The sequence below is a fragment of the Deinococcus sp. LM3 genome, assembly GCF_002017875.1.
Classification (GTDB): Bacteria; Deinococcota; Deinococci; order Deinococcales; family Deinococcaceae; genus Deinococcus.
Map to the genome: position 1 here is coordinate 1 of NZ_MUFV01000008.1, position 51,763 is coordinate 51,763.

Genomic DNA, 51,763 nt, shown 5'->3' on the forward strand with positions numbered 1-51,763 from the left:
CATCGTCTCGCCCTGGACAGCGAACTCGCCGCCGACCCCTGCACGCCCGAACGGGCCGCCCGCGCCAACCGCGTCGCGCAGGCCTACCGCGAAGAGGCTACCCACGCCGTCCAGACGGAACCCTGCGGGGTGTGCGGCGCTCCCGGACGCGTCGAGACCGGTCTGTGCGAACGGTGCCAGGAAAGCCATGACCACACGCAGGCACAGGACTACGCGTTCTGGGTCGTGAGCGCATGACCGAAGCGACCGCTGCCCTGTTCCTCGGCGCCTGGGTGGTGGCCATGGCGCTGCTGGCCGCCTGGGGGCTCGCCACCCTGAGCCGGAAGCGCTGATGCCCGACCGCCTCGCCGACCTGTACGAACTCGAACGCGACCTGCGCGACGCGATCGCCACCGCCGGACCCGACCACCCCAACCGCGCCATCTGGCTCCAGGCCCGCCGGAACGTCCTGACTGAAATGCAGACCCACCGCCGCGAGTACAGCGCCGCCCAGCCCACTCCCATTTCCCAGAGGAGCGCCGCATGATCACCCAATCCACCGTACCCGTGTACGCCGCCCATGAACGCCTGCCTCACCGTCCTGCCCGTCCCAGCCGACTGGTGCGCCGCTGGCGCGTGTTCCGCCGCCGTGAACTGCCGTTCCTGGTCGCTGGCGTCGCTTTCGGCAGCGTCATGGCCCTGGCCATCAGCGTCGTCCTGGTCGAAGGGCCCATGCGGCTGGTGGCAGCCGCTGCACTGATCAGCGCGGTCCTGGTGTTCGCCCGCGCCCTGGCCGCTGCGCCCGGCGGCTTCCGTCACTATGTCGACCTGCCCAGTGAGCCGCCCTGCCAACCGCGTGCCCAGTCCGCAGGAACGCCGCCTGCTGCGCGTCCTGCTGACCAGCGCTCCCCTGACGACTGCCACGCTGGGCCGCGCGTTCCCGTTCAGCGCGGCGCACACCGCCACCCTGGCCAGCACCCTGTTCCGTGACCGCCTCGTCCGGCGTGTGCCCGCCCCGAACCTGCAGGCACACCGCAGCAGGGGCCGCGCCTTGCACGCCCTGATTCCCGCCCCGATCGCCGCGCTGCTGCTGTACCGCCGGCCCACGCTACTGCGCCCGCGCGCGCACCTGATTGCCCTGTCCGAACTGGTGGACGGCACGTTCCGCGACGGCGGCGCCCTGACGCTCAACCGCGCCTACCGCGCACCCTGCGCCCTACCCGGAGCAGCGTGAAAGGGCACGCCAGGGGTCATTCCCTGGCGTGCCCCGTGCAACCCCGTTCAGGAGTTCACCCGTTCAGGGCCTGCGCGAACTGCCTGACCAGTACCGCCCCCTGCAGGACCGTCAGGCCCGCCGCACCGTACGCCGCCACCCGCTGATCCCAGCGCCACAGCGCCACCGTCACGCCGCCCATCAACAGGCACGTCAGGAGTGCCATCAACACCGCGCCCAGCAGGCGAGCGTCCGGCACCAACCCGTTGATGACAATCGCAGCCAGCAGCAACACGAACCAGAACGACAACGCCACGCGGGACCAGACCATGCCCGTCACCCTACCCGGCGCCCGCCAGACGCAGTTCAGGTCACCTTCAGCCTCTCCAGAGAAACCCCCTTCATCACCAGCCGAGGATCAACGCCAGCTGATCCGACAGGAGCCACACCCACCCCAGGCACGTCAGGCCCATCAGGAACGCCGGTCCCCGCGTTCCCCGGCGCCACAGGTCAACCGTGAACCAACCCAGGAGCAGCAGGTCCACCAGAACGATCAGTGCGATTCCCCCACCCGGCCGTCGGCCCCTGCCAGTTGATGCACATCCGACAGGTTCCGCACTGACGTCAGTGCGCCCCTACCAAGACCCGCCTCACGCGCATGCCGACGCTGCCCGGCAACTGGAGTCCCGTATGATCGACCCCCGCCAGAACACCTACGCCGTCCTCGACGCCGACCTGCCTAACGGCGTCACCCTCAGCGCCCGCATGGCCGTCCTGGAAAGCCGCGCCGGTCTGATTGAAGGCCTGCGCGCCGCCGTCAGCGAGTACGACGCGCACCTCCTCGACACGCAGCGCCTCCGGGACGTCGCCACGCGCCGCCTGAGTGTCGCCCTGCACTCCGCGGACCTGCTGCGCGACATCGAGTACTCCATCGCGCCCCTGCTCGGGCTGGCTGACCGCGCCGCCCCCACCAACCCCACACTGGACGGCCTGAGCGACCTGACCAACCCACTCGAACCCGCCACGGTCAAGTCCGCCCGGGAACCTGAGCCGGTAGCTCAGCCCACACCGGCCCCCGCACCCGCCCAGGTGGCCGAGATGTCCGAACCCGAAGCCCATCCCGACCTGACACCCACGGCCGTCACGGACACCCTGGATCTCGTGTTCCCCACCGGGTTCGAACTCAGCAAGCAGGCCGTGGTGTACCTGGACATCCACGCTCACCCCGGCGTGACCCTCACGGACATCATGGTCCGCACGGGCCTGTCGCGCGGCTCCGTCAGCGGAATCCTCACCAAGGGCGTCAGTTCCCTGCGGCTCTCCCGTGTCGGCACGCCAGGCCAGCACCGCCTCACGGCCAGCGGACTGAGTTACCTGCGCCAGTTGCACGCCTACGCCGCCCAGTCGGCTGAAGGTGACAACGCTGCCAAGTCCAGCGGTGATGAGCCGGAGCAGTCGATGCCTGAAGTTCCGGTAGTCGACGCCGCCACTTCCGCCCCGGAACCGGTCCGCGAGGCGGCGCCCATCAAACCCGGTCAGCCTGCACCGGGCAGCGCCCAGGAACGCGCCCTGCACTTCCTGCGTGATCACGGCCCCGCCACCGCGCCCGTGATCGCCGCGCACCTCGGCATGCCCCCCGGTCCCGCCGGCGCCACCATCGCCAACCTCGTGAAGCACGGGTACGTCACGCAGACCGACACCACCCCCAGGGTCATTCAGATTCCCGGCGATACCCGCCCCGTCACGCACGCCGCCCCCACCGCGAGGAAAGCCGTCGAAGCGCCGCCTGCCGCCGAGCCGGACCCGGTCAGTGGTGTCAGCCCCATCACGCAGGAGGAACTCAAGGCCCGCGTCCGGGAGAACGCCGGGCAGGTCCGCGCGGTCCTCGGCAAGAAACCCATGACGGAACTGGACTTGCGCGCCAGGCTCCCCGACATGAACCTCAGCCACCTGCGCGCTGCCCTCGGTCACCTCGAGGAAGCCGGCACCGTGCGCCGCGTGCCCGGTCCCACGCCCGCCAGCCGCGCCGCGTACGCTCTGGACGAACTGGAACTGCCCGCCCCGCAGCGTGCCCACCTGACCGCCGAGGGCCGCATGGTCGAGGCGCACCTCACACAGGTCACGGACCGCAGCGAGCGGGACACCGTGTCGAACATGTCCCTGAAACTCGGCCTACCCCGCGCGGACGTCGAGGAGGCCCTCGCGGTCCTGCACGCCCAGGGACGCCTGCGCTGGAGCCGCACCGGCATGCTCCTGCACTTCACGCTCGCGACCGCCAGCACCGCCGAGGTGGCCGCGTGACCACCCTACCCGGCCTCCTGGCGCTGAGCGTTCAGGAACCCTGGAGTACCGCCATCCTGGACTTCGGGAAGGAAGTCGAGAACCGCGACTGGCACCGCAGTCCCGGCCTGCTCGCCCAGGCCCACCGCCTCGTCGGGCAGCGCATCCTGCTGCACGCCGGGAAGACCTTCGACGACAGCGGCGTGCCCGTGATCCGCGCTCTGACCGGGCAGCGCCTCATGAAAGCTGACTGCACCCTCGGCGCGGTCCTGGGGGTCGTCACCCTGCAGGCCGTCACGACCGACGGCGTCCCCACCAGTCGCTGGGCAGCCCGTGACGCCGTTCACCTGCACCTCGCCGGTCCTGTCCGCCTGACCGACCCCATCCCCTGCCGGGGCGCACTTGGCTTCTTCTTCCCGGACGACACCGTGCAGGAACGCGTGCGCCGCCAGCTGGCCGCGCAGGGCGTCACGTTGTGACCACTCCCGCCCCGCTCAACCCGGCTGCCCCGGAAACGGCCGGACGCGGGCACATGATCGTGCGGGTCGCGCACGCCAACCCCGGACGGTGGATTACCGTCACCCAGCTGCGCGATCTGCTCGGCATGGCGGGCACCAGGAACTACGCCAAGCAGGCCTCGCACCAGCACCGCGCCGGACGCCTCGACCGACAGCACGCCGCCGGTCACCGCCCTGATCGCCCGCGTTTCGAGTACCGCTTCCTGACGTGGCCCCCCACCCGCACCGCCCGCGAAACGCCGGAACTCGAAGCGGGCACGGACGCCAGCGCGGCCGCCCGGCACGCCCGGCAGCGCGACACCACCGCCCGCCGGCGCGTGACCGTCACGGCCGCCGCGCAGATCCTCGCCGTCCTTCGCACCTCCCCGAACCCTCTCCCGGAACTGGAGATCCTCAGCGCCGTTCCCACCCTCAGCGTCACCGCCGCCCGCGAGGCGCTCTCATACCTCGTGCACGAAACGCAGGACGCCATGCTCATCACGCCCACCAGCCGCCGCGCCCGCACCACCACGTACGCAGCGGTTCGCAGCGGCCTGCCCCGCGTGCCCGCCCGTCCCCTCACGCCCGACGCGGAGGCCGTCCAAGGCCTCCTGAGCGCCGTCACGGAACGGGACAGCAGCCTCTCCCGGCAGGCGTTGATGGAACAGACCCGCTGGCCCTGGCCGCGCGTCGAGAAGGCCCTCTCCCTGCTGGAAGCGCACGCCCTGCTGGCCCTGCGGCCCGTCGGCGCATCCGTCCTGTTCCGCCACGCCCCCAAGTCCCCGTCCATCAGGAGCAGGTCGCATGAACCTCGTCCCCACCATCCACGCACTCGCCACCCGCACCCGCCAGATCAACGCCAGCAACGACTGGGGCAGCGACTTCACGCTCGCGCAGATCCCGCAGTTCCTCGCGCTGATCCACAGCGAGATCACCGAAGCGCACCACGAACGCGACCGGGCCAAACGCGCCCGCGAACTCGGGGACGTGATCATCCGCTGCCTGGACCTGTGCGAACTGATCCAGCCCGGCCTGATCGGGAGCCGCCTGACGACGCTCGAGCACCGCCGACCGGGCCTGCTGACCTGGGCAAGACCCAGGCAGCAGGAAAAATTCAGTGAATCTGTGGGGCAATCCCAAGTGGAGCACGGGGGCTGAGGATCGCACTTCCCATTCCACAGCGTCTTAAGGGGTCGGCGTCGGCTGCGCGATATTGGCCATTTCTGTTTTGATGGGTACAGGCTGATTGGCGGTAAACGAGTATATCAGTTGCCCTTCACGGTTCAGACCCCAGCCTCGGACTGTCCCATCTGCCCTCCCAGCGAGACTGTACTCCGGGCCTGCGGCGATACTGGTGACTCTACTCAACCCCATGACCTTGACAGGTCTCCGGTTGAATGTGCTGTTGCCATCCCCCAGTTGCCCCTTGTCACCGGCACCCCAGCTCCAGACGGTCCCGTCCGTCTTCAAGGCCAGACTATGGGCGCCGCCTGCAGCGATGCTCGTCACACCGCTCAAGCCACTCACCATGACGGGTTTCGTCCGGAAAGTGCCGGTGCCATCCCCCAATTGCCCGCTGTCATTGGCACCCCAACTCCAGACGGTCCCATCCGCCTTCAGGGCCAGATTGTGGCTGCCTCCTGAAGAGATGCTCTTCACTTCGCTCAGTCCACTCACCATGGCCAGCTGGCTACCTGCACCCCAACTCCAAACAGTCCCATCCGCCTTTAAGGCCAGATTATATGTATCGCCCGTAGCGATGCTCGTCACTCCGCCGAGACCGCTCACAATATTATCTCCCATTAGAACGGTCCCATCCGCCTTCAATGACAGATTGACGCTAGCTCCCGCAGCAATGCTTACAATATCGGATCGCTTAATGAATTGGCTTCCAATAAAATAAGAAGCGAGAGGGTCGCTGGCAGGGGCACCTGTATCTATGTTGCCTCCTCCAAAGACGGTCCCATCTGCCCTCAAGGCGATACCATAGTTCTTGAATGAGCCGTCAAATTTGCCACCTGCGGCGACGCTGACGAAGCCGTCACGGTAAAAATCAAGGGAGGTACTGCCCGGCGATAAGGAGTAGCCTCTAGTAGAGGTGTTCCCCCAGAGAGCGACAGTCCCGTTAGCCTCCAAAGCCAAACCATGGATGTTTCCTCCGGCAAGAATGGTTCCGCTCGTTTCGGTGCTGGTCACCGTCTGACTGAGCAGAGGAACTCCTCGACAGTTGCTCCCTGCATACACATTGAGCGTGTGCTCTCCCACAGCGTAAAGTTGTACCCGCCAACGATTTGGAAAGCCGGGCGTACTGATATTCGTGACGCTCATCTGCTTGTCGCCGCCGCAGAGGATCTTCGACGTCGTCGAGCCGTCCAGCGTATCAATGTCGTAATAGGCAGGCAGGCTCCGAGTTACCGGTTGGACCAGAGAATCATCGCTAAATGTCCGAGTGGGGAAGATTGCATAGTTTTGGAAAGTGCCACTTGTCTCATTCCATTGCTTAACTACAGAACTCAGCCTGACTGCTGGGAGAGCATCCTGTACTGCAGTGACATTCAGCGAGAAGCTAAAGGGGTCCCTGGTTGCGCCCCCGCTATCCTGAGGAGTCATCGGTACATTCACCCCGAAGGTGATCAGTGAACTGTCACCTGGGGCCATCAGGGTGGTTTCCCCAGGCGCAGGCGGAGTTGTCAGCCACCATCCAGCCTGAGTCAGCGTCTTGATGCCTTTCCCAGTCGTGTCAACGCCACTCACGTCCAATCCCGTGAGGAAGGTGTTGGCCTTCGGATCGATTATTGCCGCGCCTGTGGAGGCATCGAAAATCTGCCCCTGACTCAGGGAGGGTTGATTGGTGGATGTCGTTGCGTCCGACCCATCGAAGTACCGGATCTTCGTGAATACGCTGTCGGTCGTACTGCCCTGAGGAACCACGGCCACGAATTTAGGGTTCCGCAACGTTTCAGAGGAGTTATTCGTAACTTTGTAGGTCGCGCGCACGTGCCGGGTGCTTGTGGCCGTCACGGCAAACGTCTGGACGGCGACTGGGGAAAAGCTGAACTGGTCCGGTGCACTGACCAGCCCCTGCGCGCTCAGGCCGCCTGCCTGAAGCGACAGGCGGCTGGTCGGGGTGGCCGTCCCGATGGCATTGAAGTCAATCTGGAAAACCCCAGGAAGGGCCTGCTGCACAGGTGTTGCTGGCGTGCTGGCCCCTGGCGTCGTTCCGCCCGGCAGAGCAATAGGAGTCTGTCCACAAGCGGCGAGGAGGAGGGGAGGGAGAAGAAGAGACATGATCCGTCGGCGCATAGTCAGAACTCCGTACTGAATGGAGAGGCGTTATGGACCTTGTTCAGTCCGACAGGAATGGAGATGCTCAGGGTGACAGCCGTCCATGTGCCGAGGAACGTGAGGGTGGGGGCTGCATAAACGCTGGTCACTGCTGGAGCGCCTTCAGGACGGCTGGGGGTAGGCTGATGGACGTTGGGTGGGGTCATAGGAAGCCTCGGGAATTGAAGGAGTGGACCGAAATTTAGATGAGTCTTACTTGGATAATATAAAAACCGACACCCCCGCGCACGCTCTGGCTCTGGCGCTGATCAGGGCTCTGAACGGAGAGAGCGTAATGGTTCCAGCTGACCCTGCGCCCAGGCAAGTCCACGCCCTTTCAGTGCCGCGTTGTGGGCGCTAGGCTGGCGTCCATGCCCTCCCCTCGCCGGACTTCCCCACCTGCCGTTCCCTGGGAGGCGTGGCAGGCGTCCGTTCTGGCCTTCGTGGACGCAGGCCGGTTCGACGACGCGGTCCTGACCGTCGAACGGGCCCTGAACGAGGGTCAGAACGCCGCCGCGCTGCTGGAACTCCTTGAGCATGTGGAGGAGTGCGCTCCGGCCGTGCTGCCGCGTGGCGTGGGCGGCTGCCTGAGCCTGCACGGACTGCGGCTCAAGCTCCGCCTGCTCGGGAACGCGCGGACACCCAGCGATGTGGCCGCCCTGGTGCGCGAGGCGCAGGCCGCCCGGCTCAGGGACGGGTTCCTGTTCGCGGATCTGGCCTGGGCCCTGACGCAGCAGGAGGACTTCCCAGGCGCCCTCCAGGCCGCCGACACGGCCCTTCAGGACCGGGAGAACCTCACGAACCGCGACCTGGGACTGGCCCTGCGGATGAAAGGGTTCGCGCAGAACCGACTCGACCCTGGCAGCGACTGGGAAGGGACGTTCCGGGAGGCGCTGGACGTCAGTGAAGGCTGGACACGCGGGCTGATCCTGCTGGACCTGGGTGGCCTGCGCAGCCGCGCGGGAAACGAACCGGGCGCGATGCTGGCCTACACGGACGCCCGGAATCTGGTGGTGTCCACCGGGCACCAGGCGATGGTACTGAACAACATGGGCGTCGTCTGCCTGCGCCTGGGACGCTTCGAGGAAGCCGAGGAGTACTTCATGCAGGTCGCGGCCCTGAAATCCACGTACCGCAGCCGGGCGCTGTCCGGTCAGGCCGCCGCGCGGCGCGCCCTGGGCGAGTGGGCGCGGGCCGAGTCGCTGTACCAGCAGGCCGCCGGGGCCAGCCAGGATGAGGACGACCGGCGGCAGGCCCTGCGCGGCCTGGGGTACACCCAGCGGCTTGCAGGGCGGCATATGCAGGCGCTCGAAACGCTGCGCGGCGCCGCGACCACCGCCCGGAGCGACCGTGAGGGCGGGCAGTCGTGGGTGAACGTGGACGTCGCCGCCACCCTCGCCAGCCTGGACGTCCTGGACGCGCGGTCCGTGGAGGATCACCTCGCGCGGACCGGGCCGCTGGACGCCGAGGACGCGCAGCGGGCTGTGATCGTCCGGGCGGAACTGGCGCGCCGGACCGGTCACCCTGAACAGGCCGCCGCGCTCCTGGGTACCATCAGCCGCGGCGCGCTGTGGACCCGTGAGGAAGCGCACGCCTTCGGGCCACTGTTCACGCTGCTCCCCGCCGGGCAGCGACCTGAGCCCCTGCCCCGACCACAGCAGACCCGCGTACACCTGCGGGCGATAGGCGTGCCGGTCGTGCAGGTCAACGGGCGGCGCATCCGCCCCGGTCACCTGGAGGTGACCACGCTGGCCGCCCTGATGCTGGCCGGTGGGGACCTCACTACCGACGAGCTGATCGAAGTGATCCGGGACGGGAAACCCCGTGAGATGCGAGCGGCTGCGCAGCGCGTGTCCCGCGTCGTCCGCCAACTGCGGGACTCGCTCGGCTGGGAGGGCAGCGTCCTGTCCCTCGGCGGTGCGTACCAGCTGGATACCGCAGGCGACTGGAGCAGCGACGTGCAGGCCGCCCTGGCAAACGGTCAACCCGTCACCGCTTTCCTGTCCGGCGTTCCGCTCGCATGGGTCACCGAACAGGAGCAATACCTGATCGCTCAGCACTCAGATCATCTGACTTTTACTTAGGAGCAGAGGGTAGTGCGACAGACCTGAGACAGCCTCCGCGTACGGTGCGCCCCATGAGTGACTCCGCACCAACCACCAACCTCGAACCCCGCACTCCAAACCCCCGACAGGCCAAAACCTGGGATAAAGCCAAACGCCTCAGCGCCCTCCTGAGCGAATTGCAGGCCCGCCGCTGCACTACCGCCGACCTTGCCCGCCGCTTCGACGTCGGCCAGCGCAGCATCCAGCGCGACATCGACGCCCTCAGACGCATGGGACACGACGTCGTAGAACACGCCGGGCAGGCCTACTCCATCCCCAGAAACGTCACCCTTCTGCGCCCCGCCGAGGCCCTCGCCGCGTACGCCGCCATCCGCCTCGCGCACCACCACTCCCCCGCCCTGAACAGCCACTACCGCCACGCGCTGCACAGCATCTCCATGGCACTCCCGGAACGTATCCGCCACACCCTCAACGCCAGCGTCAAAAACACCGGCGCCACCCCCTTCGCCGAGCGGCAGATGGAACAGGTCGCCGCTGCCTGGATGGACGGCCGGGTCCTGAACTTCGATTACCGCCGCCCCAACGGCGAACTCGAAACCGGGAACGAACTGTGCGTGTACTTCATCGAGATCAGCCGCGACAACCTCGCCCCGTACGTGATCGGCCTCGAACGCCGCCGCGGTCAAGTTCGCACCTTCAAGCTCTCCCGGATGACTCACCTGAGCCTGCACCAGGACACCTACGAACCAGATCCCGACTTCGATCCGAAAGCCTTCCTCAGTGACGCGTGGGGCGTCATCGGCAGCGAGAACCCCCTCACCGTCACCGTCCGCTTCGCCCCGGAAGCCGCGTACCGCGTCCTCGAAGGTGGATTCCCGAACGCCACTCTCATCCGCCGCGACGGCTGCGTGGAAGTCGAATTCCGCGCCGGCACCGACCGGACCGGCCTCCCCCGCGAACTCATGCCGTTCCTGCTCGGCTGGGGCCCCCGCGCCGAAGTCCTCTCCCCCCCACACGTCCGCGAAGCGTGGCTCGCCGAACTGCGCGAAACCCTCACCCGTTACGACACCCCACACGCCCGCAACACCGCCTGACCCGCCGGAGGAACACAAGAGGATCACTGCGTGAATAGTCTCCCCACCTTCAACCTGCTGCACGAACCCTGGATTCCCGTCCGCCCGGCGGTGGCAGTCCCGTGCGCGAGGTCAGCCTGCGCGACCTGATCCTGCACGCCCGCACCTACAGCCGCATCGACGACCCTTCCCCGCTGGTCACCGTGGCCCTCCGGCGCCTGACGCTCGCCCTGCTGCACCGCGGCCTGCGGGAACCGTTGAGCACCACGCAGGCCGCCGAGTGGTTCGCACAGGGCTTCTCCGAAGGCACGCTCGAAACCCAGGTGGGGATGGGCCGGTCGGTTGGGATGGTGTCGCGCGGTATTGTGGGCGGCACATGATCACGGCGACGATCTTCAATCACGCGGGCGGTGCGGGGAAAACGTCCATTACCCGCGATGTGGGGTACCAGTTCGCGCAGGCGGGCCTGCGGGTGCTGCTGGTGGACCTGGACCCGCAGGCGAACCTGAGCAGCTGGCTGGGCGTGCGGAACGTCAGCATCGACGCGACGGTGTACGACCTGGCCACGACCGGCGCGCCCCTGCCGGAACCGGTGGAGGCGCACGGGCTGCACGTCATTCCCAGTCAGGTGGACCTGGCGCTGGCCGAGACGGGCATGCTGGGCGTGCCGGGCTCGCAGTTGTTCCTGCGGCAGGCGCTCGAGCAGGTGCGGGACCGGTACGACGTGGTCCTGATCGACAGTCCACCCAGCGTCGGGCAACTCGCGATTCTGGGCGCGGTTGCCGCCGACCGCCTGATCGTCCCGGTCCCCACCCGGCAGAAGGGCCTCGACGCCCTGCCGGGCCTGCAGAAGGCAACGGCGCTGTACCGCCGGATGCGCCCGGAACTGACCGTCGCCCTGTACGTGCCCACCCTCTACAACGACCGCCGCAGCCACGACCGCGAGGTCCTCGACATGCTGCGCGGCGGCCTGTCCCCCCTCTCCACGCCCATGCCGGAACGCCCGGCCGTGTGGCTCGACAGCACCATGGACGGCAGCCCGGTCGGCGTGTACGCCCCCGGCAGTCCCGTGCACGGGGACGTGCTGCGCCTCACGGCCGAGGTGGCACGCGTCCTGGGCCTGAATATCACGGTGACCGCATGACCCGCCGGCGCCCCAACCGCCCCGCCGGACTGGACGGTCTGCTCCAGGGCGCGTCCGCCCTCGCGGACGTCCCGACCGTCACGCTCCCCACCGCGCAACTCCGGCCCGCTGCGTTCCAGCCGCGTCAGCACTTCGACCCGGACACCCTGACGGAACTCGCGGACAGCATCCGCAAGCAGGGCGTCCTGCAACCCCTGCTCGTGCGGCCCAGCGGCGCGGAGTTCGAGATCATCGCCGGCGAGCGCCGCTGGCGGGCCGCGCAGCAGGCCGGCCTCACCCACGTGCCCGTGTACGTCCGCGACCTCACCGACGAGCAGGCCACCCGCGCCGCCCTGCTGGAGAACCTGCACCGCGAGGACCTCAACCAGTACGAGGAAGCCGCCGCCACCCTGCGCCTCGTCGCCCTGACCCTCGGCGTGGACGAGGACACTGCCCGCGCCCGCATGTACGCCGCGGCGCGCGGCACGAACACCGAGGACCGCGAAGCCCTTGAGGACCTGTTCGCCGCCGCGAGTCTCGGCAGCTGGCAATCGTTCACGACGAACAAACTCCGCATCCTCAAGTACCCGGACGCCATCGTGCAGGCCATGCGCGGCGGCCTCCATTACAGCATCGCGGCCGTCATCGCCAGCGCCCCCGAAGCGAACCAGGCCGAACTGCTCGCCCTCGCCCTCGGCGGCGCCGGGTACCGCGAAGTCAAGGCCCGCCGCGCCGAACTCGAAGCGCGCCCCACGCCCCTGCGGGTGGACCCCGCGCGGGTCACGCAGGTCGGCAAACGCATCGGCAGCGTCAAATGGCTCGGCACCCTCGACGACCGCGCCCAGAAAGACCTGCAGGCGTGGCTCAACCGCATGCCCGACAGTGTCCGCAGGGCCATGAACCTCCCGGACTGACGTCAGTGCGCCAGCAGGGGCCTCACCTCACCGGGTTCTCCTCACGGTTCAGGGTCAGGTTCACCAGCGACCTGTAGCCCTCACGGAAGAGTTGCTGGTCCTGTCCCTCAGAGGCCGAGGACAGCTCTTCCACTGCGCATGCCAGTGACGCATTCCCGCGGATCATGACAACCGTCCAGGTACCGAAATCTTTCCGGAGCAGATTCCTGCGCACCCACCCGCTCTCCTCCAGCGCAGACACCACAACCCTGGCGGTCACATCCGGATCACTCGTGGCCGGATAGCACCCGCCGAGCAGCTTCATCTCCTGGTACGCCTCGGCGCAACGGGTGTCAGGCGACACGTCGGTCATCCGCGCGATGGACGCATCCAAGCTCAGGTGAGCCCGGTTCACGGCGCGCTCCTGACAGGAGAAGAGAAGAAGTGTCAGCAGCAGCAGGGGCCAGTGCGTCACCTGACCAATCCGCTCACAGATGCGCCCACCTGTCCGGAGACGTCATTCGTCACCACCGCGATTTCCAGGAAGGACTTGAACCCCTGGTCACGCAGCGCCCAGTCATCCTCCGTGTCTGCATCTTCCAGTGTGTCGATCACGATGACGGCGGACTGATCACCTCGCGACAACGATTGAGACCACGTTCCAAAATCCTTGCGCAGGGAATGATCGGGTTCAAAACCAGAGTTCAATAGGGCCTGTGAGACCGCTCTGGCAACCTCATCCTGCTCCCCCACGGAGACGAAGCACCCGCCCAGCTCAGCTCGCTTCTCGTACACGTCAGCGCATCTGTTTACTGAGTCAAGGTGCTCAATGCTCTGAACGAGTCGGGTGAGATCACTGCCGACGAACGGCCCCTGCTCTACCGAATGTTTCACTTGACACCCCACGAGCAGCACGAAGAGCGGAAGGAGACGGGTCACCGGAATGCCATCCAGAGTTCATGCGGTCTCCTGTAGGCCTCCGTCATCTGACTGACGACAGCCAACTCACCGATCAAAGACGCAGAAACCCGTACGTCACACGGCCAGTTCTGCTGTCGTGAGCGCAGGCCAACAGGGGGTTCCGGCAGGTTTCCCAGCACCGCCATGCTCCTCACTTCGCCGGATTTTCCTCGCGGTTCAGAGTCAGGTTCACAAGGGACTGGCAGCCCTCCCGGAAGAGTTCCTGACTGAGGCCTTTTGACCGGCTTGTCAGCACGTCTACTGAAAAAGCCAGCCCTTCTCCTTCACGCACCAGGGTGGCGCTCCAGATGCCGAAGTCCTTCCGAAGCGTCCCCCTGCGTTTCCATCCGTCCTCTTCCAGCGCGGACACCACGACCCTGGCCGTCACGTCCGGGTCACTCGTGGCCGGGTAGCACCCGCCCAGAAGTTTCATCTCCTGGTACGCCTCAGCGCAGCGGGTATCCGGAGAGACGTTACTCATGCGTGCAATGGAGGCGTCGAGGCTCGGCTGGGTTCGGTTCATGGGACGCTCCTGACAGGACGAGAGGAAAAACAGCGTAAGTAGCAGGGACCACCATGTGACTTGATTCATCCGCCCATGGAGCCCATGAGCGTGACGAGATGCAGGACTCCCGTTATGGCGACGTTGACACCTCCGTCTGCTTGACAGCACGGTTCAGGGTCAGATTCACCAGCGACTGGTAACCCTCTTTAAACAACCGCTGGTTGAGACCCTCTGACTGGGACGTCAGCCATCTCACTGACACAGCCAGCTTCTCATCAGGACGGACCAGCACGGTACGCCAGGTTCCGAAGTCCTTCCGGAGCAGGCTCTCTCGTTTCCATCCGTCCTCTTCCAGTGCGGATACAACGACCCTGGCCGTCACATCCGGGTCACTCGTGGCCGGGTAGCACCCGCCCAGCAGGTTCATCTCCTGGTACGCCTCAGCGCAACGGGTGTCAGGCGACACGTCAGTCATCCGCGCGATGGACGCATCGAGGCTGGGGTATGTTCGGTTCACGGCACGCTCCTGGCAGGACGAGAGGAAAAACAGCGTAAGCAGCAGGGTCCAGCGTTTCATTTCACTGACCTGTAGATGTTTTTTAAATCAGGATAAATTTTTTCGAGGAGATCTTGCGGGGCAACAACATCCTGCAGTAGCTCAGAGCTTACAGTCACCTTGTCCGGCAATTTCAGGTTCAGTTCTTTTGCCATGTCGAGGTCGTTCTGCGTGACGTTCAGCGTGACCGGCCCGTACGTTCCGTCCGTCAGGCCCATCAGCTTCAGGGCACTTTTCACGAAGGCGGCGTACGATTCGCTCTTCAACGCCAGGGTGGTCAGGTGGTCGAGCAGGGTGTTTACGGGCAGGCCGTCCATGATCACGTCCGTGTACGACCCGCCCGTCACGACCATGTCCGCGAAGCCGCCGATCACCTTGAGGTCTTTCAGGTTCGGGTGTTTCTGGCTCACGTACGTCAGGTACCGCTGCAGGCCCAGCAGGTTGTCGCGGCCGCCCTCGGTGACCAGGCGGGGGTCCTGCGCGCTGCTGTACGACCCGCCGTACACCACGCGGGCGTCCTGGCGGGCCTGTCCGGGCGCGAACTGGTGCTCGTCCTGAATGCCGGCTGTCTTCAGGATGCTGAGCGCGGGGTTGCTGGTTTTCAGGCCCTGCAGGTACGTGTTCAGCAGTGGGATGTTGTGCCCGCTGGTCGCCAGTTTCGTTATGTCGCCCGCGAAGGGGGCGTCCGTGCCGTGCGGTTTCCACTGCGGGTCGAAGTAGTGGATCTGGCCGGGCAGGCCCCGGTCCCCGGAGGTGGGGACCACGTCCCCGTCCGCGCGGTAGTGGCGGGACGTGATGGCCAGTTGCGGGTTCGCCTTGTTGTACACCTCGAGGCGGGCGACGTCCTTCTCGTCGATGTTCGCGCCCTGGAAGGTCACGACGGTCCGGGCGTACTGCGGGTAGAGGGTCGCGGCGAGTTGCGCGAGGCCGCCACCCAGCGAGTGCCCGACCATCAGGATCGGTCCGGCCGCGCGGGCCTTGGCTAATTGGGCGCTGATGAGGTCCTCGTTCTGCTGAATCTGGTAGTACCCGATGCTGCCGGGCGCGAAATCCCCGATTTTCGTGTCGATGACCCCGGCCTTGTTGTTCTTCAGGTCGATCGTCACGCCTTCCGTGCCGCGCCACGCGACGATCACGTCCTTGTACTTCGCGCGGCCCGGGATGGGCGTGAACACCCGGAAGTCCAGGCCCCACTTCCCGTGAATGGCGTCCCCGGCGGAGTACCCGAAGTACGCGAGCAGCGCCGCCGGCTGCCCGTGCCGGCGCTCGTCCTCGAACGCTTCCTTTCCCTCGAGGGCGTCGCCGGTGACGTTCTCGTACCCCATGCCGATGGCGATGTTCTCCAGGAACGCGTCGTACGTCAGTTGCGCTTCGCTGATCGGCGGGGGCAGCAGATCCAGCAGGATCTTGCGTTGCCCGGCGTCCCGGACGAGTTCCCCCAGTCGCGTGTACAGGGAACGGCCGGTCTGCTGGCGGTAGGTGGTGAGCAGTTGCTGGGTCTGCCCTTTGGCACGGGCGTCCGCGAGTTCCTGCCGGAGTTCCTCGATCACCTTCGGGTCCGAGATGACCTGGAACCGCTCCACTTCCGCGTTTCGAATGAGCGCAGGCAAAGGCAGGGCCCGCCTCACCTGCTGCAGGACGCCCGCCACAGGTCGGGGGACATCCACGATGTTCTGCCCGAGTTGCCGGGTGGTTCCAATCAGGGCGTTCGACAGGACGTTGTCCGTCCGCGCGGCGCGGTCCACCACGTCCAGCCCCACCATGTACCGGGACTCCGTGTGCACGTCCAGCATGGCGTCAATCACGCCCGCGCGGTCGGTGCCGCTCAGGCGCATGACTTCCCGGCCCGTGTCGAGCGCGGTCACCTGAGCCCGGAAGTCCTGCGCCAGCGGCCGCTTCGTGAGGACCCGGTACTGGGCGTCCAGCGCGCCATACCCGACTTTCATGGCGAGCGTCACCACGACCGCCTGGAGGTCCATGCTCACGTTCAGTCCCAGTTGCACGCGGGTCACTTCCGGCAGGCTCTGAAGGCCGAGCTTCACGGTGGGGGCCGTGTGAACGGCCCGGAGGGCCAGCGCGGCCGGTCGGGCCAGCAGGGACGGACCCGGCGCGGGCGGCCGGGCCGCAGGGGCCGGCTGTGCGGCCGGGGCGATTGGACTGGTCTGGGAACGACGTTGCAGAGGAGCGGAACCGGTCATGAAACCTCCAGATGAGCTGGTGCGCTGCCGGTCAGCTTACCCGGCGGGGACGCGAAGCGTACCGGCACTTGCCGCACGAACGTTCAGGGTTCTTCCCTCACGTCCGCCTCCGCGGTCTCCGGCAGCGCGGTCACAGCGCGCCGCTCCGGTTCAGGTTCCGCTCCTGCGGCCGGGGCCTCATCCCGGGCCATGGCCAGTTCTTCCAGCAGGACGCGGATCAGGTCCAGGTTCGCACGCGCATGCCCATCACTCATGCCATTCAGGGTGGCACGACCACTCACCACGCAGTGCCGCACATCCAGCAGGTCACGCCCGCGCCCGCCGAACACAAAATAGCTATCGAAGGCAGCACATCACCTCGGACGTGCAGCTCGAAGTCGTTTCAGTCCCTTAGCAGGGAAGGCCATTGGGAGGTGAAGCCCAGCCCCGCTGGGAACACCAGGCCGGCCGTTTCAGTCCCTTAGCAGGGAAGGCCATTGGGAGGTTGCTGAGGCATACATCTCGCTGGCTTTCCGAGAGTTTCAGTCCCTTAGCAGGGAAGGCCATTGGGAGCGCTCGGCTCTGGCCATCGTGGCCAGCGCCGACGGGTTTCAGTCCCTTAGCAGGGAAGGCCATTGGGAGCGAGGAGGTGTTCGGGTTCCGTCCCGAGCATCCCGTTTCAGTCCCTTAGCAGGGAAGGCCATTGGGAGAGCCTCTTTTTCGTTGTCGTGCAGCACGTGCTTTGAGGCACTCATAATTCGCTCAGGATGAATTATTCATTGCATAGGGTGAATGATGTCCTTCGCGCTTTCAGCGTATCACGCTTTCGCCGTCCTGCACAATGTTTTGACGGAAAGTGATTCATCATACATTTACCTTTTGCAAAAGCCCCTCCAGGACGGGAAAAACGCGATTTGCTGTATAGAAAATGACCGCTATGCAGATTTGGGAACTTGGTGAAGATTCCCTTAACGCATCTTTTTTGAGCGTACTACTATCAACCCATCCTCCAGACCTCGTGTTTTTCCTCTCCCAGCGCCTTTCCCTCCGTTTCGCTCCTTCGGGGCTCTTTTCGCTCGTTTTTCTTCAGAAACCCTTCACGATCATGATCAACTGTAAACCGCCTCGCGGGCGACTCGGCCTTCTGTGCGTGCAGGACAGCGTTTCCGCTCAGGCTTCGACAACGTCCTCGCAGAAGCCCGGGCGGAGTGGCTGCCCAACTGGATCAGCGCGGGATCTCCTCCGGAATCGGCGTGCCGGGCCGCTCGACCGTGATCACCGGCTCTCCTGGTGCAGCAGCTGGGGCAGCCGGGGCGGCATTCACCTCGACCGTCCCGGCCTGCTCGACCGTCACCGGCGACGCAGGCTTCAGGCCGCCCAGCCAGCCCAGCGCCGTCTTCAGCCCGTCGCGGCCCGCGATGGCCACCACGGCCGTCACCAGCACGAACAGCACGAAGCCCCGGACGTCCGGGAAGCCCATCAGCAGGTGCAGCGCGCCGGCACACACGGTACTGACCAGCACGGTCAGGCCCCACCATCGCCACGGCGCCCAGGTGAGCGGCGGTTCACGCCGCGCGAGGTTGCGTTTCAGGGTGGCCATCAGCCCGAACACCAGCAGACCCAGGCCCACAGGGTCACTGGCGAGGTTCAGCAGGAACGCGACGTTGACACTCGACAGGTCCGGCACCTGCGCGGACGCGAGACCGGACAGGCACAGCAGCAGGATGATCAGCTTCACGCTTTCTCCTTCTCGACCCGGATCTGCACCTTGCCGGGGTCGGTGGCGTTGATGACGATGGTGGCCGCGCCCGTGATGGTCACGCGGCTCCCATCGATGTCCTCGAACGGGCGTCCGAACTGGCTCAGGACCACGCCACGCCCGGACGGGACGGCAGGGGCTGGGGCGGTCGGGACGCTGGCCTTGTGCGCCATGGCGTCCTGCCACGCCGGGACCGTCACGCCCGGCAGGGGATCGGTCCACTGCAGATGCATCCCGTCGGCGTACTGGCCCGTCCAGTGCCCGCCCCAGGTCCACCCGCACTCCTCGAAGCACCGGATCACGTCGCGGTCGATCTGCATGCGGTCCAGCGGCACGCCGTACCCGTTCCACGCCGCGTCGAAGTCGATGGCGGCCCCGAAGGCGTGGACGCTCAGCGGGCGGCTGCGGTCGTGGCCCATGTGCCGCGCCGCGAACGCGCCGTTGTACGTTCGCAGGCGACCGTTCAGCCCACGCTTCCGGACCTCCGCCCAAGTGGCCACCAGGACCGGCGCGACCAGGCGGTGGACCGTGACGGCCTTGATCGTCGAGCCGGGGTAGGCGGGCCAGCCGGGCAGGTCCGTGACCGGCACACGCACCAGGTTCGCAGCCCGCCACTGCGGACTGGGTTCGAACCACGCGCCCCCCTGCGTGCTCGGACCGGCCCCCGGCCCTTCCGGATTGCCGAACGCGGCGATGAGGTGGGCCTGCTGCGCGCCACTCGGACGGGCCTTGATGGCGGCGGCGAAATCAAATGCACTCACTTGAACCTCCTGGCGGGCACCCAGGCCCGCCCGTTCCAGTACTCGACGGACCACGACAGGCCCACCCACTCGTTGCGGACGCCGCCGCTCGGGATCTCCCACGCACCTGTCAGGGGTAGATCGGCTGGTACGGGCCTTCCGCGTTCAGAGCGCTGCGCTTCCGGGCGCGGACCACGCCGCGCGCCGGGCAGTCCACGGACGGGCGGATGGCGAGCCGCTCGACGATCCCCAGCGTGGCGGTCCGCTCCACGGTCGCCGCGCAGTACGTCGCGGCGACCGGGATCCGCTGGGCGATCAGGCCACCGCTGACCAGGAGGGCCGCGCTGGCCATGACGGTCCGGCCGATCACGTCGCTCCCTGCTGCGTTCTGGACTGCACCCGGATGACTTCCTGCAGGAGGCTGCACCCCCGGCCGATGCCCAGGCACAGGGCGGCGAGGCCCGCGTACACGACCAGCAGGTACAGGGTCAGGTGCCCCAGGGAGCTGCCCGCCACCTGCCCCGCCAGGATCTGCCCGCCGAGACACACGATCAGCAGCGCGACCCCCACCACGGCGCTGATCACGGCTGGCCGCCAGCGTTCCAGGCCGCCGTACTCCAGCAGCGCCAGGATGGTCAGTGGCGGGTGCGTGCGCCGGGCTTCCAGGACGACGGCCACGATCCGCCGGGCCAGCATGCCCAGCAGCGCGATGATCAGCACGCGGTAGATACTCACCGCCAGGTACGACCATTCCGGGTCGGTGATCAACGGGGTGTTCATGAGCGCGTTCGCGGCGCGGGTGGTGTCGACGAGGGCGGCATGCCAGGGGCTGTCAGTCATGGGGGTCTCCTTTTTTCCGCCAGCGGATGGCGAGGGCCAGCAGCAGCCACGTCATGGCGGCCGCGCCGAGGACCCGCCCGAACGCGCTCGGGTCGGCGGTCCGGGTGGGGAGTTGCAGGAGCAGCACCGCCGCGAACGCCAGAGAGCTCCAGCGAATGCCGGGATCCGGGTGGCGGCGCAGGCGCCGGGCGGTCAGGACGCTCACGGCGGTCATGACGGTCGTGACGCTCGCGAGGATGATGGGCGGCCCGACGATCCAGCGGTTCAGGTCGTTCACGGCGATGTGCAGGGCGATCAGGAGGTCAAGCACGGTCGTCACCTCCGGGTGGGGTGGTCGGCGCGGGCGGCTCCAGGGGGGGCGGGGCGGGGGCGTCGGGGATGTACTTCTGGACGCCGTACCGCGCGGCCAGCAGGAGCGCGGTGGGGCCGTACGCGAAGCCGACGACGCACGCGCCGATGGCTTTGCTCATCACGTCGAGCGTGCCGCGCGATACCCAGTCCAGGCCGCGTTCGATGCCGGCCCCGACGACGAACGTGGCGACCATCTCCGCGAAGAGCTGTCGGGCGGGGACGCGGCGGGCGCGGGTGACGACACCGGCCCAGTGGAGGAATGCGGCGCTGAGGCCGCAGCCGATGGTGGTGGCGGCCTGCAGGCCGATCAGTTCGGTGGCCATCCAACACCTCCAACGTGCTGTCTACACAACATCTGGTCTCTCCTGGCAGATTTTTCGCCGCGCGGAGCGCATGATTCGGAGCAGGACAGGGGGCGCTATCCCCTGTCCGCTGCTTTTGGAGCCCTGTCCGCTGCCCCTGCTGTGCGTGACCCGCGCGCCGGCAGGGGCAGCGCGCGGGAATGAAGAACCCCCGCGCGGTGGCGGGGGTACCGGACTACTCAGGCGGTTTGTGTGGTCAGAGGCTGAAGGGGATGTCGTTCGGGTGGGGCGGGGCGGCGCAGTTCGGGGCGATGGGGTCCCGCCAACCCAGGGCGCGGAGGCTCTGCCCGCAGGCCCGCAGGTACGCCTGCGCGTAGGCTTCAGCCCAGCGTTCGAACAGCTGGTGCGTGTACGGGTCCGGGTTCTGCGGGTCCGCGAAGACTTTCAGGTAGCGCGCCTGCAGGCAGTGACCCGCCTCGTGCGCCGCGACCCGCGTGAGCTGCTGCCGGATCACGGTGGGGTCCAGGTCGACCACGCAGCTGGCCGCGCCGGGCCGGACCTCCGCGTGCCCGCCGACCGTCCGGAACCCACCCACACCGTCCGCGACCGGCTCCCCCAGCGCGCCGGGAGCCGTCCAGCGCCAGGTGATGCTCACGCCGTGCACGTCGCTGGTCCACTGAGCATTGTCGCGGGGCGGGGCGGTCACGCTGCAACCAGCGAGGCCCAGGGCGAGGGCAAGTGCGGACAGGATGCGGTTGAGCATGGGTGAACCTCCAGAGGAAAGGCCCGCCGCAAGGCCTGCGGGCGGGACGGGAAGGCGGCCCCAGCGTGAACTGTGGGCCGGGTGGCTTGCCACGATTCCACCATTTCGGTTGAACTTATGTCAAGCGTTCCAGTCTTCACGCACATCCACCACTTCGGGAGAACGCCCACTGGAGGACTACCCTTGAGAGAGATGACCGACGAGATCCGAGCCGAGATCAAGCGCCTGATGAAGGAGAAAGGCCTCTCCCAGCGCGCCCTTGCCGAGAAACTCGGCGTCAACGAGAAGAGCCTCAGCCGCACCCTGCTCGACCGAGGGAAGCCCGCCGGCATCTGGCCGGACATCCTTGAGGAGCTGGGCGTCGAGCTGACCCTGAAACGCAAGGGCGACTGACGACCAGGGGGAGCCGCGCGGCTCCCCCTTTCCTTCGTGTTCAGGGCCTGATACCGGACCTGATTCTGTGTGTAAGAATCTGCGGAGTCAGCTCAGGTCACGACTGGCTCGACTTGCATGGTCACGGGTCTTGGCTTCAAACGCTCCCGTGCCGGACGCTCGACCACGTGATACGTCGCAACGGCTGCCCCAGCGATCAGAGCAGCGTAAATCAGCACCACTCCAACTCGAATCCACCACGCCCGATCAGCAAACGCCTCGCCAGGAAGCACCTTGGAGATCACCGAAAGCACAATGGCGTGAGTCATGTACAACGCGTAACTAACCTCCCCCCAGTAACTGGCGCTCGGTTTCGACAGCCACCGTGATACCGCGCCCTTCTGATACGCCAGACCGAAGATCAGCAGACCGAATGCGAAGTTAAACCGTCTGTGATTAGCGCTCGTCCGGGTGCCCGGCTTCCAGCCGGGCACCCGGGCCGTTACCATGCTGTCCATGGGCACTGGGGCGACTGAGAAGGATCTCTTCGAGATCATCCGTCATCAGTCCGAGCAGATCGACCAACTGATCGCCGAGAACAAGGCCCTCAAAGCGGAAATCGCCCGCCTGAAGAAGCGCATCGAGGAACTCGAACGGCGGGAACGCAAGTACGCCGCCCCCTTCAGTCGGGAGAAACGCACCGCCGATCCCAAGTCACCAGGACGGCGTCCTGGTGAAGGCACCTTCACGCACAAGTCTCCACCCACGCCAGAGCAGATCACGGCCACCGTGGAAGTCGACACGCCCAATACCTGTCCTCGCTGTGGATTCACGGGGCCGCTGATCTTCACCCGTCAGGACAAGGCCTGGGTCACGGAACTCGTCCCCCAGAACGCCATGCAGGTCACCGAGTACCACGTGCCCGTCATGGAGTGCCCGCAGTGTCACCACGCGGTGCGTGGTGACCATCCTGACCTGAAAGCCAATCAGGTCGGTGCCACTGCCCATCGACTCGGCCCCGTCCTGCACGCGACCCTGCAGACCCTGCATCACGAGCTGGGCCTCCCGGTCCGCCGCATCGGTCGGGTCATGGACCTCCTCGGCGGCCTCCAGATCACGCAGGGTGCGATCACGCAAGCCGCACAGCGGCTTGCGGCCGACGGCAGCGCCCTGGCTGCCCACGTCGACGCGCTGCAGACACAGATCCAACAGGCTTCGTTCGTGCATCACGACGACACCGGCTGGCGGATCGGCGCCCAGAACGCCTGGGTGGGTACGTTCCGTAGCGCGGATACCGTGCTGTTCCGCGCGAACCTGCGGCATACCAACGTGGAAGTTCGGGAAGGCCTGGGGCACAACTTCGCCGGCGTGCTGATCAGCGACCGCTTCTCCTCGTACGACAGCCGCTACCTGCAGGACGTCCGGCAGCAGAAGTGCCTGGCGCACCTGATCCGCAACGCGGATGAAGTCGCCGCTGTTCTCCAGCGGCAACCTGGGCGGGGAGAGCTGTACGGGCAACGGGTCGCGCAGGTGTTCCGGGACGGCATCCGACTGCACCGGGAAGTGACGACCGGGGTATGCACGCGAGAGGAGTATGCGCAGCAGGGTGAGGCACTCACCCTGCGCCTGAACATCCTGCTGAATCGGGCACCACTGAAGTCGAAAGCGAACGAGCGACTCCGACTGGGCATCCTGAAGCAGAGCGTGCTGGACCGGTTGTGGCGGTTCCTGAAGGACCCGGACATTCCACCGACGAACAACGCAGCGGAACGGAGTCTGCGGACAGTGGTGATGGCGAGGAAGGTCTCGCAGTGCAGCAAAAATGCGGTGGGTGCGCAGACGTACATGCGGATCAAGTCCACCGTGGAGACCGCGCGGTTGCGCGGTCAGGACCCCGTCGCGGTCCTGACTGGACTCATGCGCTGACTGGGCGCTTGCGCTTTCGACCGACCGCTAATCACAGACGTTAAACCAATACCCCCCATGGACCATGATACCGACCGAAAATAGCGCCAGGGCCCCCCAGATCAGCACTGGTCCATGACGAAAAGCCGGTGTGGCACGGTAGATCATGTTGACTGCCGCGCCACCCACGAACCCACCGATGATTCTGGGGAGCCAGGTCTCTGCCAGATCCGTCCGCTGCGCGAGAAGTGCGGCGCTGCCCAGGAAAGCCACCGCTGCGACCGCTCCGAATTGAGCTGGAGTGCGCAGACGTCCCATCCCAATAAGTAGCAGTGGGCAGAGCAGGTACGCGAACCACTCGGCACTGATTGACCAGGACGGATAGTTGAACGTCGATCCCATCCCAAGCCACAGATGCGCCATAAACAACTGCGCCACGTAAGCCGCTGGGCTGCCGTTAATACTGTAGATCTCAAAACCCAAGGTGCCAGCCGCAAGCAGACCAAGAAGCACAATGTGGAGAGTAACGAAATGCACCGGGTATACGCGTGCGATACGTGCCTGCAAGAAGCGGCGATAGGCAGGAAGGGACACCCCGTTGTGGAACTGATCGAAGTAGGTATGGCACAGGATGAACCCGCTGAGAACGAAGAAGAGATCCACCCCTAGGTAGCCTGCCCTCACAAGAGGGTCGAGGACTGCCAGGGCCGGGAACAGTGCCACCACGTCATCGCGAAAATGGTACATGACGACCCAAAGCGCAGCGAGAGCGCGGATACCGGTCAATGCGGGGAGCCTCATGGAGCCATCCTAGTTGACGGCCCACCCGCCTGTACGCGCAATCGTGTCAGGCTCGTACCACTGGAAACCTGCCCAGTGCTGCGTGGGCACGTCGTGAACTCATCTCTCTGTTGTGCCGCCCCGCCCTGCATATACCCCCCAATGCGTGGCGTCAGCGCCGCTGTGTGGGCTCTCACATAGGGAAAATTAGTATTGTGAGTCGTGCCCAGTAATCCCTCCCCCCCCCGTTTTGACCAGTTAGATGCACTCAGAGGAATCGCGGCTCTCAGTGTTGCTATTTATCATATTTTCCCTCTACTCCTAAAAGGGAGTCCTCTAGAAAACACTTTCAACACATTAGGGTATACTCCTATTAATATTTTTTGGGCCGGACATGAAGCGGTTATCGTATTTTTTGTACTCTCTGGCGTTGCACTTACTATTATGCTGCAACGCCAGATGCCATACACGTCCTTTGCGTTAAGGCGAATTGTTAGGCTATACTTTCCCTATCTGATTGCTGTTTTAATATCTGCGGCTTTAAAAGCTAGTCTTTACGGAAATCTACCAACCTTCAACGATTGGATTAACCAATTTTGGACATCAAAACCAGATTTTAGCAATCTGATACAACATATCTTCATGATAGGAACATTTGACACAGACTCTCTCGATTTTGCCGTCTGGTCTCTCGTTCACGAAATGAGAATCAGCCTCATATTTCCCCTTCTTCTACTACTTTTTAAGCATGCCGGGACCGTACGCTCTCTAACTATTTTATTAGCTCTATCCGCCATCGCGCAGATCCTCCAGCTTGTTACGACCGATTTGATAGTGAAGGACTGGACTGCCACGCTCGGCTATCTTCTCCCTTTCGGTGTAGGCATAGCACTCGTGCGCGAACAGAATTCACTAAGCAAATGGATTCAGGATGGCAGGCACAGAAGCACCGCAGCCGTAATTATCGGATTTTTCATTCTGTCCTACGCTTTCCGAATCATGAATCACACACCGATTTCAACGTGGCAAATTGTTGCCGACTGGCCTCTCGTGCTTGGCGCCGCCCTAGTCGTAGGCATTCTTATGGTTTCGAAGAAAGCGGCAGACACTATGCGACGCCCAGCCTTTCTGTGGCTCGGATCGATCAGTTACAGCTTGTATCTCTGGCATCCCATTGTATTGCTTACAGTGCTGCACAGCTTCGGCGAGCTTCTTCCACTGCCCCTCGTTCCTCCGGTTGTCTTAATCTTGACTCTGTGCGTGGCTTGGATAGCGTGGCGGGTAACTGAGGTGCCCAGCATCTCTCTGAGCCGTGCAATTGGCCGACCCCGGCAACCCCTAGAGTCTGGGTCCCACATGCCCTGAGCCTTTGTGCGGCGCGGCATACTGTGTGCATGGACGCCACCCTCCCCGCCCTCACTGCCCTGTCGGGTGTGTTCTTCAGCCTGGTGCTGCTAATGCGCCTCGCGGGCAACAGGCTGGCGCATCCGCAGACGCTAGCGACCCTCGTAGTGACGCTCTTCCCTCTTCTCATTGACGCTTCTTACCGTACTCGGACCTTTGTGGGCGCCGAGACGTTAACTGCGGACTGGCAGGTCGTCATGCGCCTTACCGGGTACGCCCTGGCCGCGCTGATAGGCGTGCATCTAATGCGCCGGAGCGGTTTTCACGCCCTGCGCAGCCGCACCCTAATGCCACTCATGGTGCTGCTTCTCCTGGGCGGGGTCAGCGTCGTCTGGAGCCTGAACTCCACATACAGTCTTGTCAGCCTCTACACCTGGATTTGCACCCTTCTGCTGGGGGCTGGGGTGGTATCCACCCTGAACCCAATGCAGGTGGGACGCGCATTCGCTCTCAGCACAAGCGTGTATGTGGCCGCGTCGTTCATAGCGTATTTCTTCACCCCCCTCGGACGGTTCGTCGAGGTGCTGAGTTACGACGGGACAACGCAGGTCGCGCGGATGGTGGGCCTCGCCACGCATCCCAATGGCCTCGCGATCATCTCCCTGATCGGGATTGGGGCACTGCTCTCCCAGTGGCGCACCACAACCCACCGCCGCCTTCTGAGCCTGGCTGTGGTCATGCAGGCGGCAGCGCTCTACCTGACGCTGAGCCGCACGAGTCTCGCCGTAATGCTCATTGCTGTGTCCTGGGTGTATCTGCGGCGCAGCGTGTGGTTTTATCTCCTGGGCGGAGCGGGCGCTGCCCTGCTGTTTGCGTCGGGCGGCCTGAGCATTGAGAGCATCAGCAAGGGCGACGGCAGCGACATCACCAACCTGACAGGACGGACGGAGCTGTGGCCGTACGCCCTGTCGCAATTGGAGGGCATCCGCCTGTTCATTGGAGGCGGGTGGGCCGCGTCCCGCCCGATGCTCACCGGGTTCTCCGGCGGGATTTTCACCCACCCCCACAATGCCTACCTCAACGCGCTGATGGTGCTGGGCGTGCCCGGGTTACTCGCCGCACTGACCTACCTGGGCGGCCTGTTCCGCCGCACCCATCGGTCACCGTTTGCGGCCTACGTGGTGATTGCCCTCATCCTGCATGGCCTGATGGAAACGTCATGGATGACAGCTTATGCAGGAACGCTGGTGCTGACGCTGGTGAGCATCAGCCGGTCGGATCAACCCACGTATACGTCGTAGGGCACGTTTGCCGCCGTCGCGGCCACCGTGACGTCCGTGGCGTCCACTGCCGTGTAGTACACCGCGCCCGCACCGCGTGGCACCACGATGATGTGCGTGGGCGCGTACCCCAGGCCGTGCCCAATGATGGTGGTCGTCCCGATGGTGCCGTGCGTGGTGCCCTGCAATTTCCTGTACTGGGTGGGCGCGCCGTCCGTGTCGCTGGATGGCGCGCCCTGTTTGCTGCGGCGCAGGCCCGCCGCGCTGATCCAGTCATAGGCTGTACCGAACCGGAACCGCCCTGTGTTCCACCCGGAGGCGTACACCTGGAACTCTGGCACGCCGAACGGATCGAGCTGCGCCACCGCCACGTCCTTCGCGTCCGCGCCACCCCCGTAGCTGGCCTGAAGGCGGGCCTGCACGTCGTTCAGGAACGCGCCCTGCGCCACGACCTTCAGCCCCGCGAACTTGCGTTTGCCGTTCGGGTCGGCGTTCGCGCCGACGTATATCTCGTGCGTGCTGCTGCTGCCGTTAACCCCGGTGATCTGCTGGTAGCCGAGGTACGTGACCGTGGTGGTGCCTGCCGCGCCCTGATTGATGGTCGGGAGGCGCACCTCGCCCGGCGTGGTCGTGGTCACGTAGCTCTGCCCGGCAGGGGGGCCGCTCTCGCCCGGAATCTGCTGGATGGGGATGAGGCACAGGTCGCTGATCGTGATTGAGGCAGGCCCGCTATAGGTGTAGAACCGCGTGACGCCGTTGACCGGCAGGCTGCCCAACGGCAGGCAATATTCGCCCGTTTCGCGGATCGTGAACTGCTCTCCGGCACTGGTATTGTTGCTGTCCCCACCGGCACCCCAGAGCACCTCTCCGGTCAGGGCCGTGACGCGGAAATAGGCGTAGGCGGCGAGGTTTTTACTACTGCCGTTCCGGTAGGCCGTCATGCTCATGGCCCCGGCGGCGGATTTGCTCAGGGTGTAGTCGGTGCCGCTGCCTGCCCCGGTCCCGCCCGTGGTGCCGTCCGCCATCTGGTACAGGGATTTGGTGAGCAGCAGTGCGGGTAGGACGGTCGCCACGCCCGCCGCGTTGCTGTAGATGCGGATGCGGAGCGTGGTGTTGCTCCCGGTCGGGATGCGTTTGCGGTGTACGCGCCACCTCATTTTCGTGCCGCCGTACAGGGCGGGCAGGCTGTAGTCCAGCGTGCCGCTGTCGTAGATGGTGGTGGTCCCCGCCGCGTCCAGCACGGCCACGCGGGCGTTGCTCAGGTTGTCGGTGTGCATCAGCAGCACGGCGCTCAGCAGGTAATCACTGTTCGCGTCCACCGTCACGGTGCGCTCAGCGTAGCCGCCGCTGGCGGTCCCGGTGACCGTCAGGGCCTTGCCGGTTTTCGCGCCGGGTGCGACGTGTTCCCGCGCGCCCAGGGTGGCGTTCGTGGCCGTCCAGCCCGTCGCCCCGTCCGTGAAGGTCGGGTCGGTGACGGCGTTGCTCACCGCGCGATACCACTCGCCCCCGTCGAAGTCGAGGCTGGGCGTGCGGGCCGCGCCCGTCGCGGGTTGCGCCGCCAGTCGGCGGATGCGGTTGCCGATCCCCAGGTCAACGATCCCGGCGTTGATCTCAATACTCGGCAGGTAGCCCAGGTCAATATCCCCGCCCACGCACCCGTGCCCGAGGCGCAGGCCGCCGCTGTACAACTCCGGCCCGTAGGCCCGGAGCTGCACGTCCTCTGCGTCGATCGCCCACGCGCCCATGCGTTCAAAATGGCCGCCGAACAGTTTCACGGCGCAGAGGCCCGCGCCACGCAGCCTCATCCCCGTCTGCGCCTGCTCGATGTTCGCAGAATGGAACTCTGCGTTGCCCGTCAGCGTGAAATCCACGCCGTAGGCGCATTTCACGCTGTTATTCCACACCTGAAGGCGGGTGAAATACATCTCCTGGAACATCTGACCCGGCTCGTTCGTGAAGCCCGTGCCGCCCGCGCCGATGTTGCGGGCCTGCACGTCCGAGAGGTGGAAGATGTTCGTGCGCCGGAAGTGGAACGCCGGGCCGTCCTGCCCGTTCAGGTCAATTTTCAGATCGCGGATCACGAGGTCGCTCGGCTCGAATGTGCCGTTGCCGAGGGTGAGGATTGCGCCCGCGCCGGGTGCGCTGGGGATGATGGTGAGCGGCCCGATGATCCCGGCTGCATACGGGTTGTTGATGATCAGTTCGCCGGGCCGGACGCGCAACAGGCCACTCCCGGTAAACGTCCGACCCGCGAATGCCTGCGAGCCGGACAGTTGCAGCCACGCGGTCACGGCGGCGGTGTGGTCTGTACTGCCGCCAGGATCGGGCAGGTAATCAGCCAGGGGGAATGCGCCGTTGCGGGCGAGGGTGCCGGTCGCGGCCTCCAGATCGCGACGGCGGGTGTTGGTGGTGAGGTTGTCCACCGTTTCCCGCTGGTACACGTACCCGGTGTCCATTGCCCGGTAGTACCCGTCCGGGCCGGTGATGGCGGCGATGTTATCGCGGGGCGTGATGCCAGCGGCGGCGGTGGCGAGGGCAGCACTCTGCGCGATATCGACCTTGATATCGGTCCACTCCGACACCACCGCGCCCCCCTCCTCGATCACCTGCTGCGCCGCCCGCATGGTCAGCGGGGCGTCCCCGAATCCGACCGGGATGTCGGTGGGTTCCGGCATGGCGTAGTCGAAAATCAGGCCGTTCAGGTCGGAGGAAATCAGCTTGCGGGTGAATTCGGTGCGGACGGCCTTGTCGGGGCCGTAGTCCAGCACCTCGTAGAAGCGGGCGCGGACGCCGGGCAGGTCGTCGGGGCCCTGCACGATCACGTACAGCTCGCGGGTGGGGTCCAGGGCGTCCATCCAGCGGGGCGGGGTGTGGCTGACGTCCAGGACGGCGCTGTACTCCTCGGGGCTGGCGTTGCCGCTGCTGTCCACGTAGCGGGGCGCGCGGATGCTGAGCGTCCCGCCGGTGGGCGTTCCCTGCCAGGCGGTCACGCCGGTCACTTTCGCTTTCACTGGTCACTTCCTTTGCGGGTGAGGAGGTTCACCTGCGTGATGGCCCGCTGCACCCTGGCTTCGCTCTCGTCGGCGACCTGGTGCACGCGGGTCCGCATCTGCCGTTCGAGGTCCTCCAGGCGGTCGAGGCGGGCCTGCAGGTCATCCGTGAGGGCGGTCAGGTCGGGGGTGGCGCCCGCCTCCCCCTGCGGGCCGGGTTCTCCGGGCGGTCCGGGTGGCCCGGCGGGCGGGTCGAACAGGAACGCTTCGAGGCGGGTGAGGGCGGCGTCCACTCTGGCTTCCAGGCGGGTCATGCGGTCGTTCAGGCCGGCGAGGATCTCGTCGGACGTGGCGGGCCGGGCGGTCTGTTTTCTTGGGGCCATGAGGGCTCCTTTCACCAGAGGGGGGCGGGGCCAGCGGGGTTGCCACCGGCGTCTACGAACTGGAATTCGGGGTACGGGCCGATCATCTCCATGGCCAGCAGGTACCCGTGGGCGTAGAAGCTGGTGCCCTTCACGCGGATGCGGTCGATGGGGTACCGCAGGCCGTCGATCTCGGCGTACGTGGCGTACCGCAGGGCGTCCTCGAAGGCGGCGAGCGTGGCGGCGCGTTCGCTGGGGCGACTGCTGGCGGGGAGCCAGGTGTTGAACTTCTTCCAGTGCGGTTCGCGCTCCCCGTCCCCGCCGACCTGCTGTTCGCTGCTCTCCACGGCCCGTTCGACGGTGTCGGCGTACTCGCGGTCGCTGGCGACGGGTTCCACGCGGGTCAGGACAAGGGGTGCCCCGACGGCCAGGTGGATGGTCATGGGGTAACTGGGCTGGGTCATGGGTTCCTCTCGATGTAGCCGCGCAGGTCCGTCTGTGCACCCGCCGCCGCTTCCTGCGTGATCAGGCGCACGAGGCGGGACACCTCGCTCGCGCCGGGCTGCTGGAGTTTGATGGTCAGGCGCGTCAGCCCGGCGGCCGTGTGCTCCCCGGCGATCTCCGCCACGTCGCCCACGAGGTTCCCGCCTGGGTGGCCGGTCAGGGTGACGCTACTCAGCGCGCTGGGCAGGGCCGTGACCCTGAACTCGGTGGGCTCCTGCGCGGGCGGCCGCAGGCTGGACTGCGCGATGGTGTCCACCTTCACGCGGTCCAGCCCGATGAACTCCAGCGCGTAGAGCTTCAGGCGCCCGGCGGGCACGGTGGACTGGCCACTGAGTGTCTCGAAGCTGAAGTTCACGGTGGCCGTGTACGGGGCGGGGGTGTCCACCGCCCAGGGGGCGCTTCGCAGGGACGCCAGGAACTCTTCCGGCAGCGGGCGCAGGCTGGTGACCTCACGGGGTGCGCCGCCCGTGTCGGTCAGGTGGAAGTCGAAGGCGGCCGTGGCGAAGTACGCGGTCGCGCCGGTCGGGTCGGGGAAGGAGTACTGAAGGGTGATCTCTCCCGGGAAACTGCTGGCGTTCAGGCCGTTCATGTCCAGGGAGTACAGGGCGCGCATCCCGACGACCGGGTCGGCGTTCGCGCCGGCCGGCACGCGGAACTGGAGGTAGGGGGAGCGGCTCACGCCGTCGTTCTGGGCGTACGTGGTGCCGCTGCCGTCCATGGCGTTGGCGATGTCGGTGAACCCGTCGTTCAGCACGTCGCTGAGCGGCAGGGTGCGGGTCAGGACGTCCGAGCCGTCCGGGACGATGGCTGCGTCCTGAAGGCCGTAGGTCTCGAAGCCTGCCGCGACGGTCTTGAGGGTATAGGTGGCGGGCTGGTACGGAACGCCGCGCGCAGTGAATCCGCCGCGAGTGACGATCCCGCCGGGGGTGATGGTCCCGGCGCCGTATCCGGCCGGGTAGACGGACACCACGTTCGGGGCGGTTCCGCTGGCGCGGCTGAGGGCGATCAGGGTCATCTCGGTGATGGCGTCGTCCCCGCTGACAGTGAGCAGGGCGAGGCTCTGCACGTCGTTCACGCCGAGCGTCAGGGTGGGCGGCTCGGGAGTGGCGAAGAAGAACCGTCCGTCCGGGAGCACGCCGAACGGCACGCCCCGCTGGGTGTCGAGGGTCTTGCCAAGGGTGTCGAGCGCCTGCCCGAGCTTCCGGAACGGCATGCTGAACTTCGTCAGCGTGCGTCCGGTCAGCGGGATGAGTGTCTCGTCGTAGGCGACGGCGGGGTGCCGGTACTTCTGGACGAGCGCTCGGACGATCACGGCCACGTCCACGTTCTCGAAGATCTCGTTCCCGATGATCCGGCGGCTGAGCAGGTCGCTCGCGCCGACGAGTTTCACGTCCCCGAAGTTCGGGTCCCTCGGGTGGGGGCACTCGACGACCGGCCCGTAGAAGATGGGCTGGCCGCCGATGCTCAGGCGGATCAGGTCCCGGTTCCGGACGCCCAGGTCGGGGGCGCGGGCGCGCAGCTCGGCGGTGATGCCGTCGAGCAGGCGGGTGGTGCTCCAGGTAAACCCGCCGACGATGCCGGTGGGCTGGTCCTTGGTGCGGGTGGCCTTGACGGTGACGCCGTCCGGCGCGATCAGGTCGACTTGCCAGGGCAGGGTGAATCACCTCCTTTCATACGGACTCCGATTGAATGGGCTGCAAAGCCCGTTCAATCCGAGCGAAGCGAGTGGGAGCAACAGCGGGCTGCCGGACGTGGAGCCGGCAATCCGGTGAAGTTCCGGATTGTTGGCGAAACAAACGGCAGTCCGTATCAGGTGCGGCCCGCGAGGTGCAGGGCATAGGAGCGCAGGTCGCTGAACGACTTGAGTTCCACGTGGCTTTCCGCCTGGACGCGCAGGCCGTCGTCCGCGAGGCGTTCCAGGACGGGCGTGACCTTCCGGAAGGCGGCGGCCACCTCGGTGGCGGACGCGCTGAAGTCCGTCATGTAGCTGGGGGCGGCGCTGACGGCCGTGGGTGCAGCAGCGAGGCCGAGATCCACGGCGGAGTTCCCGGTCTGACCGACCTGCTCCTGCACGTCCGTGCCGAACTGGCCCATCTTCTCGGCGGCGGGGACGAGGACGGTCTCGTAGAAGGGCTTAACCTAGCGAAAGCCAATATTTTGGCCAAGTCGTTGAAGTCTCCAGAGTGGAGCCCGGGAGTCCTCCAATCGACGGCATCGCTGCCCCTGAGATTAGGTTTTAGCTGCGAACTTCACCTTGAGCGCCACGTCACCAAGCGGACATAGGTGAGGGCACCATCGATGCGCCACCAGGAGGGGTCTTCACCCGGGATGCCTACATTGATGCGTAAGACCAACTGATATGCCGGATGACAGTACGCCAAAACCGGACTTGCTGGTGCTTGCTTGAGCTGAGACAACGGTTGCCATCCACAGGTTGCAAATGCCCCTGGGTCGGCTATGACACTCGGATCATTCGTCCCCAATAACACGATTGCTTGGTATGACTCGTTGACTGTTTGGGTCGAGTAAGCTCCCTGAAAATGCGCAAGTGCGGCTTGGGGAAGTGGTGCGGGGCAGTTGAAATCGGACGCGGCGGATGCGACGCACAGATCACCTCCAAGTCCACTAGCAACAGCAAGTAGATCCATCAACGCCTTCACATCAATCCCCATAGGCAAAACCATAACAGAGGTGCCATGAGGCACCTCTGTTCCTACAAGCATCTCAATAAGGTTGAAGCACGAGGGGCTGCACGACGCTAGCGCGGTTGGCGGCTACGCTCCAGATACTCTCGCCTCGACCGAAAGTTTGTGCGCCATCACAGGACGCCTCGAGAAAGTACGCGAATGCGTAGCGTCCGGTCGCTGTGGTGTTTCCGCCCATAAACTTGCGTGCTGTCTGAGCGAAGCCATACCCGGTGCCAGTCGTAGAAGTGTACGGACCGAAGGTACGGTTGTTTGGGCCAACGACGGAGATGCTGTGGGTGACGGTTGCTCGAGCATCAATGCCGTCAAATGGGCTGGCATCGACGCAGCTAATACTGGCTCGTGACCAGGCGTCCAGACGACCCGCAACGATGCCGTTTACTTCCTCGGCAATTCGTGGCACTCCCACCCCAAGTTGCTGAGCACCGAGCTTGGGGAGATCCACAACGGAGGTTTCCTGCACCTCGCCTGTCGGCAGGATCGTATAGAGTACATCCTTCTTCATATCCTGAATCGAGTTCAGCCCGAGTTTGCGAAGCGCTGACTGTACTTCGGGCCGCTGGGTAACAATTTGGTCGTAGGTGGCGTCAAGCTGCTGCTGCGTGAATTCAGCAGTGGGCGCTTCGACCACATCCTGGGACTGTCCACAGGCGGTCAGGGCGGCAGCGATGACTGCCCAGCACAGCATTTGTTTGTGTAGCATACGGCTCCTTTGAGCAACCAGTGAGATTTGGGGATGCTCGTTGGCATCGTACGGGGGCTTGCCTGGTACGGCACGCAGATATGACCGCCAGCCCTGAAAAAATATTCTGAGATTTCACAGCTTCAGCTCAGAAGGCTAGCCCTACATGGGGTCAATAGGTGAGGCGTCAAGCGAAAGCCACGATATGACTGGACCGCGACTGTGCGCCAAGCTTGCGGAAACGACCGTCTGTGCAATGTCTTGGACCATCTGATGGCAGGCTACTTCCCACATTGCGAAACTATGTTGCACAATGAGCTGAATTGGCAACCTGTTTTCGCAACCCTGGAGGCCCCATGCAGATTGGCTATGCCCGCGTCAGCAAGCAACACGAACAGGACACCGCCGCGCAACTGCGGGCGCTGAAGGACGGTGGGGCTGAGCGCGTGTTCACCGAACACGCTTCGGGGGGCCGCTGGGACCGGCCCGAACTCCACAAGATGCTCGACCAGCTCAGAGAAGGGGATGTGGTCATCGTCTGGAAGCTGGACCGACTCAGCCGCAGCCTCAAGGACCTGCTTCACCTGATGGAGCTGCTGGGAGATCGGGGCGTAGGCTTTCGCAGCTTGACGGAGGCCATCGACACCACCACCCCGGCGGGCCGAATGATGATGCAGATGGTGGGGGCCTTCGCGGAGTTCGAGCGGGCCATGATCCGGGAACGAACCCGCGCGGGCCTGGAACAGGCCCGGCTGGAAGGGCGTGTTGGAGGCCGCAAACGCAAGCTCTTGCCCCATCAGGAACAGGACATCCGCGAGTCGGTGGGGTCCGGGCGGCGGACAGCGGCGCAGTGTGCCCGCCTATTCGGGGTCCATCCCAGCACCATCACCCGACTGCTCCGGCGTTAGCTGGCGCGTGAAACACGACTGGTCCCCCGAAGAGCTGGCTGGGCAGTTCACCCTGACCCATCCAGAACGGGCGTTCCTGGGCTTCAAGGGCGAGGCGGCCTCGCTAAGTCTGGCTGCGCTGCTCAAGACCTTTCAGCTCCAGGGCGAGTTTCTGGACCATCCCCAAGGGGTGCCCGGTGTGGTCGTCGATTTCCTGGCCCAGCAGCTTGCGGTCTCCCCGGCATGCTGGGCGGAGGTGGACTGGTCCACCCGAACCGCTCGGCGTTACCGCGATGAGGTGGCACACTTCTGTGGCTTCCGGGCCTTTCGGGGGCTGGATGAAACCGCGTTGATCGCCCATCTCATGCCTCTGATCGCCGATCTCAATTCAGACTCGGAAACCTTGAAACAGCAGGGACGAGAGTTTTTGCGGGGAGAGCGCCTCGTTCCGCCCACGGCGGAACGCCTGGGACGTTGCCTGCGCGCTGCCGTGAACAGGCAGGAAGCCCGCTGGTTGCAAGGCATTCAGGCTCGCCTCAAGCCCCAGTCCTGTCAGTCCTTGGACGCTTTGATCAGCACTGACGCGGCGGCAGATGACCTGCAACCCCTTCTGGTCATCCGCTCCACGCTGGCCGCGCTCAAGGACACCGCCGGGCGGGTCAAGGTGGACACCGTCCTCGAAGAACTCGCCAAGCTCGACGAATTGCGCGCCCTGGGGCTGACTTCCGAGGTTTTCACTGGCGTTCCGCCCAGAGTCGTCGGGCAGTACCGTCGCCGGGCGGCCAGCGAACCGCCCCGCGAATTGCGACGCCATCCCGCCCCCTTGCGCCATGTCCTGCTGGCCGCGCTGTGCTGGCAACGCCAGACCGAAGTCACCGATGACCTGGTGGAACTGCTCATCCGGGTGGCCCACCACATCGGCACCCACGCCGAGAGCAAGGTGGAGGCGGAGTTGCTGCGGCAACTCCGGCGGGTCAGGGGCAAGAGTGCGCTGCTGTTCAAGCTGGCGAAGGCCGCCCGCGCTCAGCCGGAAGGAGCAGTACGGGAAGTGATCTATCCGGTGGTGCCGGAGCCGGTTCTCGATGACCTGATCCGCGAGATGGAGGCCGAGGGCAACTATGACCGCCAGGTGCGCCTGGTTACGCGCAATTCCTACGGCCACCATTATCGCCGGGCCATCTCGTTGCTGCTGGACGCCCTGACCTTCCGCTGCAATAACGACCGCCACCGGCCCATCATGCGGGCGCTGGAGCTGCTGGCGAAATACCGGGACCGCCGGACCTTGACCTTTCCCCTGAACGAGGACGTGCCGCTGGGTGGTGTCGTCAAGGACGACTGGCAGGCCCTGGTCCTCGATGACGTCGAGGGGCGCAAGGTCAACCGCGTCACCTACGAGATGTGCGTCCTGACCACGCTGCGTGACAAGATCCGCTGCAAGGAGGTCTGGGTCGAGGGAGCCGGGCGTTTCCGCAATCCCGATGAGGACCTTCCCGGCGACTTCGAGCAGAAACGGGCCGAGTACTACTCGGCCCTGGCCCAACCGGGTGAAGCTCAGACGTTTACCCGTCAGCTTCGCACCCACATGGAAACCGCGCTGGACGCACTGAACACCGATCTTCCCACCAACGCCAGAGTCAAGCTGGTCACGTCGAAGAAGGGGAAGGGGCGGCTGTCAATCTCGCCGCTGGCCGCCCTCCCCGAACCGCAGAACATCACCCGGCTGGCCGCGGCGCTGGTACAGCGCTGGCCGATGACCAACCTGCTGGATGTCCTGAAAGAAACGGAACTGCGGACCGGGTTCACCACCGCCTTCCATTCGGTGGCAGCCCGTGAGGTGCTGAGCCGTGAGGTGGTGCAGCGCCGATTGCTGCTGTGTCTGCACGGCATCGGCACCAACGCGGGCCTGAAGCGGATGTGCAGTGGGGGCGGGGAGGACAGCTTCGCTGACCTCCAGTACATCCGTCGTCGCTACGTCCACAAGGAACACCTCCGGGCAGCGATCAGCCGCGTGTGCAACGCCATCTTTCAGGCTAGGGACGCCACGCTGTGGGGCGAGGCCACCACCGCCTGCGCCTCGGACAGCAAGAAGTTCGGGGCCTGGGACCAGAACCTGATGACCGAGTGGCACGCCCGCTACGGCGGTCCCGGCGTGATGGTGTACTGGCACGTCGAGCAGCATTCGGTGTGCATTTACAGCCAGCTCAAAAGCTGTTCCAGCAGCGAGGTGGCCGCCATGATCGAGGGCGTGCTTCGGCACGACACCGAGATGGCGGTGGACAAGAATTACGTAGACACCCACGGCCAGAGCGAGGTGGGCTTCGCATTCTGTCAGCTACTCGGCTTTCAGCTTCTGCCGCGTCTGAAGAACATCAAGCACCAGAAGCTGTACCGCCCCAATAAGGGCGAGCCAGAAAAATACGTCCACCTGCAAGCGATCCTGACCCGCCCGATCCAGTGGGAGCTGATCGAGCAGCAATACGATGAGATGATCAAGCTCGCCACCGCCCTGCGGCTGGGGACGGCGGACGCCGAGAGCATCCTGCGGCGCTTTACCCGCCAGAACGTGCAGCACCCGACGTACCGGGCGCTGGCTGAGTTGGGGAAAGCGGTGAAAACCGCTTTCCTGTGCGACTATCTGCGCCAAGAGAGCCTGCGCCGCGAGATCCACGAGGGCTTGCAGGTGATCGAGTCGTGGAACAGCGCCAACGACTTCATCCTGTACGGCAAGGGTGGCGAGTTCACCAGCAACCGCATCGAGGAGCAGGAAATCCAGATGCTGGGCCTGCACCTGCTCCAGGTCAGCCTGGTCTACGTCAATACGCTGATGATGCAGCAGGTGCTGTCAGAGCCGGAGTGGCAGGGGCAGTTGACCGGGGCGGACCTGCGGGCCTTGACCCCACTGAAGTGGCAGCACATCAATCCCTACGGCACCTTCACGCTGAATATGCATGAGCGGCTGCCACTCAGGGTCTAGCGGGTACAGGCGAGTTGGACAAATTTTTGTCCTTCGCTAGGTTAAGCCCTAGAAGGTGGTCAGGGCGCTGTTCCCCTGCGCGATGGCCCCCTGGAGTCCGTTCGCGGCCTCGGCGAGTGCCTGGGCGTTCCCGGATTTCATGGCGGTGATGTACGTGTCGAGGAAGGGCTGCAGGATGCCCTGCATGACGGCGCTCTTCACGAACCCGTCGATCAGGCCCTGGAGGATCTGCTGCCCGAGGCCCTTGCGGACGTCCAGGCCGAGTTCCGCGAAGGACCGTTTGCCCTGCTTGATGCCGTCGAGCATGCCGGTGCTGATGGCGCTGTACAGGGCGTCCCCGAGGCCCTTGGCGATGTCGACGCTCTCCTGGTCGATGCTGCTTTTCTTGAAGCCCAGCCAGCCCCAGAATCCGCCGCGGCTCTCAACCCTGGCGTATTTGCTCAGGTCGAAGAACTTCACGTCCTTGGTCGCCTGGGAGACCTGCTCGGCGGCTTTCTTCGCGCTGTTCGCGCCGCCCTGGAAGATGTCGATGAGGGTGGTGACGACCGTGGTGACGCCGGCGATCAGCGCGCCGATCCAGTCGCCCTTGGCGAGGGCGCCCAGGGTGGCCTGCACGCCGCTCACGAAGGTGTCGATCACGCCGTCGATATCCTCGTCGCCGGTCTTGAACACCCCGGCCAGTCCGCCGATCAGGGCCTGCGCCCCGGCGATCAGGCCGCCCTGCCCGCCGCCCTTCTTCAGGTACGCGGCGAGCCCATCGAGTCCAGCGCTGATGGTGCCCTGGAGCTTCCCGCCCTTGCCGACGATCCCGGCGAGCATAGTCAGGCGGTCGGCGGCGGGGTTTCCTTCACTGGCGACCTTCCCTTCGAGATCGGTGATGCGTTTGAGGGCGTCGATGTACTCGGGCGTCCCGGCGACCAGTCCGGTGAGACGGGCGCGCCAGTAGGCCAGAGCGGCGTTCAGTCCGGCGAGGTACGCGGGGCTGCCGTCGCGTCCCTCGGCGTCCGCGAGGGCCTTCTGCGCCTCGGCGAGGGCCAGGGCGCTCTCGGCCGCCTGGTCTTTCTGGGCCTGGTTGAACGCCGTGGCGGCGTCCTCGCCGGCTTTCGCAGCGGCCAGGGTGACGTTGTCCAGCAGCGTCTGGTAGGCCTGCTGCGTGGCGAGCAGACCGTCACGGACCTGGAGTTCGTCGGGCGTGAGGTCCTCGTCGCGTTTCTCCGCGAACGCCGCGAGGGCCGCGCGGAGGTCCGCGAGCTTGGTGGTGTACGTGTCCCGCAGCGTGTCGAACTGCGCGGCGGCCTTCGCACTCGCGCTGCCTGCGTCGTCGGGTTTGCCGACGGCGGCCACGTCCTTCTCCCCCTGGGTCAGCAGGGCGTCCGGATCTCCGACCAGCCCGGCGGCCTTCTGCCGGACCTTCCCGCTCACCTGATCGAGGGACCGCAGCGCCGCGTCGATCTGCGCGACGGCCGCCTCCCCGCTCTTGCCCATGGCGGCGTAGGTGGTGCGCCAGGTCTGAAGCACGCTGCGGGCGGTGGCGCGCTGCGCGGCGTCCTGGGTGTCGAGGTTGTCCTGCAGGTCCTGGATGCGGCCGTTGATCTCGGTCTTCAGGCCCTCGCTGGTCTCCTTCTCGCTGGCGGTGAGCTGCTTACCGGTGTCGCGTTTCACGGCCAGCTGGTAGTCGCGGTAGGCGTTCTCGGCGTCGGTGCGGATCCGGCCGAGGGCAAGCTGGTGGTCCCGTTCCAGCAGTTGCCGGACGGTGAGGGTCGTGCCGTCCGCCTGGAGGCGCTGCTGGTCCAGCAGGCCCTGCTGCTGCGCCTCGTCCACGGCCGCCTGGTAGCGGTCGCGTTCGGCGGCTTCCTCGATCGCGCGGGACTGATCGACCTCGGCGCGCTTGGCGGCGAGCAGCTGGGGCTGGTAGCGTTTGCGGATCTCCAGCTTCTGGGCTTCAGTGAGGTTCTCGGCGTCCAGTTCGTCCGCCTGCTGGTTCTCGACGTCGCGGGTGCGCTGTTCGAGGTCAGCCAGGAGGCTGGCGCGGATCCGGGCGGCGGTGTCCCGGTCCAGGGTTTCCAGGGCCGCGTTCAGGGCGCGGCGGGCGTCCTCCTCTGCGGTGGTGCGGTCGCTGAGGTTCTTCGCGAGGGTGTTGTTCAGGCGGGCGGTGTTCGCGGCGAGTTCGCGGTCCCGGGCCTCCTCGAGTTCCCGGCGGCGGGCGTCGGTGATGCCCTCCAGCGCGAGGAGCTTGGCGTACTTCTCGCGGGTCTGGCGGTCCTCGTCGGCGGCGGTCGCGCGGGCGGCGGCGTCACGGGCGTCCTGAACCCGCTGCCCGAACTGGAGTTCCAGGCGGAGCAGTTCGGTCAGGTTGCCCTTGGCCGCCGCCTTGCGATTCTCGTACTCGCCTTCGGCGGTGCCCTGGTCGGCTCCGGCCTGCGCGAGTCGGCTCTCGGTGAGGGCCTGCTGCACCTGCGCGTCCGTGAGTTGCTTGCGCTTCCCGATCTCCGCGTCGAGCAGGGCCAGTTTGTCCTTGTCCCCGCCGTTGGCGAGGACGCGGGCGCGGGCGTTCTCCAGTTCGGAGAGGGTCCACTTGTCAACTTCGGCACGGAGCTTCTCAATTTCCGTGCGGCGGTTGATGACCCCCTGTCCCTGAGTGGCGAGCGTCTGCCCCTGGGTGATCAGGGCGGTGACGCTGGCGCGCAGCGCGGGCGGAAGCTGGTCGACCTTCGCCCTGGTATCGGCGAGGGCCTGCTGGTAGCGCTGGAGGCTCTCGGCAGTGACCTTGCCCTGCTGCACCTGGAGCTTGAACCGGTCGTTGAGCTGACCGGTCTCGCGGATCAGGGTCTGCTGGGCCTTGCTGGCCGCCTCGGCTGCTGCCTGGGCTTTCTTGTCGGCTGCGGCCTGCACGCCCGCACGGCGCGCACGTTCCGCCAGGATGGCGTTCAGTTGCGTGCCGAGCCGGTTCGCCCGGGCCTGCTTCTCCATGTCGTCAAGCTGCTGCTTCGTCTTGCCGCGCAGGGCTTCCTTGTACTCGGTGAGGGCCACGCCACTCAGGGCGACCGTCCGGGCGGCAGCGGCCTGCACCTTCGTGCTGGACGCCAGGGCGGCCGCCTGGTTGAACAGCGCCTGCGTGCCCGCCTGGAGGGCCAGGGGAGTTTCTGCACGCGCGCCTGGAAGTCCTCCATCCGCTGGTTGAAGGCCAGCAGGCTGGCGGCCGTGACCTTGCCCTGGTCGGACTGGAGCTTGAACGCCGCGATGCTCTGCCGGATCTCCCGGACGAGCGTCTCGCGGGTCGCGGCGGCCGCCCTGTCGGCGGTGGTGCCGGCCTTCACGGCGGACGTGCGTTCCCGTTCCCGGCGGGCCTCCTCGGCAAGGATGGCCGTCATGGCCTTCTTGTTGTTGGTCCGCTCCGCTTCGGCCTTGGCCTGGGCGAGTTCTAGCGGGGTGAGTTCCTTCAGGCTCTTCTTCAGCTCGGCCTGTTTGACGAGGTCGGCGGCGGTGGTCTTCGCGCCGCCCTTGCTGGTGATGGCGGTCCCGTCGTCATTGAGCCCGAGGTCCTTCAGGGTTTTCGTGCCGCTGGGCATGACGGTGGGGGTTTGATGGCCTGGACGGCGGCGGCGGTGACCTTGGCGGTCTGCCCGAGGGTCTTGATGTCCTGCGTGAAGCCCTGCGCGGCGTCCTGCGCGCGGGCGCGGACGGCGTCGAGGGCCGCGCCGGTCAGCTGGGCACCGGTGCGGATGTCGCCCAGTCCGGCCTGCGCGGTCTGCGCGGCGCCGCCCAGGTCGGTCTTGAGGGTGCTGGCCACCCCGGCGACGTCCTGCTGGAGTTGCGCGCCGGACGAACTGACGCCGTTCAGGCCGGCCTGCACGTTCCCGAGGGCGCTGTTCAGGGCGCTCCCGGCTCCGTTGTCGGCCGCGAAGTCCTTCAGGGCGCTGGTCGCGCCGGCCAGACTGCTGGCGACCCCGTCGGCGGTGCTCGTGGCGCTGTCCCTGGCGGACGCGGCGGCCGCCGCCTGAGCACGGTCGTACGCCGCCTGGGAGGAACCGGCGAAGCGGTCGATGATCCCGGTCGCGGTGCTCACGGCGGCGCTGGCCACTCCGGCCAGGGCGTCCCCGACGCTCAGGCCCAGGGCCTTCAGGACGTTCCCGATGGGCGCGAGGATGCGGCTGATGCTGTTCGCAGCCCCGGCGACGATGCTGCTCACGCGGTTGTACGCCTGCATCAGGAAGTCCGCGCCCGCCTGGACGGGCTGCACGACGTACCGGAAGAACGCCCCGGCCGCCTGCGACAGCACCCGGCTCACGCCGTCACTGAACTGCCCGTACAGGCGGATGCCGGCCGCGAGGACCTGCCCGGCCTGCGTGACGAACGCGTTCCGGACGGCCAGCAGCAGCGCCCCGAACACCCCGGCCAGCCCTTTGATGATCAGGCCGACGCCCTGCACGTTCCGGCCGACGCTCGCGGCGAACGCACCGACGTACCCGCCGGCGGCGACGAACACGGCGCGTGCGCCCTGCCCGAACGCCTGGATGAGCTTCACGACCCCGGCGAGGATCGTGCCAATGCCGGTCCCGGCGAGCTTGAACACGTCCGGGAGGCTGGCCACGAACCGCCCGAGGGCGACCAGCGCCAGGCGGGCAATGCCGGCGCCGCGCGTGGCGGCGTCCGCGATGCCCTGCAGGCTGAGGGTGATGCCGCCCTGCCCGACGCCGAACGCGGACAGCAGCGACCCGATGGCGGCGATGACCCCCTGGAACACGCCGTTCACGACGTTCAGCAGGATGCCGAGCGCGACGGTCGCGGCGGTCTGGATGACCGTCCACACTTCCCAGAGGACCTTCAGAACGGGGTACAGCACCGAATCCCACACGACACGGATGCCGGCGAAGACGGTCGTGACGATGCTGCCCAGGCCGGTCATGGCGGTGCGGGCCGAGTCGGCCAGCTGCCCGAACGCACCCTTCCCTTCCTGTGAGAGGGTGATCATGCCGCTGAACGCCTCGACGGCCTGGGTGGCGCCGCGCACGATGGCGGCGAGCGCCGCGAGGAACGGCGTGCCGATCTGGATCTTGACCTGCTCGAACGCCGCGCCGAACTGCTTCCCGGCGCCCTGGAGGGACTCGAGACGTTCGCGGGCGACGCGGGCGGCTTCGCCCTGTTTCTTCATCGCCTCGGTGTTCGCCTCGATGGCTTTCGGGCCTTCGCGCAGGAGGATCTGCGCGGCGCGCAGGGCGTCCTGACCGAAGATCTGCCGGAGCAGCTGCTTCTGCGCCTGCGGCGTCAGGTCCACCAGTTTGGCCTTGAGGTCTTTCAGGACGTCGTTCAGGGGCCGCATCTGCCCGGCCCCGTCGAAGGCGCTGACGTTCAGGGCCGCGAGGGCCTTGGCGCCCGTCTCGACCGGCGCGGTCAGGGACAGCAGCATGGTCTTGAGCGACGTGCCGGCGTCCGACATGTTCTTGAATCCGCCCTGCGCGAGGGTGGCCATGGTGCCCGTGAACTGCTCGAGGCTCAGGCCCGCGTCGCGCGCGACCGGACCGACCGCCGCGATCGCGAGGCTCAGGTCCTGCGCGCCGAGGAAGGTCTTGTTGCTGAAGTTCGCGAACACGTCCGCGACGGTGGACAGCTGCGGCGCCTGCAGCCCGAAGGCCGTCATGGCGCTCACGGCGAGCTTCCCGCCCTCGGCGGCAGTGATCCCGGCCGCCCCGGCGAGTTCCAGGGCGCCCTTGAGGCCCCCGCCGATCACGTCGGTGGCGCTCAGGCCCGCGCGGTTCAGTTCCAGGACCGCGCCGGCCGCGTCGCGCGCCCCGACCCCGAGGGGTTTGCCGATGTCGAACGTGGCGGCCGTCAGCTGGCGCAGCTGCTCGGCGGTGGGTTGCGTCAGGGTGCGGATGTCCGCGAGGACCTGCTCGAACTGCGCGGCCGTCTTGACGCTCGCGGCGATCGCGACGCCCAGCGCGACCACGGCGGCCGTGACGGCGGCGATGGCAATGGCGACGGGTCCGCCCACCGCGCCGACGCCGCTGAGGCTGCTGCCGAGCGTTCCGGCCTGCGCGGCGGCCGCGCCGAGGCTGCCCCCGGCGATCTGCGCGAACTGCGGCAGCTGGCGCAGGGCAGCCATGATGCCTCCGGCGAACCCGGCGCCGCTGGGGTTGTTGTTCAGGCTGTTCAGGTTCGAGCGGATCTGGCCACTCATGCGGCTCAGTTCGCCCATCTGCGCGGTCGTGGTGGTCGTGCGGCGGCCCACGGCGGCGATCTGCCCTTCCAGGCGCTTCATCTCGGCTTCGAAGGCCTGCACGGCGGCACGCTTGTCGGCGAAGCGTCCGGCGGCGGCCGTGGCGCGTTCGAACTCGGCGCGGGCGGCGGCCATGTCGGCGCGGATCTTGGTGATGCTCTGCGCGTTGATGTTCCGGGTGGCCTGCGTCAGGCCCTTCATGGTCCGTTCGAGGTTCGCGGCCTCGCGGCTGCCGGCCGTCAGGGTGGCGGCCATGGCGCGGCCGTCCCGTTCGATGCCCTGGATGCCGCGCAGGTACGTGCGGAGGCTGACCTCGCCCCGGTCGTACTGACCCTTGAGGCTCTGGAGGTCACGGCCGAGTTTCGCGACGGCCTCCGACTGGGCGCGCTCGGCACCACGGGCCGCTTCACGGGCGGCGCGGGCCTGGGCGTCCGCCAGTCCCTTCAGAGCGGTGGCGGCCTGGCCACTGCTATTCCGCAGGGCGTCCAGGCGGGCCTGCTGACTCTGCGTGAGGGGACCGAGGCCCCGCAGGCTGGCGATCTCCGCGTCGATGGTGGCCTTCAGGTTGCGGGTCGCCTGATCGAACTGAGCTGTGTTCAGGACGCTGTTCTTCAGGTCGGCCTGCAGGGCGCGGAGTTGCGAGGCGTAGGCGTTGCTGACGCCCGGGCCGCCGCCACCGGCCCCGTTGCCGCCGCCCCCGCCAGGGCCGCCGCCGAGGCTGCGGATCCGGCCTTCCAGGGCGGTCAGGTCCGTGATCTGCTTACCGATCCGGCTGATGACGCCTTTCAGGGCGCTGACGTCCACCCGCAGGAGGCTTTTCAGGTCGGTGTTCAGGTTCCGGAACGCGGCTTTCACGCCGTCCACCTGGCCGCGCAGTTGGGCCGGGTCGGCCTTCACGTTGATGCGGACGGGTTTGGAGATCGCCTGCAGTTCGGCGCGGGCAGCGTTCGCGAACGCGGTCAGACTGGCTTTCGCGGCCGTGGTGATCAGCGTGAGGTCGATGCGGGCAGATCCGACGTTGGTCATGCGGTGGAACCTCCAGAGAGCAGGAAGGGGCAATCAGACGATTAGCAGCATGAGAAAACGGCAATGGCAGCACGATGAGACGGCGTGGAGTCGCCTCAAACAACATGTGAGACGGATTTTGACTATTTACGCTGCAGCGTATTGCCTTGCCAAGCATTCGCACCGCAAGCGCGATTAAGGTCGTCTGGGACGATTTTCGGCCTGTCTTCGTGGCCGGTATCAGCAGATCGAAAACAAGAGTCAATCGGTGCATGGTTTGAGACATCACGCCTATTGGTAGTCCGTTGACTCTCCGATCATTGCGTCCCACACGGAATGAAGGCTGATATCGACATCTCTCGCAAAACGCGTGCTGGACGTCAACCCCATCCAGAGTCAACGGACTACCAATAGCCTCTTAGCACTCCAGGCTGTCCTGTGGTCCATCACGGCAATTGAGGAAACGCAATTTTGCGAAGCGTGCAAAAATCAAGGGGTGAAATACACAAAAACCACTCTGGCAGTTTGCCTTGCTTTGTCACTTTCAGCATGCGGAGGAGGATCGAGCCCCGAACCCACACCTCCCGCCCCTCCACAAGCCGATATTCAATTTAACTTCCCTACCTCAATCGAAATAGCAAGAGGGGGTGACGCGAGTTTTGCCGTCTCCCTGATGCAAAATAATAACAATGCACCAAGTCTTTTCGAATTAGAAATCGTTATGGAAAATGGCTCCGGAATCGAGGTAGTAAATATTGCGCCTAAAGATTCCTCAGGACGGCGCCTAGTTACCCTAAGAGCGACAGATAAAGCCAATCTAGGAATCGTCAGAGGAACAATATCAGCTAGAATTGGCGATTTAGTTAAGAATTTGCCAATCATGGTCTCAATTAAACCAGCCGTATCAGGCTTATACAATTCGTCATTCGGCAGCAATGGTCTGGCTGCATTGCCTATTCCCTCAGGAGCAATCAGCAATGCTGCTTCGGATATTACTTTTGATACTAGGGGACGAGTATTGGCTCTCGGGTACACCCAACTGTCACGCGGAACCGATATTGCATTCACCATTTCAAGATTTAGTGAATCTGGATAATTGACAAAACGTTTGGCTCAGACGGCCATGTCGTAGTTAATCCAGCGATAACGATGAAAGAGAGTGGAGATATATGAAGCCGCAGACGGAAAGCTGCTAGTATTTGGATATTATGGTGAGTACTTTGGTGTTATTAGACTTTTAAGCAACGGATCTATAGACACTTTCATATGAATCAAACGGAATTTTAAAGTTGTCAAAAGCATTTTTTCCAGTGCTATCCACTGATATGGATTCAAAGGGAAGGGTATTAGTCTCTATACACAACACTCAGTATGATACAACCAGCATATTTAGACTTAATCCAGATGGTACGTATGATAATACTTTTAGTTCCGTTACACTAAACATAGCATCTCATCTGCGTCATTATAATAAGATTCGAGCACTTTCAGGAGGGGAAATAGTATTCTCATATGTCAGCGGTGAGGTAGATCAAAATATATCGATCATAAAAATTCTAGAAAACGGCACACTGGATGGCAAATTCGGCAAACAAGGGAAGCTGGATATCGATTTAGGGTCAAGTGAGGATATTTTGATTGACACCGAAATAGATTCACGAGATCAAATAGTAATTTTCGGAAGGACGAAAAATCTAAATCGAGCTATCATTAAACTAAACAAAAATGGCGAAGCGGTTACTTCCTTCGGGGAAAGCGGCCGACTGAATCTTGATAGTGATAAGGATGTACTTTTTGATGAACTAGAGCTAAAGAATCAGAATATCGTGCTATACGATTCATACACCCGCGGCGAATCAACAGCAGTTGAGATAGATGAATCGGGTAAGAGCAAGAGATTTAATTTCTCTAGACCATCTAACTATGAGAACGGTCGAACTACTCTTTCAAAAGTAGTCTGGAACAGCAGGCTTAGTCGCTATATTGGTTATGGAGATCTAGAAATTTCCAGCAGCTCTTTCAGTGACAGGGGTGTGATATATTCATTTTTTGAGTAGTACTAATTTTATTTATCATTATTTTTAAATACAAATCATGCCGCTTAATATTATTGAGCAGATCAGCAAGAGGTGCCTTTTAAGGCAGCAGAGCGTTGGCTTTGATCTCGTCGAACGGCATGATCTTGTTCACGAGCGCCTGGAACACCCAGTTCCCACCGGGCTTCAGGTGCGGCAGGGCGGCCAGGATGGCCTGCGCTTCGCCGGGCGTGAACCGGAAGGGGCGCAGGTCGTCGGGGATCAGGTGGGCGGCATGAGTTCCTCGGGCGAGAAGAGGCGCGAGCGCGGGACCTTCTTCGCCTGGGGGTCCTTGCCGCCGTGCCCGTTGAGGTACGTGGCGAGCAGCTGGTACAGCGGGCGGTGCTCGATGTACCGCAGGTAGTGGCCTTCCTCGACGAGCGCTTCGAGTTGCGCGATGGGCCGGTCGAGGAGGGTGGCGGGGTCGGTGCCGTAGCGTTCGCCGTAAGCGGCGAGGACGCTCAGGATGTGCTGGACGCGTCCGCCTCGCTGGGCGGGCTGCCCTCCTCGGGGCGGTCGGCGTTTGGGTCGAGGGCCTCCGGGCCGTTCTGGAGGAGGCTGAGGATCTGCCCGAGTTCGTTGGCGGTGACGTTCGCGGTGAGCCACGCGGCGGTGACGGGCTCGCCAGCCTCGTGGGTGCGGGCGTCGAGGTACTCGGCGATCAGGGCGGCGCTACCCTGCGCGACTTCGCGGCTGGTGCCGTCCTCGGGGAGACTGCCGAGGCGGATGTGTTCCGCGAAGTTCAGGGGCCGGGCGGTGAAGGCGCGGTCCTGGATGCTGAACGGCTCGTCGAGCCAGGACGTGAGTTCCAGCGGCTGTTCGGGGCGCTTGCCGGTGCGCAGCAGATCAGGATGGGCGTCTGCGTGCTGAGGCCGACGTTCGTCAGGACCCACTCGGCGGGGATGAGGGCATTGCCCTGCACGCGGTCTGGAGGATCTGGGCGAGCATGCCGGCCATCTCAGTCATGAACGGGGCGAGGACCGCGCCGCTCAGGGCGTCGAGGTCGTAGCGGTCGGCGATGTCCGCGAGGGTGAGGTCCTCGTCGGCGGTCAGGGGGTGCGCGAAGAACGTCTCGCCGGCGACGGTGAACGGCAGGGCGCGGCGGGTGTTGGTACCAAAGGCAAATTTCTGGCTTCTCATGTTGTGACCTCCACGGTCAGGGTGACGCGGGTGTTGAGACTGAAGGGCTCCACGTCACGGGGCAGCTGGACGCACAGGGCGCGGCCGTGCTCGTTGGTGACGTGGGCGGTGGCGGGGAGAGTGTCCAGGCGCAGGCCGAGGAGAACGGCGTCCAGCTGCCCGTCCCCTCGGCGTGTTCCGTGATGACGACGACCCCGGGCGTGCCGTCCCAGGTGTCGCGCCAGATCATCAGACCAGGGTGCCTTTCTCGGGCTTGCCGGGCGCGCGAGGGTGGGGCTTTCGACGGTGACGGTGCCGTCGCTGGCGCTCTTCACCTTCCAGCTCTTGACGTCCATGATCCCGCGGTACACGGTCTTGCCGGTGCCGGCCCCGGCGGGCAGGTACTCGAACGCGATGGGGGTCAGGTCACGCCGCGGTCTCCATGATCACGAGCGCCTCGTCGTCCTCGATCCACTGCATTTCGCTCAGGTCGACGCTGCCGGTGCTGCCGACGGGGATTTCGATCTCGTCGCCCCGGTGCAGAAGTTCTGGAAGCTGATGGTGCGGTTCTCGAAGCCGACGGTGACTTCGCTGGCGAGGCAGAGTTCCTTGTACGCGGCGGCGGCGGGCATGGCGCCGTTCACTCCGAGGGGGGCGACGCGGAAGATGCTGTCGCGGCCGAGGGTGATCTTTTCTTTCAGTTCTGCGGCGGTGTAACCCATGGTGGTTCCCTCCTGAAGGGGATGAGCGCGCGGCTCAGGGAGTGACGGTGACGAGGATCTGGTCGGGGTAGCGGTCAGTGGCCTGCAGGACCTGCGGGGCGGCGACGCTGCGGAAGGCGCTGGCCAGAGCGGTGAAGAACGGCGTGAGGCTCTGCCCGTCGTGCGCGACCGCGCGGATCGGGTACCGGTCGATGGTGATCGCGCCGGCGAAGGTGCTGATCACGTCGCTGTCGGGCGTGGCGGGAATCAGGACTTCCAGGCCGGTGACGGTCACCCCTTCGGGCGGGTCTCCGGTGTACAGAGCCGGCGTCTGCGCGCCGTTCGGCCAGGTGTACGTCCCGGGCGTGACGTCCCCGTCCCGCAGGGCCGCCTCGACCGCCTCGCGCAGCTGGAGGGGGGTGGGTTGCTTCACGGGTCCTGCCGGTACGCGCGGGCGAATTCCTGCGCGAGGTTCACGTTGCGCAGCGCCTGGGCGGGCGCGTTGCGGGCGGGGAGGCTGTAGCGGCGTTTGCGGAACACCGCGCCGAGGAACATCGCGGCGGCGTACTCGGCCGTCCAGGTGATCTGGGCGTTCAGCGGCCCGGTGAGGCGCGGGGCCTGCTGACTGCGGGCGAGGGTGCCGGTGTCGACGATGTTGCGCCTGGGGCCGGCCACCTCGCCGTTCACGCGGTTGGTGGTGCCGGGCCACGCCCAGGTGCGGGCGCGGATGAGCAGCGCGGCGCGCTTCCCGACCGCGTCGGCCGTGGCGAGCAGGCGCGGCGGCCCCGGTCCTCGATGGGGCGGATGTCGGTGGTGACGCGCACGGCCATGGTCAGTCCTCGCTGGCCGGGGCGGGCGCGTCCGGCGCTTCGAACGGCAGCAGCCCGTGCAGCAGCGGTTCGAGGTCCATCAGGGCGTCCGACTCGGCCTGCTCGTACACGAGGCCCTCGTCGAAGCGGCCGTACCGGCGGGCGACGTCGTTGTTGTACGCCGCGTACCCGCTCAGGACGAGCTTCAGGACGCCGCGCAGCCGGTACCCGTGCCGGGCCTCGTCGTTCACGAGGTCCGGGTTCACGCGGACGAGGACGGTGCGGGTGACGCGGTCCACAGCGAAGGTCGCGGCGTCCTCCTGGTCGGGGGCGTCCTCGACGGTGACGCGGGCGAGCAGGCGGTCCAGGGTGGATTCCGGCGCGTCGGCTTTCGGGGATGCTTTCTTTCGTGGGGTCATGGGGTCCTCCAGAGGGCTAGGAACCGCTGCCCGAACTGGGCTTCGGTGGCGGTGTCCTCGTCCGGGTAGGCGAGTTGCACGGTGAGCGTCCCGGCCTGCCCGTCGATGACGAGCGGGGACCGGCTGCCCCAGCGCACGCCGTCCGGACGGCTGGTAGGCGCGGTGAGGCTGCCCCAGCGACCGATCAGCACCAGGTCCGCGTTGTCCGCTCCGACCGTGTCCCGGAGTTTCGGGTCGGTGGTGGCGCTCAGGCGGGCCTGCATGGCCAGCGTGGCGCCGGAGCGGGGACGAGGTTGCCCAGCGAGTCCCGGACCATGCCCTGCCTCGGCACGCCGAATGCCAGGTCGTGGACGCGGTGCGTTCGACGAGCGGCGCGACCCCGCGCGACCAGGAACAGGTTCCGCCCGGCGGGATTCAGGACTGGCGCGACCGGCACGTGGATCCGGCCACCCGCGTCCGTGAGTGTCCAGCCGGGCGTGAGGGCCGCCTCGTGGTACGGCAGCAGGGCCGTGAAACTGCGGCTGCTGATGCCGGGCTCGTGCACTTCCGGCGCGTCGGTGCTGCGGTCCTCCTCCTGGCCGATCAGGGCGCGCAGAGGCTCGGGCGGCTGCCCGAAGCGCTGGAACGTGACGGGCTGCGCGAGATCGCTGGCCAGAACGTCCGCGATGATCGGGCCGACCTGATCCAGCTGCGCGGACGCGGCGTTCAGCAACCCCAAGATCACCGGGCTACCCCCGCGAACGCGAGGAATCCGGCGGGTGCCGGGTTGATCAGCCTGAGCAGCTCGCCCGCGAGGTCATCCCAGGTCTGCCCGGCCACGCCGTACTGCGCCGCGCCGTCCATGCTGACCTTGCTGAGCTTCACTTCCAGTCCGGGGATCTTGATGCTGTCGATGCCGCCGGCGCTGGTGGCGGCCGTGGTGAGCGCCGTCACGCCGCCCGTCAGGGCCGCCTGGTATGCCAGGGCCTTCGCGGCGATGGCGGTGCGGGCGGTGGTCAGGGCGGGCTCCTGCAGGGCGTCCGGCGCGAGATTCAGGCGCGTCAGTTCCCCCTGCACCCACTGCGCGCCCAGATTCAGGAACGGCTGAGCGACCGACGGGAGGCCCGGGATGGGCAGCAGCGCCGGCACGTCAGTGGACGCGAGGGTGATCACGGGTCAGTCCTCGTCGTCGAGAACCTGACCGCTGGTGATCAGGTCCCGCACGAACCGGTAGCGGTGACGTCCACCCAGTC

57 protein-coding genes and 1 CRISPR repeat array are annotated in these 51,763 nt (G+C 65.7%); of the genes, 20 read left to right on the plus strand and 37 right to left on the minus strand.

Annotation, left to right across the window (positions count from 1 at the left end; all coding sequences use genetic code 11):
- From BXU09_RS21130 to BXU09_RS19760, 3 genes are all read left to right on the plus strand, one after another.
- On the plus strand, window positions 1-237 hold a 237-nt coding region (locus tag BXU09_RS21130; protein WP_168174706.1), incomplete at its 5' end, for a hypothetical protein.
- Between the two features lie 94 nt (window positions 238-331).
- Window positions 332-526, plus strand: a complete 195-nt coding sequence (locus tag BXU09_RS19755) for a hypothetical protein (protein WP_078306019.1) — start codon at window positions 332-334, stop codon at window positions 524-526.
- A gap of 288 nt (window positions 527-814) precedes the next feature.
- Window positions 815-1,213 carry a hypothetical protein gene (locus tag BXU09_RS19760; protein ID WP_078306020.1) on the plus strand — a complete coding sequence of 133 codons (399 nt, stop codon included), beginning with the start codon at window positions 815-817 and terminating at the stop codon, window positions 1,211-1,213.
- A gap of 55 nt (window positions 1,214-1,268) precedes the next feature.
- Here BXU09_RS19760 and BXU09_RS19765 read toward each other — a convergent pair whose 3' ends face one another.
- Window positions 1,269-1,523: a hypothetical protein gene (locus BXU09_RS19765; protein WP_144012457.1), complete on the minus strand. Its 255-nt coding sequence runs from the start codon at window positions 1,521-1,523 to the stop codon at window positions 1,269-1,271.
- A gap of 73 nt (window positions 1,524-1,596) precedes the next feature.
- A complete protein-coding gene (locus BXU09_RS21135) occupies window positions 1,597-1,737 on the minus strand; it encodes a hypothetical protein (RefSeq protein WP_168174707.1) in 141 nt (46 codons plus the stop codon).
- A 145-nt stretch (window positions 1,738-1,882) separates the two neighbouring features.
- On the opposite strand from BXU09_RS21135, the gene BXU09_RS19770 reads away from it, so the two are divergent.
- The 3 genes from BXU09_RS19770 (at window position 1,883) to BXU09_RS19785 (ending at window position 5,127) form a co-directional block, all read left to right on the plus strand.
- Window positions 1,883-3,493 carry a helix-turn-helix domain-containing protein gene (locus BXU09_RS19770; RefSeq protein WP_078306022.1) on the plus strand — a complete coding sequence of 537 codons (1,611 nt, stop codon included), beginning with the start codon at window positions 1,883-1,885 and terminating at the stop codon, window positions 3,491-3,493.
- Window positions 3,490-3,951 (plus strand): hypothetical protein, encoded by a 462-nt coding sequence (locus tag BXU09_RS19775; protein WP_078306023.1) that lies wholly within the window; start codon window positions 3,490-3,492, stop codon window positions 3,949-3,951. The genes BXU09_RS19770 and BXU09_RS19775 overlap by 4 nt, the downstream gene beginning before the upstream one ends.
- A gap of 822 nt (window positions 3,952-4,773) precedes the next feature.
- Entirely contained in the window at window positions 4,774-5,127 is a 354-nt protein-coding gene (locus tag BXU09_RS19785) for a hypothetical protein (RefSeq protein WP_078306025.1), read from the plus strand.
- Between the two features lie 27 nt (window positions 5,128-5,154).
- On the opposite strand, the gene BXU09_RS19790 is transcribed toward BXU09_RS19785, so the two are convergent.
- Window positions 5,155-7,272 carry a hypothetical protein gene (locus tag BXU09_RS19790; RefSeq protein WP_078306026.1) on the minus strand — a complete coding sequence of 706 codons (2,118 nt, stop codon included), beginning with the start codon at window positions 7,270-7,272 and terminating at the stop codon, window positions 5,155-5,157.
- A 392-nt stretch (window positions 7,273-7,664) separates the two neighbouring features.
- On the opposite strand from BXU09_RS19790, the gene BXU09_RS19795 reads away from it, so the two are divergent.
- The 5 genes from BXU09_RS19795 (at window position 7,665) to BXU09_RS19815 (ending at window position 12,469) form a co-directional block, all read left to right on the plus strand.
- The gene (locus BXU09_RS19795) at window positions 7,665-9,377 is read left to right on the plus strand and encodes a tetratricopeptide repeat protein (RefSeq protein ID WP_240501549.1); all 1,713 of its coding nucleotides are present in this window, start codon (window positions 7,665-7,667) and stop codon (window positions 9,375-9,377) included.
- Window positions 9,378-9,430: 53 nt separating this feature from the next.
- A complete protein-coding gene (locus BXU09_RS19800) occupies window positions 9,431-10,453 on the plus strand; it encodes a WYL domain-containing protein (RefSeq protein ID WP_078306028.1) in 1,023 nt (340 codons plus the stop codon).
- Between the two features lie 101 nt (window positions 10,454-10,554).
- Window positions 10,555-10,812 carry a type I-E CRISPR-associated protein Cse1/CasA gene (locus BXU09_RS19805; protein WP_205684198.1) on the plus strand — a complete coding sequence of 86 codons (258 nt, stop codon included), beginning with the start codon at window positions 10,555-10,557 and terminating at the stop codon, window positions 10,810-10,812.
- Window positions 10,809-11,576 (plus strand): ParA family protein, encoded by a 768-nt coding sequence (locus BXU09_RS19810; RefSeq protein ID WP_078306029.1) that lies wholly within the window; start codon window positions 10,809-10,811, stop codon window positions 11,574-11,576. The genes BXU09_RS19805 and BXU09_RS19810 overlap by 4 nt, the downstream gene beginning before the upstream one ends.
- A complete protein-coding gene (locus BXU09_RS19815) occupies window positions 11,573-12,469 on the plus strand; it encodes a ParB/RepB/Spo0J family partition protein (protein ID WP_078306030.1) in 897 nt (298 codons plus the stop codon). Before BXU09_RS19810 ends, BXU09_RS19815 begins: the two co-directional genes overlap by 4 nt.
- A gap of 22 nt (window positions 12,470-12,491) precedes the next feature.
- Here BXU09_RS19815 and BXU09_RS19820 read toward each other — a convergent pair whose 3' ends face one another.
- The 13 genes from BXU09_RS19820 to BXU09_RS21145 form a co-directional block, all read right to left on the minus strand.
- On the minus strand, window positions 12,492-12,923 hold the full coding sequence (locus BXU09_RS19820; protein WP_078306031.1) for a hypothetical protein: 432 nt from the start codon (window positions 12,921-12,923) through the stop codon (window positions 12,492-12,494).
- The gene (locus tag BXU09_RS19825; RefSeq protein WP_078306032.1) at window positions 12,920-13,387 is read right to left on the minus strand and encodes a hypothetical protein; all 468 of its coding nucleotides are present in this window, start codon (window positions 13,385-13,387) and stop codon (window positions 12,920-12,922) included. The genes BXU09_RS19820 and BXU09_RS19825 overlap by 4 nt, the downstream gene beginning before the upstream one ends.
- A gap of 172 nt (window positions 13,388-13,559) precedes the next feature.
- Complete coding sequence (locus BXU09_RS19830; protein ID WP_078306033.1) at window positions 13,560-13,931, minus strand: hypothetical protein; 372 nt, start codon at window positions 13,929-13,931, stop codon at window positions 13,560-13,562.
- Window positions 13,932-14,043: 112 nt separating this feature from the next.
- On the minus strand, window positions 14,044-14,490 hold the full coding sequence (locus tag BXU09_RS19835) for a hypothetical protein (RefSeq protein ID WP_078306034.1): 447 nt from the start codon (window positions 14,488-14,490) through the stop codon (window positions 14,044-14,046).
- The gene (locus BXU09_RS19840; protein WP_144012458.1) at window positions 14,487-16,667 is read right to left on the minus strand and encodes a hypothetical protein; all 2,181 of its coding nucleotides are present in this window, start codon (window positions 16,665-16,667) and stop codon (window positions 14,487-14,489) included. Before BXU09_RS19840 ends, BXU09_RS19835 begins: the two co-directional genes overlap by 4 nt.
- 83 nt (window positions 16,668-16,750) lie before the next feature.
- Window positions 16,751-16,921 (minus strand): hypothetical protein, encoded by a 171-nt coding sequence (locus tag BXU09_RS21140; RefSeq protein WP_168174708.1) that lies wholly within the window; start codon window positions 16,919-16,921, stop codon window positions 16,751-16,753.
- A 125-nt stretch (window positions 16,922-17,046) separates the two neighbouring features.
- A CRISPR array of direct repeats spans window positions 17,047-17,356; the repeat unit is 34 nt; unit sequence GTTTCAGTCCCTTAGCAGGGAAGGCCATTGGGAG.
- Window positions 17,357-17,871: 515 nt separating this feature from the next.
- The gene (locus tag BXU09_RS19845; RefSeq protein ID WP_078306036.1) at window positions 17,872-18,384 is read right to left on the minus strand and encodes a hypothetical protein; all 513 of its coding nucleotides are present in this window, start codon (window positions 18,382-18,384) and stop codon (window positions 17,872-17,874) included.
- Window positions 18,381-19,166 (minus strand): M15 family metallopeptidase, encoded by a 786-nt coding sequence (locus tag BXU09_RS19850; RefSeq protein ID WP_078306037.1) that lies wholly within the window; start codon window positions 19,164-19,166, stop codon window positions 18,381-18,383. Before BXU09_RS19850 ends, BXU09_RS19845 begins: the two co-directional genes overlap by 4 nt.
- Before the next feature lie 109 nt (window positions 19,167-19,275).
- Window positions 19,276-19,515 carry a hypothetical protein gene (locus tag BXU09_RS19855; RefSeq protein WP_078306038.1) on the minus strand — a complete coding sequence of 80 codons (240 nt, stop codon included), beginning with the start codon at window positions 19,513-19,515 and terminating at the stop codon, window positions 19,276-19,278.
- A complete protein-coding gene (locus BXU09_RS19860; protein WP_078306039.1) occupies window positions 19,512-19,985 on the minus strand; it encodes a hypothetical protein in 474 nt (157 codons plus the stop codon). Before BXU09_RS19860 ends, BXU09_RS19855 begins: the two co-directional genes overlap by 4 nt.
- Window positions 19,978-20,295 (minus strand): hypothetical protein, encoded by a 318-nt coding sequence (locus tag BXU09_RS19865; RefSeq protein WP_078306040.1) that lies wholly within the window; start codon window positions 20,293-20,295, stop codon window positions 19,978-19,980. The genes BXU09_RS19860 and BXU09_RS19865 overlap by 8 nt, the downstream gene beginning before the upstream one ends.
- Window positions 20,288-20,659, minus strand: a complete 372-nt coding sequence (locus BXU09_RS19870; protein WP_078306041.1) for a hypothetical protein — start codon at window positions 20,657-20,659, stop codon at window positions 20,288-20,290. Before BXU09_RS19870 ends, BXU09_RS19865 begins: the two co-directional genes overlap by 8 nt.
- Before the next feature lie 235 nt (window positions 20,660-20,894).
- The gene (locus BXU09_RS21145; RefSeq protein ID WP_078306042.1) at window positions 20,895-21,401 is read right to left on the minus strand and encodes a hypothetical protein; all 507 of its coding nucleotides are present in this window, start codon (window positions 21,399-21,401) and stop codon (window positions 20,895-20,897) included.
- 192 nt (window positions 21,402-21,593) lie between these two features.
- On the opposite strand from BXU09_RS21145, the gene BXU09_RS19880 reads away from it, so the two are divergent.
- Window positions 21,594-21,794, plus strand: a complete 201-nt coding sequence (locus BXU09_RS19880) for a helix-turn-helix transcriptional regulator (protein WP_078306043.1) — start codon at window positions 21,594-21,596, stop codon at window positions 21,792-21,794.
- Window positions 21,795-21,886: 92 nt separating this feature from the next.
- Here BXU09_RS19880 and BXU09_RS20780 read toward each other — a convergent pair whose 3' ends face one another.
- Entirely contained in the window at window positions 21,887-22,102 is a 216-nt protein-coding gene (locus tag BXU09_RS20780; protein WP_144012460.1) for a hypothetical protein, read from the minus strand.
- Window positions 22,103-22,289: 187 nt separating this feature from the next.
- Here BXU09_RS20780 and BXU09_RS19885 point away from each other — a divergent pair, with 187 nt between their 5' ends.
- Window positions 22,290-23,699, plus strand: coding sequence for an IS66 family transposase (locus BXU09_RS19885; protein WP_240501062.1), 1,410 nt, complete (start codon window positions 22,290-22,292; stop codon window positions 23,697-23,699).
- 27 nt (window positions 23,700-23,726) lie between these two features.
- On the opposite strand, the gene BXU09_RS19890 is transcribed toward BXU09_RS19885, so the two are convergent.
- A complete protein-coding gene (locus tag BXU09_RS19890; RefSeq protein ID WP_078306044.1) occupies window positions 23,727-24,479 on the minus strand; it encodes an acyltransferase in 753 nt (250 codons plus the stop codon).
- Between the two features lie 201 nt (window positions 24,480-24,680).
- Between BXU09_RS19890 and BXU09_RS19895 the strand changes: the two genes are divergently transcribed.
- Window positions 24,681-25,823: an acyltransferase gene (locus BXU09_RS19895; protein ID WP_078306045.1), complete on the plus strand. Its 1,143-nt coding sequence runs from the start codon at window positions 24,681-24,683 to the stop codon at window positions 25,821-25,823.
- Between the two features lie 29 nt (window positions 25,824-25,852).
- Window positions 25,853-27,103 (plus strand): O-antigen ligase family protein, encoded by a 1,251-nt coding sequence (locus BXU09_RS19900; protein ID WP_078306046.1) that lies wholly within the window; start codon window positions 25,853-25,855, stop codon window positions 27,101-27,103.
- On the opposite strand, the gene BXU09_RS19905 is transcribed toward BXU09_RS19900, so the two are convergent.
- From BXU09_RS19905 to BXU09_RS20785, 6 genes are all read right to left on the minus strand, one after another.
- Window positions 27,082-30,093: a hypothetical protein gene (locus BXU09_RS19905; protein ID WP_078306047.1), complete on the minus strand. Its 3,012-nt coding sequence runs from the start codon at window positions 30,091-30,093 to the stop codon at window positions 27,082-27,084. The two genes, BXU09_RS19900 and BXU09_RS19905, sit on opposite strands and share 22 nt — an antisense overlap.
- Window positions 30,090-30,455, minus strand: coding sequence for a hypothetical protein (locus BXU09_RS19910; protein WP_078306048.1), 366 nt, complete (start codon window positions 30,453-30,455; stop codon window positions 30,090-30,092). The genes BXU09_RS19905 and BXU09_RS19910 overlap by 4 nt, the downstream gene beginning before the upstream one ends.
- Before the next feature lie 11 nt (window positions 30,456-30,466).
- Entirely contained in the window at window positions 30,467-30,898 is a 432-nt protein-coding gene (locus BXU09_RS19915) for a hypothetical protein (RefSeq protein ID WP_078306049.1), read from the minus strand.
- Window positions 30,895-32,328, minus strand: a complete 1,434-nt coding sequence (locus BXU09_RS19920) for a hypothetical protein (protein WP_078306050.1) — start codon at window positions 32,326-32,328, stop codon at window positions 30,895-30,897. Before BXU09_RS19920 ends, BXU09_RS19915 begins: the two co-directional genes overlap by 4 nt.
- A 419-nt stretch (window positions 32,329-32,747) precedes the next feature.
- The gene (locus BXU09_RS19925) at window positions 32,748-33,032 is read right to left on the minus strand and encodes a hypothetical protein (RefSeq protein ID WP_078306051.1); all 285 of its coding nucleotides are present in this window, start codon (window positions 33,030-33,032) and stop codon (window positions 32,748-32,750) included.
- Between the two features lie 630 nt (window positions 33,033-33,662).
- The gene (locus tag BXU09_RS20785) at window positions 33,663-34,346 is read right to left on the minus strand and encodes a hypothetical protein (protein WP_144012424.1); all 684 of its coding nucleotides are present in this window, start codon (window positions 34,344-34,346) and stop codon (window positions 33,663-33,665) included.
- 335 nt (window positions 34,347-34,681) lie between these two features.
- Between BXU09_RS20785 and BXU09_RS19930 the strand changes: the two genes are divergently transcribed.
- Both BXU09_RS19930 and BXU09_RS19935 read left to right on the plus strand, forming a co-directional pair.
- A complete protein-coding gene (locus tag BXU09_RS19930) occupies window positions 34,682-35,233 on the plus strand; it encodes a recombinase family protein (RefSeq protein WP_078305857.1) in 552 nt (183 codons plus the stop codon).
- Window positions 35,234-35,240: 7 nt separating this feature from the next.
- A complete protein-coding gene (locus BXU09_RS19935) occupies window positions 35,241-38,186 on the plus strand; it encodes a Tn3 family transposase (RefSeq protein WP_078305856.1) in 2,946 nt (981 codons plus the stop codon).
- Between the two features lie 48 nt (window positions 38,187-38,234).
- On the opposite strand, the gene BXU09_RS19940 is transcribed toward BXU09_RS19935, so the two are convergent.
- Genes BXU09_RS19940 through BXU09_RS19950 form a run of 3 tightly spaced genes read right to left on the minus strand, consistent with a single transcriptional unit; the run spans window position 38,235 to window position 45,429 of the window.
- Window positions 38,235-41,255 (minus strand): hypothetical protein, encoded by a 3,021-nt coding sequence (locus BXU09_RS19940; protein WP_078306052.1) that lies wholly within the window; start codon window positions 41,253-41,255, stop codon window positions 38,235-38,237.
- Entirely contained in the window at window positions 41,222-41,755 is a 534-nt protein-coding gene (locus BXU09_RS19945; protein WP_078306053.1) for a hypothetical protein, read from the minus strand. The genes BXU09_RS19940 and BXU09_RS19945 overlap by 34 nt, the downstream gene beginning before the upstream one ends.
- Window positions 41,731-45,429, minus strand: coding sequence for a phage tail tape measure protein (locus tag BXU09_RS19950; protein WP_078306054.1), 3,699 nt, complete (start codon window positions 45,427-45,429; stop codon window positions 41,731-41,733). The genes BXU09_RS19945 and BXU09_RS19950 overlap by 25 nt, the downstream gene beginning before the upstream one ends.
- A 349-nt stretch (window positions 45,430-45,778) precedes the next feature.
- On the opposite strand from BXU09_RS19950, the gene BXU09_RS20790 reads away from it, so the two are divergent.
- From BXU09_RS20790 to BXU09_RS21150, 3 genes are all read left to right on the plus strand, one after another.
- Window positions 45,779-46,504, plus strand: a complete 726-nt coding sequence (locus BXU09_RS20790; RefSeq protein WP_144012461.1) for a hypothetical protein — start codon at window positions 45,779-45,781, stop codon at window positions 46,502-46,504.
- 229 nt (window positions 46,505-46,733) lie between these two features.
- Window positions 46,734-47,465: a hypothetical protein gene (locus BXU09_RS20795; protein WP_078306018.1), complete on the plus strand. Its 732-nt coding sequence runs from the start codon at window positions 46,734-46,736 to the stop codon at window positions 47,463-47,465.
- Between the two features lie 37 nt (window positions 47,466-47,502).
- Window positions 47,503-47,847, plus strand: a complete 345-nt coding sequence (locus BXU09_RS21150) for a hypothetical protein (protein ID WP_168174709.1) — start codon at window positions 47,503-47,505, stop codon at window positions 47,845-47,847.
- Between the two features lie 97 nt (window positions 47,848-47,944).
- Here the strand turns inward: BXU09_RS21150 and BXU09_RS19965 are convergent, their stop codons facing one another.
- The 10 genes from BXU09_RS19965 to BXU09_RS20010 all read right to left on the minus strand — a co-directional run bounded on the left by BXU09_RS19965 (window position 47,945) and on the right by BXU09_RS20010 (window position 51,683).
- Window positions 47,945-48,376 (minus strand): hypothetical protein, encoded by a 432-nt coding sequence (locus BXU09_RS19965; RefSeq protein ID WP_078306057.1) that lies wholly within the window; start codon window positions 48,374-48,376, stop codon window positions 47,945-47,947.
- Window positions 48,366-48,623 carry a hypothetical protein gene (locus BXU09_RS19970; protein ID WP_078306058.1) on the minus strand — a complete coding sequence of 86 codons (258 nt, stop codon included), beginning with the start codon at window positions 48,621-48,623 and terminating at the stop codon, window positions 48,366-48,368. The genes BXU09_RS19965 and BXU09_RS19970 overlap by 11 nt, the downstream gene beginning before the upstream one ends.
- Window positions 48,620-48,958, minus strand: coding sequence for a hypothetical protein (locus BXU09_RS19975; protein WP_144012462.1), 339 nt, complete (start codon window positions 48,956-48,958; stop codon window positions 48,620-48,622). Before BXU09_RS19975 ends, BXU09_RS19970 begins: the two co-directional genes overlap by 4 nt.
- Window positions 48,959-49,087: 129 nt before the next feature.
- On the minus strand, window positions 49,088-49,324 hold the full coding sequence (locus BXU09_RS19980) for a hypothetical protein (protein ID WP_078306060.1): 237 nt from the start codon (window positions 49,322-49,324) through the stop codon (window positions 49,088-49,090).
- 34 nt (window positions 49,325-49,358) lie between these two features.
- Entirely contained in the window at window positions 49,359-49,736 is a 378-nt protein-coding gene (locus BXU09_RS19985) for a hypothetical protein (RefSeq protein ID WP_078306000.1), read from the minus strand.
- Complete coding sequence (locus BXU09_RS19990) at window positions 49,733-49,990, minus strand: hypothetical protein (RefSeq protein ID WP_078306061.1); 258 nt, start codon at window positions 49,988-49,990, stop codon at window positions 49,733-49,735. The genes BXU09_RS19985 and BXU09_RS19990 overlap by 4 nt, the downstream gene beginning before the upstream one ends.
- Before the next feature lie 145 nt (window positions 49,991-50,135).
- Entirely contained in the window at window positions 50,136-50,531 is a 396-nt protein-coding gene (locus BXU09_RS19995; RefSeq protein WP_078305998.1) for a hypothetical protein, read from the minus strand.
- Window positions 50,528-50,794 (minus strand): hypothetical protein, encoded by a 267-nt coding sequence (locus BXU09_RS20000; protein ID WP_078306062.1) that lies wholly within the window; start codon window positions 50,792-50,794, stop codon window positions 50,528-50,530. The genes BXU09_RS19995 and BXU09_RS20000 overlap by 4 nt, the downstream gene beginning before the upstream one ends.
- Complete coding sequence (locus BXU09_RS20005) at window positions 50,779-51,255, minus strand: hypothetical protein (protein WP_078306063.1); 477 nt, start codon at window positions 51,253-51,255, stop codon at window positions 50,779-50,781. The genes BXU09_RS20000 and BXU09_RS20005 overlap by 16 nt, the downstream gene beginning before the upstream one ends.
- Window positions 51,252-51,683 (minus strand): hypothetical protein, encoded by a 432-nt coding sequence (locus tag BXU09_RS20010; protein WP_078305996.1) that lies wholly within the window; start codon window positions 51,681-51,683, stop codon window positions 51,252-51,254. Before BXU09_RS20010 ends, BXU09_RS20005 begins: the two co-directional genes overlap by 4 nt.
- Window positions 51,684-51,763: the final 80 nt, after the last annotated feature.

What these genes read in the sequence shown, in the direction of transcription:
- BXU09_RS19950 (WP_078306054.1), bottom strand. Translation starts at nt 45,429, where the DNA reads ATGACCAACGTCGGATCTGCCCGCATCGACCTCACGCTGATCACCACG.
- BXU09_RS19785 (WP_078306025.1), top strand. Translation starts at nt 4,774, where the DNA reads ATGAACCTCGTCCCCACCATCCACGCACTCGCCACCCGCACCCGCCAG.
- BXU09_RS21145 (WP_078306042.1), bottom strand. Translation starts at nt 21,401, where the DNA reads ATGCTCAACCGCATCCTGTCCGCACTTGCCCTCGCCCTGGGCCTCGCT.
- BXU09_RS19765 (WP_144012457.1), bottom strand. Translation starts at nt 1,523, where the DNA reads ATGGTCTGGTCCCGCGTGGCGTTGTCGTTCTGGTTCGTGTTGCTGCTG.
- BXU09_RS19910 (WP_078306048.1), bottom strand. Translation starts at nt 30,455, where the DNA reads ATGGCCCCAAGAAAACAGACCGCCCGGCCCGCCACGTCCGACGAGATC.
- BXU09_RS21140 (WP_168174708.1), bottom strand. Translation starts at nt 16,921, where the DNA reads ATGAGTGATGGGCATGCGCGTGCGAACCTGGACCTGATCCGCGTCCTG.
- BXU09_RS19800 (WP_078306028.1), top strand. Translation starts at nt 9,431, where the DNA reads ATGAGTGACTCCGCACCAACCACCAACCTCGAACCCCGCACTCCAAAC.
- BXU09_RS19830 (WP_078306033.1), bottom strand. Translation starts at nt 13,931, where the DNA reads ATGAACCGAACCCAGCCGAGCCTCGACGCCTCCATTGCACGCATGAGT.
- BXU09_RS19995 (WP_078305998.1), bottom strand. Translation starts at nt 50,531, where the DNA reads ATGACCCCACGAAAGAAAGCATCCCCGAAAGCCGACGCGCCGGAATCC.
- BXU09_RS20785 (WP_144012424.1), bottom strand. Translation starts at nt 34,346, where the DNA reads ATGCTACACAAACAAATGCTGTGCTGGGCAGTCATCGCTGCCGCCCTG.
- BXU09_RS19870 (WP_078306041.1), bottom strand. Translation starts at nt 20,659, where the DNA reads ATGGCCACCGAACTGATCGGCCTGCAGGCCGCCACCACCATCGGCTGC.
- BXU09_RS20780 (WP_144012460.1), bottom strand. Translation starts at nt 22,102, where the DNA reads ATGACTCACGCCATTGTGCTTTCGGTGATCTCCAAGGTGCTTCCTGGC.
- BXU09_RS19975 (WP_144012462.1), bottom strand. Translation starts at nt 48,958, where the DNA reads ATGGACGTCAAGAGCTGGAAGGTGAAGAGCGCCAGCGACGGCACCGTC.
- BXU09_RS19970 (WP_078306058.1), bottom strand. Translation starts at nt 48,623, where the DNA reads ATGAGAAGCCAGAAATTTGCCTTTGGTACCAACACCCGCCGCGCCCTG.
- BXU09_RS19945 (WP_078306053.1), bottom strand. Translation starts at nt 41,755, where the DNA reads ATGCCCAGCGGCACGAAAACCCTGAAGGACCTCGGGCTCAATGACGAC.
- BXU09_RS19815 (WP_078306030.1), top strand. Translation starts at nt 11,573, where the DNA reads ATGACCCGCCGGCGCCCCAACCGCCCCGCCGGACTGGACGGTCTGCTC.
- BXU09_RS19925 (WP_078306051.1), bottom strand. Translation starts at nt 33,032, where the DNA reads ATGGGCCAGTTCGGCACGGACGTGCAGGAGCAGGTCGGTCAGACCGGG.
- BXU09_RS20000 (WP_078306062.1), bottom strand. Translation starts at nt 50,794, where the DNA reads ATGCAGGCCCGCCTGAGCGCCACCACCGACCCGAAACTCCGGGACACG.
- BXU09_RS19900 (WP_078306046.1), top strand. Translation starts at nt 25,853, where the DNA reads ATGGACGCCACCCTCCCCGCCCTCACTGCCCTGTCGGGTGTGTTCTTC.
- BXU09_RS19885 (WP_240501062.1), top strand. Translation starts at nt 22,290, where the DNA reads ATGGGCACTGGGGCGACTGAGAAGGATCTCTTCGAGATCATCCGTCAT.
- BXU09_RS19835 (WP_078306034.1), bottom strand. Translation starts at nt 14,490, where the DNA reads ATGAAACGCTGGACCCTGCTGCTTACGCTGTTTTTCCTCTCGTCCTGC.
- BXU09_RS19930 (WP_078305857.1), top strand. Translation starts at nt 34,682, where the DNA reads ATGCAGATTGGCTATGCCCGCGTCAGCAAGCAACACGAACAGGACACC.
- BXU09_RS19980 (WP_078306060.1), bottom strand. Translation starts at nt 49,324, where the DNA reads ATGGGTTACACCGCCGCAGAACTGAAAGAAAAGATCACCCTCGGCCGC.
- BXU09_RS19880 (WP_078306043.1), top strand. Translation starts at nt 21,594, where the DNA reads ATGACCGACGAGATCCGAGCCGAGATCAAGCGCCTGATGAAGGAGAAA.
- BXU09_RS20795 (WP_078306018.1), top strand. Translation starts at nt 46,734, where the DNA reads ATGGATTCAAAGGGAAGGGTATTAGTCTCTATACACAACACTCAGTAT.
- BXU09_RS19795 (WP_240501549.1), top strand. Translation starts at nt 7,665, where the DNA reads ATGCCCTCCCCTCGCCGGACTTCCCCACCTGCCGTTCCCTGGGAGGCG.
- BXU09_RS19915 (WP_078306049.1), bottom strand. Translation starts at nt 30,898, where the DNA reads ATGACCCAGCCCAGTTACCCCATGACCATCCACCTGGCCGTCGGGGCA.
- BXU09_RS19770 (WP_078306022.1), top strand. Translation starts at nt 1,883, where the DNA reads ATGATCGACCCCCGCCAGAACACCTACGCCGTCCTCGACGCCGACCTG.
- BXU09_RS19860 (WP_078306039.1), bottom strand. Translation starts at nt 19,985, where the DNA reads ATGACTGACAGCCCCTGGCATGCCGCCCTCGTCGACACCACCCGCGCC.
- BXU09_RS19810 (WP_078306029.1), top strand. Translation starts at nt 10,809, where the DNA reads ATGATCACGGCGACGATCTTCAATCACGCGGGCGGTGCGGGGAAAACG.
- BXU09_RS19840 (WP_144012458.1), bottom strand. Translation starts at nt 16,667, where the DNA reads ATGACCGGTTCCGCTCCTCTGCAACGTCGTTCCCAGACCAGTCCAATC.
- BXU09_RS21150 (WP_168174709.1), top strand. Translation starts at nt 47,503, where the DNA reads ATGCCGCTTAATATTATTGAGCAGATCAGCAAGAGGTGCCTTTTAAGG.
- BXU09_RS19790 (WP_078306026.1), bottom strand. Translation starts at nt 7,272, where the DNA reads ATGCGCCGACGGATCATGTCTCTTCTTCTCCCTCCCCTCCTCCTCGCC.
- BXU09_RS19890 (WP_078306044.1), bottom strand. Translation starts at nt 24,479, where the DNA reads ATGAGGCTCCCCGCATTGACCGGTATCCGCGCTCTCGCTGCGCTTTGG.
- BXU09_RS19755 (WP_078306019.1), top strand. Translation starts at nt 332, where the DNA reads ATGCCCGACCGCCTCGCCGACCTGTACGAACTCGAACGCGACCTGCGC.